The organism is Pseudomonas sp. MWU13-2105 (assembly GCF_023242315.1).
In the GTDB taxonomy this organism is placed as follows: domain Bacteria; phylum Pseudomonadota; class Gammaproteobacteria; order Pseudomonadales; family Pseudomonadaceae; genus Aquipseudomonas.
Genome location: NZ_JALLIY010000005.1, coordinates 1 through 57671, shown reverse-complemented (window position 1 = coordinate 57671; position 57671 = coordinate 1). Strand labels below are relative to the sequence as shown.

At 61.5% G+C, this 57671-nt stretch carries 35 protein-coding genes and 3 pseudogenes (1 of these 38 running past the window's edge); 22 read left to right on the top strand and 16 right to left on the bottom strand.

Annotated features, from left to right (window positions below):
• The 3 genes from M5B96_RS08380 to M5B96_RS08370 form a co-directional block, all read left to right on the top strand.
• Positions 1 to 959 carry the 3' portion of an MFS transporter gene (locus tag M5B96_RS08380; RefSeq protein ID WP_248796217.1) on the top strand. The gene continues 334 nt to the left of window position 1, outside the view, so only the last 959 of its 1293 coding nucleotides appear in the window; its start codon lies beyond the left edge, outside the window; it ends in the stop codon at positions 957 to 959.
• A gap of 13 nt (positions 960 to 972) precedes the next feature.
• On the top strand, positions 973 to 2448 hold the full coding sequence (locus M5B96_RS08375) for a glycoside hydrolase family 32 protein (protein WP_248796216.1): 1476 nt from the start codon (positions 973 to 975) through the stop codon (positions 2446 to 2448).
• Between the two features lie 105 nt (positions 2449 to 2553).
• On the top strand, positions 2554 to 3552 hold the full coding sequence (locus M5B96_RS08370; RefSeq protein ID WP_248796215.1) for a LacI family DNA-binding transcriptional regulator: 999 nt from the start codon (positions 2554 to 2556) through the stop codon (positions 3550 to 3552).
• Positions 3553 to 3660: 108 nt separating this feature from the next.
• Here the strand turns inward: M5B96_RS08370 and M5B96_RS08365 are convergent, their stop codons facing one another.
• A complete protein-coding gene (locus tag M5B96_RS08365; protein WP_248796214.1) occupies positions 3661 to 4383 on the bottom strand; it encodes a pirin family protein in 723 nt (240 codons plus the stop codon).
• A gap of 223 nt (positions 4384 to 4606) precedes the next feature.
• Between M5B96_RS08365 and M5B96_RS08360 the strand changes: the two genes are divergently transcribed.
• Complete coding sequence (locus tag M5B96_RS08360) at positions 4607 to 5557, top strand: GlxA family transcriptional regulator (protein ID WP_248796213.1); 951 nt, start codon at positions 4607 to 4609, stop codon at positions 5555 to 5557.
• 186 nt (positions 5558 to 5743) lie between these two features.
• Positions 5744 to 7240: an ATP-binding protein gene (locus M5B96_RS08355; RefSeq protein WP_248796212.1), complete on the top strand. Its 1497-nt coding sequence runs from the start codon at positions 5744 to 5746 to the stop codon at positions 7238 to 7240.
• Here M5B96_RS08355 and M5B96_RS08350 read toward each other — a convergent pair.
• Complete coding sequence (locus M5B96_RS08350) at positions 7187 to 9988, bottom strand: ATP-binding protein (protein ID WP_248796211.1); 2802 nt, start codon at positions 9986 to 9988, stop codon at positions 7187 to 7189. The two genes, M5B96_RS08355 and M5B96_RS08350, sit on opposite strands and share 54 nt — an antisense overlap.
• 376 nt (positions 9989 to 10364) lie before the next feature.
• Here M5B96_RS08350 and M5B96_RS08345 point away from each other — a divergent pair, with 376 nt between their 5' ends.
• Positions 10365 to 10940: a flavodoxin family protein gene (locus tag M5B96_RS08345; RefSeq protein ID WP_248796210.1), complete on the top strand. Its 576-nt coding sequence runs from the start codon at positions 10365 to 10367 to the stop codon at positions 10938 to 10940.
• A 34-nt stretch (positions 10941 to 10974) separates the two neighbouring features.
• Here the strand turns inward: M5B96_RS08345 and M5B96_RS08340 are convergent, their stop codons facing one another.
• Entirely contained in the window at positions 10975 to 11436 is a 462-nt protein-coding gene (locus M5B96_RS08340; RefSeq protein WP_248796209.1) for a helix-turn-helix domain-containing protein, read from the bottom strand.
• A 269-nt stretch (positions 11437 to 11705) separates the two neighbouring features.
• On the opposite strand from M5B96_RS08340, the gene M5B96_RS08335 reads away from it, so the two are divergent.
• Both M5B96_RS08335 and M5B96_RS08330 read left to right on the top strand, forming a co-directional pair.
• Positions 11706 to 12629, top strand: coding sequence for a LysR substrate-binding domain-containing protein (locus tag M5B96_RS08335; protein WP_248796208.1), 924 nt, complete (start codon positions 11706 to 11708; stop codon positions 12627 to 12629).
• Positions 12630 to 12755: 126 nt separating this feature from the next.
• On the top strand, positions 12756 to 13658 hold the full coding sequence (locus M5B96_RS08330; protein ID WP_248796207.1) for a LysR family transcriptional regulator: 903 nt from the start codon (positions 12756 to 12758) through the stop codon (positions 13656 to 13658).
• Positions 13659 to 13732: 74 nt separating this feature from the next.
• Here M5B96_RS08330 and M5B96_RS08325 read toward each other — a convergent pair whose 3' ends face one another.
• From M5B96_RS08325 to pnuC, 3 genes are all read right to left on the bottom strand, one after another.
• Complete coding sequence (locus M5B96_RS08325) at positions 13733 to 14218, bottom strand: Spy/CpxP family protein refolding chaperone (protein ID WP_248796206.1); 486 nt, start codon at positions 14216 to 14218, stop codon at positions 13733 to 13735.
• Positions 14219 to 14634: 416 nt separating this feature from the next.
• A complete protein-coding gene (locus M5B96_RS08320; RefSeq protein ID WP_248796205.1) occupies positions 14635 to 16227 on the bottom strand; it encodes a lactate dehydrogenase in 1593 nt (530 codons plus the stop codon).
• 172 nt (positions 16228 to 16399) lie between these two features.
• The gene (gene pnuC / locus M5B96_RS08315; protein WP_248796204.1) at positions 16400 to 16993 is read right to left on the bottom strand and encodes a nicotinamide riboside transporter PnuC; all 594 of its coding nucleotides are present in this window, start codon (positions 16991 to 16993) and stop codon (positions 16400 to 16402) included.
• Between the two features lie 278 nt (positions 16994 to 17271).
• Here pnuC and M5B96_RS08310 point away from each other — a divergent pair, with 278 nt between their 5' ends.
• The 5 genes from M5B96_RS08310 to M5B96_RS08290 all read left to right on the top strand — a co-directional run bounded on the left by M5B96_RS08310 (position 17272) and on the right by M5B96_RS08290 (position 23255).
• Positions 17272 to 19668, top strand: coding sequence for a filamentous hemagglutinin N-terminal domain-containing protein (locus M5B96_RS08310; protein WP_318654830.1), 2397 nt, complete (start codon positions 17272 to 17274; stop codon positions 19666 to 19668).
• 280 nt (positions 19669 to 19948) lie between these two features.
• A complete protein-coding gene (locus tag M5B96_RS08305; protein ID WP_248796203.1) occupies positions 19949 to 20299 on the top strand; it encodes a hypothetical protein in 351 nt (116 codons plus the stop codon).
• 527 nt (positions 20300 to 20826) lie between these two features.
• On the top strand, positions 20827 to 21162 hold the full coding sequence (gene imm40 / locus M5B96_RS08300; protein WP_248796202.1) for an Imm40 family immunity protein: 336 nt from the start codon (positions 20827 to 20829) through the stop codon (positions 21160 to 21162).
• Between the two features lie 243 nt (positions 21163 to 21405).
• Positions 21406 to 22626: an RDD family protein gene (locus M5B96_RS08295; RefSeq protein WP_248796201.1), complete on the top strand. Its 1221-nt coding sequence runs from the start codon at positions 21406 to 21408 to the stop codon at positions 22624 to 22626.
• Between the two features lie 131 nt (positions 22627 to 22757).
• The gene (locus tag M5B96_RS08290) at positions 22758 to 23255 is read left to right on the top strand and encodes a hypothetical protein (RefSeq protein ID WP_248796200.1); all 498 of its coding nucleotides are present in this window, start codon (positions 22758 to 22760) and stop codon (positions 23253 to 23255) included.
• Between the two features lie 219 nt (positions 23256 to 23474).
• Here the strand turns inward: M5B96_RS08290 and M5B96_RS08285 are convergent, their stop codons facing one another.
• A complete protein-coding gene (locus M5B96_RS08285) occupies positions 23475 to 24074 on the bottom strand; it encodes a hypothetical protein (RefSeq protein WP_248796199.1) in 600 nt (199 codons plus the stop codon).
• A 113-nt stretch (positions 24075 to 24187) separates the two neighbouring features.
• The gene (locus M5B96_RS08280; protein WP_248796198.1) at positions 24188 to 25102 is read right to left on the bottom strand and encodes a hypothetical protein; all 915 of its coding nucleotides are present in this window, start codon (positions 25100 to 25102) and stop codon (positions 24188 to 24190) included.
• Positions 25103 to 25386: 284 nt separating this feature from the next.
• On the opposite strand from M5B96_RS08280, the gene M5B96_RS08275 reads away from it, so the two are divergent.
• The 6 genes and pseudogenes from M5B96_RS08275 (at position 25387) to M5B96_RS08250 (ending at position 30740) form a co-directional block, all read left to right on the top strand.
• Positions 25387 to 25827, top strand: a complete 441-nt coding sequence (locus tag M5B96_RS08275) for a hypothetical protein (RefSeq protein ID WP_248796197.1) — start codon at positions 25387 to 25389, stop codon at positions 25825 to 25827.
• Positions 25828 to 26199: 372 nt separating this feature from the next.
• A pseudogene (locus tag M5B96_RS08270) lies at positions 26200 to 26811 on the top strand (IS4 family transposase); the annotation flags it as partial.
• Positions 26812 to 26978: 167 nt separating this feature from the next.
• Positions 26979 to 27422 carry a DUF2846 domain-containing protein gene (locus tag M5B96_RS08265; protein ID WP_248796196.1) on the top strand — a complete coding sequence of 148 codons (444 nt, stop codon included), beginning with the start codon at positions 26979 to 26981 and terminating at the stop codon, positions 27420 to 27422.
• 541 nt (positions 27423 to 27963) lie between these two features.
• Positions 27964 to 28392: a hypothetical protein gene (locus M5B96_RS08260; RefSeq protein ID WP_248796195.1), complete on the top strand. Its 429-nt coding sequence runs from the start codon at positions 27964 to 27966 to the stop codon at positions 28390 to 28392.
• A 248-nt stretch (positions 28393 to 28640) separates the two neighbouring features.
• Complete coding sequence (locus M5B96_RS08255; RefSeq protein WP_248796194.1) at positions 28641 to 29441, top strand: class I SAM-dependent methyltransferase; 801 nt, start codon at positions 28641 to 28643, stop codon at positions 29439 to 29441.
• A 57-nt stretch (positions 29442 to 29498) separates the two neighbouring features.
• Positions 29499 to 30740 carry a M20/M25/M40 family metallo-hydrolase gene (locus M5B96_RS08250; RefSeq protein ID WP_248796193.1) on the top strand — a complete coding sequence of 414 codons (1242 nt, stop codon included), beginning with the start codon at positions 29499 to 29501 and terminating at the stop codon, positions 30738 to 30740.
• A gap of 70 nt (positions 30741 to 30810) precedes the next feature.
• Here the strand turns inward: M5B96_RS08250 and M5B96_RS08245 are convergent.
• From M5B96_RS08245 to M5B96_RS08235, 3 genes and pseudogenes are all read right to left on the bottom strand, one after another.
• A pseudogene (locus tag M5B96_RS08245) lies at positions 30811 to 30967 on the bottom strand (helix-turn-helix transcriptional regulator); the annotation flags it as partial.
• Positions 30968 to 31226, bottom strand: a pseudogene (locus M5B96_RS08240) (type II toxin-antitoxin system RelE/ParE family toxin); the annotation flags it as partial.
• A gap of 3 nt (positions 31227 to 31229) precedes the next feature.
• Positions 31230 to 31802, bottom strand: coding sequence for a LuxR C-terminal-related transcriptional regulator (locus M5B96_RS08235; protein WP_248796192.1), 573 nt, complete (start codon positions 31800 to 31802; stop codon positions 31230 to 31232).
• 149 nt (positions 31803 to 31951) lie between these two features.
• Here M5B96_RS08235 and M5B96_RS08230 point away from each other — a divergent pair, with 149 nt between their 5' ends.
• The 3 genes from M5B96_RS08230 to M5B96_RS08220 are packed head-to-tail and all read left to right on the top strand — an operon-like array spanning position 31952 to position 36056.
• A complete protein-coding gene (locus M5B96_RS08230) occupies positions 31952 to 33130 on the top strand; it encodes an acetyl-CoA acetyltransferase (RefSeq protein WP_248796191.1) in 1179 nt (392 codons plus the stop codon).
• A 2-nt stretch (positions 33131 to 33132) separates the two neighbouring features.
• Positions 33133 to 34674: a class I adenylate-forming enzyme family protein gene (locus tag M5B96_RS08225; RefSeq protein WP_248796190.1), complete on the top strand. Its 1542-nt coding sequence runs from the start codon at positions 33133 to 33135 to the stop codon at positions 34672 to 34674.
• A gap of 41 nt (positions 34675 to 34715) precedes the next feature.
• Positions 34716 to 36056, top strand: coding sequence for an MFS transporter (locus M5B96_RS08220; protein WP_248796189.1), 1341 nt, complete (start codon positions 34716 to 34718; stop codon positions 36054 to 36056).
• Positions 36057 to 36090: 34 nt separating this feature from the next.
• Here the strand turns inward: M5B96_RS08220 and M5B96_RS08215 are convergent, their stop codons facing one another.
• From M5B96_RS08215 to M5B96_RS08195, 5 genes are all read right to left on the bottom strand, one after another.
• Positions 36091 to 36246, bottom strand: a complete 156-nt coding sequence (locus M5B96_RS08215) for a hypothetical protein (protein WP_248796188.1) — start codon at positions 36244 to 36246, stop codon at positions 36091 to 36093.
• Between the two features lie 73 nt (positions 36247 to 36319).
• Complete coding sequence (locus tag M5B96_RS08210; protein WP_248796187.1) at positions 36320 to 37738, bottom strand: efflux transporter outer membrane subunit; 1419 nt, start codon at positions 37736 to 37738, stop codon at positions 36320 to 36322.
• Positions 37738 to 38565 carry a helix-turn-helix transcriptional regulator gene (locus M5B96_RS08205; RefSeq protein WP_248796186.1) on the bottom strand — a complete coding sequence of 276 codons (828 nt, stop codon included), beginning with the start codon at positions 38563 to 38565 and terminating at the stop codon, positions 37738 to 37740. Before M5B96_RS08205 ends, M5B96_RS08210 begins: the two co-directional genes overlap by 1 nt.
• Before the next feature lie 284 nt (positions 38566 to 38849).
• Entirely contained in the window at positions 38850 to 52451 is a 13602-nt protein-coding gene (locus M5B96_RS08200) for a non-ribosomal peptide synthetase (protein WP_248796185.1), read from the bottom strand.
• A gap of 4 nt (positions 52452 to 52455) precedes the next feature.
• Positions 52456 to 57671, bottom strand: a 5216-nt coding sequence (locus tag M5B96_RS08195) for a non-ribosomal peptide synthetase (protein WP_248796184.1), incomplete at its 5' end; no start/stop codon positions are given.

Sequence of the window (57671 nt, the reverse complement as noted above, 5' to 3'; positions counted from 1 at the left end):
CTTTTCTGGCCTTGGCCATGCTCGCGGGCGTGGGCGTGATCGAGTCCTATACGGAGCGATTGTCGCGTCATGCGGACCTTGAGTTCGGGACCACCAGAATGTGGGGGTCGCTGGGCTGGGCCAGCGCGACGGGCGTGGTTGGCGTGGTCTTCAACATTGACCCGGACATCGCGTTTTACCTGAGCAGCGCTGCCGGCGTTGCATTCTTGTTGATCCTCTCCAGGCTGGATTTGAGCCGCTTCGGTCAACCCCGGGTGCAAGCCGGCGAGGGGGCAGCGAAGCCCGTGCGCCTGCACGATCTGTGGAAGTTGCTGAGACTGCCGCGTTTTTGGGCATTCAGCTTGTACCTGACCGGTGTGTGCGGGATCTACATGATCTACGAACAACAGTTTCCGGTGTATTTCTCCTCTTTCTTCCCGACCCCGGAGCAGGGCACCCGTGCTTATGGCTACCTGAATTCATCGCAGGTGCTGCTTGAGGCGGTATTGATGTTGTTCGCGCCATGGCTGGTCAGCCGTACAGGCGCCAAATACGGACTGATTCTGGCGGGCAGCATCATGTTCGTCCGGATTCTTGGCTCCGGGCTGGCAACGCAGGCCTGGAGCATCGCCGCCTGCAAGATGTTGCATGCGTTGGAAGTGCCCATCCTCCTGGTTTCGGTATTCAAGTACATATCGATTAACTTCGATTCGCGGCTGTCCGCCTCGATCTATCTGGTGGGATTCCAGTTCGCCCAGCAATTGACCGCGATGCTGCTTTCGCCGCTGGTGGGCTACGGCTACGACCATGTCGGTTTCTCGAGCGTTTACGTGCTGATGGCTGGCCTGGTCGGCGGTTGCCTGCTGCTGTCATGGACCTTGTTGCGCTCCGATCCTGTCGGCACATCTTCTCCAGCCAAGGTTGTCGAACCGCTGGAGCTTCCTGCCATTGTTCAATCCGCCACTCGTTACGAACCCTAGTAAGGATCAAGCCATGCACGCTGCACTGCTGGATGAAGCGCATCGCGCCATCGAAAGAAAAATACCCGAACGCGGCGATGACTATCGCCTCGGCTATCACCTATCGCCTCCGGCGGGATGGATGAATGATCCGAACGGGTTGGTCCATTTTCGCGGTGAATACCATGTGTTCTACCAGCATCACCCATACTCTGCGCACTGGGGCCCGATGTACTGGGGGCACGCCAAGAGCCGCGACCTGGTGCATTGGGAGCATCTGCCCATCGCCTTGGCGCCCAGTGATAACTACGATCGGGACGGGTGTTTTTCAGGATCGGCGGTGGTCATGGATGACCGGCTTTATCTGATCTACACCGGGCACACCTGGTTGGGCGCTTCGGGTGATGACCAGAACATTCGCCAGGTCCAATGCCTGGCCAGTAGCACAGATGGCCTCTCGTTCACGAAACACGGGCCAGTGATCGAGGCGGCACCGGATCCGGACATCATGCATTTCCGTGACCCCAAGGTCTGGCGACAAGGCGAGCAATGGTGGATGGCCCTGGGGGCGCGCCAGGGAGATGACCCGCAACTGCTGCTCTATCGCTCCGAGGACCTGCACCACTGGCAATACCTGGGCTGCGCCCTGAAAGGTGTGCGCGAGTCAGACGGCTACATGTGGGAATGTCCGGACCTGTTCGAGCTCGGCGGGTGCGACGTCTTTCTCTATTCGCCGCAAGGTTTGAAACCCAACGGCTACGATAACTGGAACAAGTTCCAGAACAGCTACCGGCTGGGCCAATTGGATGACTGCGGGCACTTGAGCGAGTGCGGCAAGCTGTACGAGCTCGATCACGGTCACGATTTTTATGCTGCGCAGACACTGCTGGCGCCAGACGGGCGACGTTTGCTTTGGGCGTGGATGGATATGTGGGACAGCCCGATGCCGAGCCAGGCGCAACACTGGTGTGGCGCGCTTTCGTTGCCGCGTGAGTTGAGTCGCGACGGCGAACGGTTGCGCATGCGTCCGGCCCGAGAACTGAAAGCGCTACGGCAAGCCAAACGAACTTTGCAGATCGGCGTGATCGAATCACGCAGTTGCTCACTCGATGTACGCGGTGCACTGCTGGAACTTGAATTCGAACTGGACCTCGCGGGTAGTACCGCTGAGCGCTTTGGTCTGGCGCTGCGTTGCAGTGAAGACCAGCAAGAACGCACATTGCTGTACTTCGATGCCATGGCTCGACGCTTGGTGCTCGACAGGCAATGCTCGGGCGCAGGCGTAAGCGGTGTTCGTAGCGTACCGGTGGCACCGGGGCAGCAGCAGATCGCCCTGCGGGTCTTTCTGGATCGTTCGTCCATCGAGGTGTTCGTCGACGACGGCACCTATAGCCTTACCAGTCGTATTTATCCACGGCCCGACAGCCTCGCCGTCAGTGCATTCGCGGTCAATGGGGCTGGGCGGTTCGGGGAGACTGCTGTCTGGAATCTCGCCGATCTCAAGCTCTGATGCCAACGGATGTGCCATTGATGCCATCAGCCGCTGGGCATGGTGCTGTTATGCATTTACCAAGCATGACATGATGACCAGCCTGACAAGCAATGGCACCCGCGAATGGCTTCAGTTAAAGATGTCGCACGGCTGGCGGGGGTTTCCTTCATGACCGTTTCCAGGGCACTCAACACCCCGGAAAAACTGAACCAGGAAACCCTGGCGAAAGTTCGTCAAGCGATTGAGACCCTGGGTTATGTCCCCAGCCTTTCCGCTCGCAAGATCCGTGGTGGTCACTCCAGTGGCAAGACCATTGGCGTCTTCGCGCTTGATACCGCGACAACGCCCTTCGCCGTGGAAATGCTCCTGTCAATGGAGCGCACGGCACGGGAAAACGGCTGGAACGTTTTCATCCTCAACGTGTTCGAAGCACCGCCGAACCAGCAAACCATCGATCTGATGCTGTCGCATCAACCCGACGGAATCATCTTCAGCGCCATGCAGTTACGCACCGTCGAAATTCCCCAGGTACTGCGCAGCCTGCCCCTGGTGCTGAGCAACTGCATCAGTTCGCAACCCGGCGTTGCATGCTACATACCGGACGATGAAGAGGGTCAGTATCAGGCGGTAAAAAACGCCTTGAAGCGCGGCTACCGGCGTCCGCTGTGCATCAGCCTGCCGCAAAGCAGCCTGGCCTGGGAGTGGCGTCAGCGCGGGTTGGTTCGCGCCCTCGCCGAGGTCCGCCTGTCGTTGGACGATATTGCCCAATACAACCTGTCGACCGACGATGCTTATCAGGAAACAATGGTCGCGCTGGAACAGCAATTGCGCGGCCCGGATGGCAAGCCGGCGTTTGACCTGCTTATCTGTGGCAACGACCGCATTGCGCTGGTCGCCTATCAATACCTGCTCAGCCGTGGCCTGCGCATTCCAGAGGACGTGGCGGTCCTTGGTTACGACAACATGATCGGGGTGGCCGAGTTGTTCTATCCGCCGCTGAGTACTGTGCAACTACCGTACTACGAGATGGGGCGTCGTGCTGCCGAGCACGTGATTCAACGTCGGGACGACCCCACGACCCACCGGGTTGCGTGCCCGCTCGTCGAGCGTGAGTCCTGGTGACGACGCTCAGATTGTTTGCCCAGGCCATGAGGGAGTGGGCGAGCCAAGGGCTGTGAACGATAGGCAAAATGAGTGAAGCCCGGGGTATAGGCCCCGGGCCCGCTACACTCACGGCATCTGCGGCAGTTCCTGAGGCCGCAGATCGAACACCAGCACCTCGGCATCCACGCCGTTGCTCAAGGTCAGCAGCTGTTCATCCCGAACCCGCACGCCATCGCCTTCCTGCAACGACATGCCGTTGAGTTCGACATTGCCCCGAGCCACGTGCACATAGGCGTAGCGGTTGGCGGCCAACTCCAGGCTGGCGCTTTCCTTGCCGTCAATCAGCGCGGCATAAACCCGTGCATCCTGACGCACGCTGAGCGAGCCGTTGGCCCCGTCAGGCGAGATGATCAGTTGCAGCCGGCCGCGTTTTTTCTGGGTACTGAAGTGCTCTTGCTGATAACGCGGCTTGGCGCCGCCGACGTCCGGCACGATCCAGATTTGCAGGAAGTGCACCGGCCGGTTTGCCGAGTGGTTGTACTCGCTATGCGCCACACCGCTGCCGGCGCTCATCAATTGCACATCGCCAGGGCGGATCACCGAACCGGTGCCGAGGGTGTCCTTGTGTTCCAGGGCGCCTTCGAGCACATAGGAGAAAATCTCCATGTCCCGATGTGGGTGTTGGCCGAACCCCTTGCCGGCGGCCACCCGGTCGTCGTTGATCACCAGCAGGTCGGAAAAACCCTGCTCCCGCGGGTTGCGGTAGTTGGCGAAGGAAAAGGTGTGGTACGACTTCAACCAACCGTGATTGGCCGCGCCACGCTCAGAAGCTTTGCGAAGGGTCAGCATGATGAGATCTCCTTTGGGGACGTGTATTCGTCCGAGTGAGGAGAAGGTTAATGTTTACCTTTGAGTGCAATAAGTAGGTGAAAACTGAAATACTGTCTCGCTCAGGTTGACAATTGTGTGGCGTGAATCACGTATTCTTAGTCGATGATCGCGCTACGCTTGCTCATACTGTTGAACAACGATGTGACGCTTCCATTTCTTTGATATCAGTGATTTCCAACCCATGAAAACAGTGGCAATGGTGCTGTTCCCGGACTTTCTTCTGCTCGACATGGCTGGGCCCATGGAGGTGTTTTCCATCGCCAATCGTTATCTGGACCCGGACGAGCACTATCAGCTGTCGATGATCGGCACCGAGCACGGTGCGCTGCGCGCTTCCAACGGTGTCCGGGTCCAGGCCGACTTGCATATCGACCAGGCGTGCGGGGACTATGACCTGTTGCTGGTACCTGGGGGCCCCGGGGCCTACAACGAAAAACATCCGCCGCTGCTCGCCTGGCTCCAGAACGCTGTGCGCCGGGCAACCGTCTATGGCTCGATTTGCACGGGGGCGTTCGTGCTGGGGAACGCGGGTCTACTGGATGGCTATCGCGTCACTACTCATTGGCACTATACGGAACGGTTGATCAAGGGTTTCCCCAAGGCGACGGTGGAGATCGACCAGATTTACGTCCAGGACCGCAACCTGATCACCTCTGGCGGCGTCACCGCTGGCATTGACCTGGCACTGGCGGTGGTCGCCCAGGATCATGGCAAGAAAGTCGCCCAGGACGTGGCCAAGGTGTTGCTGGTGGTGATGAAGCGCCAGGGCGGACAGGCGCAGTTCAGTCCGTTGACGGCTGCGGTGGCGCCGCAGGAAACCCCGGTGACCCGGGTGCAGAATCATCTGCTTGAACACCTCGATGAAGTTTTCAGCGTCGAACGCATGGCCAGCCTGGCGAATATGAGTGCACGGCATTTCGCCCGGATATTTGCCCGGGAAGTGCACATGACGCCGATGGCGTTTCTGCAAAACGCGCGTATCGACTGCGCCAGGCGCCTGTTGGAAACCAGCGACTTGCCGCTCAAGACCGTGGCCTACAAATGCGGCTTCGGCAGCGTGCGGCACATGCGTTTTCTGTTCAGTGAAAAACTGGGCTTGACCCCCACCCAGTACCGCGAACAGTCCAGCTAGAGCGTTCTTGTCCGTTCCACGCACCGCGATGGCCGTGACGCTCCCCCCATGGCGGTTGTACCGTCACCCATGCCTGCCAAGATATCCATGAACTTTTAGCCATGGAGCTGCGGGAACCTGGATAGACGGGCGCAATGGAAGAGGCAGTACCTTGGGCCGGGCCAGGTTTTCAGCATGTGAGCGTGCATGAACAGCCTCAGAGATTTAAATAGCGATGCGCCGTTGGGCTTCGGTCCCTATGTGTTCCACCTGGGGCAAAGATTGATTCTGGACGGTGAACGGCCGCTGCGCATGGGCGGGCGGGCACTGGATATTTTGCAGGTGCTGGTCGAGCGCGCCGGCAAGGTGGTCGGCAAGGACGAACTTATTGCGCTTGTCTGGCCCACCTCGGTGGTTGAGGAAATCAATCTGCGGGTGCACATCGCCGCCCTGCGTCGGGCCCTGGGTGACGGCCAGGAGGGACAACGCTACATCGTCAACATCCCCCAGCGCGGTTATGTCTTCATCGCCCCGGTGCAGCGGTTTGCGCGGGGCACGCCGATGGCGATCGACAGCCTGCACAAGCAACGGCATAACTTGCCCGCGCGACTGACATCGGTCACCGGTCGAGACTCGATGGTCGGCAGTGTGGTCCGGCAGTTGCCCGTTCGCCGTTTCATGACCCTGGTTGGCCCCGCCGGCATCGGCAAGAGCACGCTGGCCTTGCGTGTCGCTGAACTGTTGTTGCAGCACTACCGCGACGGTGTCTGGCTCATTGATCTGTCGCTCATCGACGATCCGGCGCGGCTTATCGAGCACCTGCTACACACCCTTGAACTGGACGGGGGGCTGGACGCCCTGATGCCATGGCATGCCTTGCTGGTGTTCGATAATTGCGAGCATCTGCTCGAAGGCTGTCGAACCCTGGTCGAGGCATTGCTGGTGTCGTCGCCACGGCTGTCGATCCTGGTCACCAGCCGCGAACCGCTCCGGGCATTGGCAGAAACCGTGCAGCCTGTGCCGCCCCTGGCCGTGCCGCCCGCGTCGGCGTTGCACAGTGTGGCGGAAGTCATGGGCTATTCGGCAGTGCAGCTGTTTGTCAGCCGGGCCCGGGCCTGTCAGCCAGCCTTTACCTTGCGCGAACGGGACCTCAAGGTCGTGCGCGAAATCTGCCGTCGACTCGACGGTTTGCCGTTGGCCATCGAGCTGGCCGCGGCGCAGATCGATGCGCTGGCACTGGTGGGGCTGCAAGCCCAGTTGGGCAACTGCCTGCAACTGCTGACGCAAGGTCGGCGCACCGCCGTTCCACGGCATCAAACCCTCAAATCCGCCCTGGAGTGGAGCTATCAGCGGCTCAGCCCGTTGGAGCAAACCGTGCTGCTGGGGCTGGCGGTGTTCAAAATGGCCGTTACGCTGGAGGTGGCCATCGGCGTCATCAGTTGTGTGGTGCTGCGCCCCACCAGTCTGGAGGACGTGGTGGAGCGACTGGCGCGCAAATCGCTGCTGTCGGTGGAGCAGGGGAATGGTATGACGCGTTACCGGCTTCTCAACACCACCCGCACCTTTGCCCTGGAAAAGCTTGAGCACAGCGGGTTGCTGCGGGTGTTTGAAACACGTTATGCGCGCTATTTCAGTCGGGCGCGTTGGGTGTCAAGCGGCCCGGTGTCGCTGCAGCTCGTCGAGCAACTGCCGGACTTTGGTTAGATCCGGCGTGGCAAAGCCTTCGGTGAACCGGGCGTAGATCGGCGCGAGCAACTCATGAGCTTGCTGGTAGTGCCCCTGGCGCTGCCAAAGCTGTGCCAGTGAGGTGGCACTGCGCAACTCCCAGGCCAGGGCACCTTGGGCTTTTGCCACGGCCAATGCCTTGAGCAAAACCGTCTCGGCCTCGCTCGCGCAGTTTGCCGTCAGCAGCGTATCGGCCCTGGCCCGCAGGATTTCCGCCGTGCTCCAGCCCGCCGTGCCGGCTTCGGCCCGTTCCAGCAAGGTGTCATCGATGCAGCTGGGGTCCAGCGTCACCATGATTTCCTTGATCAAGCCGCTGCTGGGTGGCGGTGGGGTATTCCGTTCGGCGCCCTCTATCACCAGGGCATAGTGCCTGGCCCAGGTGTAGAACAGCAGGACCGAATGCTTCTGTGCCTGCTCCAGCAGCAGTTGCAGGCGTTCGCTGGCGGTCCTGGTGTCGCCGTTGTAGTGGGCGATCAGACAGCCGGACAGCGCCAGGGTATAGCAGATGGACGTGCCGTGATCGATCTGGATCGCGATGTCCAGGGCTTGGCGAGCCGTGTGCCAGGCTTTTTCCGGATGGCCTTGCAACCAGAGGATCCGCGCCAGGATCGTCAGGGCGGCGACGCTCTGGTCGTATTGCACGCCGAAGCCGCAGGTGAAACGGTTGAGGTGCCCGCTCTGGGCCATGCGCTGGATGACTTGCTCGGCATTCTCGCGCGCCTGCCGCTGATCGCCGGCAAAGTGCAGGGCCAGCACCCGCAGGCGGTGGGTGCTGAGGGACATCGCGGCATGCGCTTCGCCGTGTAGTCCCAGTTGGTCGAACTGCTGGCTTTGCTCCAGGGCCTGTCGGTAGTTGCCGCAACTGAGGTTGACCGCCATGTGCCCGGACACCGCCTTGAGCTGGCCGACCACATCGTTGCACTGTTCGGCCAGAGCCCTGGCATGCACGAAGGCTTCGACCGTTTCTGTGCTGCCGCCCTGGGCGTGATAGCAGGAGCTGCCGAGGGCCAGCTTGAGGGCCATGCTCAAACGCGGGCACGGCTCGTCTGTGCTGGCAAGCAGCGCCAGGGCTTTACGCACGGAGGTACCGTGTTCCTTTAACAGTGACAGTTCCTGCCACAGTGGCGTGGAGGCCGCGGTCAGTCGGATTGCCAACAGCTGCGGGCCGTGGGCATTCAAGCCCCAGTCGAGCGCCGCGCGGATGTCTTCCAGGCTTCTGGCGTAACGCTCGATCCACAGCTCGGAGGGGGTTTGCTCCCAGTCCTCCTGGGCCTGATGCATCAGGGCCAGGCAACGCTCGGCGTGGCGCTCGCGGGTCGCCAGAGTTTCAGCGGCCTGGTCGAGTTTTTCCAGCGCATAGCTGCGGGTGGTGTCCAGCAGGCGATAAAATACCTCTTCGTCGCCGACCTCCACGTTCAACAAGGACTTGGCCACCAGTTGTGTGATCGAGGCAAAAACCACCTTGGATTCGATGTATTCGCCCACGATCACCGCCGCCGCCGACTCCAGGGTAAAACCGCCCCTGAATACCCCCAGCCGGCGCAGGCAGGCCTGCTCGCAGGGGGTGAGCAGCTCGAAGCTCCAGTCCAGTGTTGCACGCAAGGTCTGATGACGGCCCAGCGTCGCCTGGGAGCCTTGGGTCAGCAGGCGAAAGCTGCCTTGCAGTTGTGTCAGCAATCCATCGAGCCCGAGGTTGGCGACCTGCGCCGCAGCCAGTTCGAGCGCCAATGGAATGCCGTCCAGGCGCCGACAGATTTCAATCGCCAGGGGCAGTTCGGCATCGCTCAATTCGAAATGGTCGTGGCTGGCCATCGCCCGCTCGACGAACAATTGCAGGGCCGAAAAGCCCAGGGCCTGGGTGCGGTCCAGCACGGCGATGGGTGGTGGGCAGTCCAGCGATTCGAGGCGCTGCACGATTTCCCCTTCGGCTCGCAGGCTCTCCCGGCTGGTGGCCAGGATATGCACGTGTGGCGCGCTACGCAGGATGCTCTCGCAGAGCAGTGCAATGGCCTCGATCACATGTTCGCAGTTGTCGATGACCAGCAGCATCCGCCGTCCGCGCAGAAACGTGGCCAGGCAGCTCATCGGTTCATCGTCGTGCAGGGCCAGGCCCAGCAGCGTCGCCAGATGCGCGTTGATCATCAGTGGGTCATTGATCGGCGCCAGGTCCAGCAGCCGGATGCCGTCCTGGTAGTGACCGATCAATTGTTCGGCGACGCGCAGGGCCACCGTGGTCTTGCCGATGCCGCCGGGGCCGACCAGGGTGATGAAACGTTGGTTGGCCAGTTGCGTCACGACGCTCTCCACCAGCGCCTGGCGCCCGATCATGCGGGTGCGCCGCACCGGGAGGTTATGAGCGCTCGGCTCGGCTGAGTCGCTTTCCGGGCTTGCTCCGATGGACTCGACAGAGAACGGCGCGACAAAGCTGTAGCCCCGTTGAGCGACGGTGACGATGTAGCGCTGGCCGGCCTGGCCGTCACCGAGGGCCTTGCGCAGGGCGGCCATGTGCACCCGCAGGTTGGTGTCTTCGACCACGCTTTTGGGCCAGACCCGGGCGATCAGTTGCTGCTTGCTGACCACATTCCCGGCGTGCTCCAGCAGGATCAACAGAATGTCCATGGCGCGTCGACCCAGGCGCAGGGGTTGCTCGCCCTCCATGACCAGGCGTTGTCCAGGGTAGATCCGGTAGGGGCCGAAGTGCACGGCCTGCGCGGGGGAAAGGGTCAACGGTTCACTCCTGCTGTTTCTCAGATGGTCGGCCCTGCTGCTTCTGGTGGCAGAGGGTAGATAAGGACCCGGCACCCGGGCCTGAATCCTCCTCTCACGCGGTATCCGGACATGTTCCCAGGTTTTTTCGCCAGCGCAATGTGGTGGCGCGTTGACCTACGGCGGAGCGTCATCCCGTCACCACCGACAGGCGCCCTGTTTACGGGGCCTGCGCTAGCCAGCAGCGGGGTCGTGGCTTTTCACGCACCCTGGAAAATTAACAACGTTTAACTCGTCCTGTATCCGGTCTACGCCCAAAAATCCAATTCTTCAAGTTCAACGGAACGCCTCGGCCTTCTTGCAACAAAAAGGATCAACACGTCTGGAGGACGCCGGAATGAGCAATGTGGTGGTGGTCTATCACAGTGGCTATGGCCACACCCGGGTCATGGCCGAAGCGGTGGCCCAGGGGGTGGAGCGGCATTCGGGCAGTGTCTGCTGGCTGATTCCGGTCGAGGAAGTGGACGAACATTGGGAGCGCCTGCACCAGGCCGATGCGATCATCTTTGGTGCCCCGACCTACATGGGCAGCGCCTCGGCGTCCTTCAAGCGGTTTATGGAGGCCACCGCGTCGTTCTACCTGGCCCAGCCCTGGCGCGATAAACTCGCTGCCGGGTTCACCAATTCCGGCAGCCTGTGCGGCGACAAGCTCAACACCTTGCTGCAGATGGCCGTCTTCGCGGCCCAGCATTCGATGATCTGGGTCGGTCTCGACCTGCTGCCGGCGCGCTCCAGCACTGGCGTGTTCGATGGGCAATTGAATCGCCTGGGCAGTTCCCTGGGGGCCATGGCCCAGTCGAATGTCGAACAGTCTCCCGAGCATGCGCCACCTCCCGAAGACCGCTGCACTGCCGCGCGCCTGGGTGAGAGGGTGGCACGCCTGGCCGAACGCATGCGCCATCCGGCGCTTTGAATCAGCCAAGCACCCGGGGATCTGCTGGCGTTTCTCAACGGCTGATTGCAGTCGCGGGTTCGGCCGCACGCATGGACGATCTTTTGCTGCTGAGCGGGGCGGAGCTGACCGTTCGGCAGCGCCAGGCAAACGGGTTGATGCCTTCGCTGCGGGTGAAGATGTGGCAGAAGTGCGACTGATCGCAGAACCCGCATTCCAGGCTGATTTGAGTCAACGTCAGGTCGGTGTCCTGGATCAGTTGCTTGGCCCGTTCGATACGCTGGCGCCGAATCCAGTCCTGCGGCGACAGGCCGGTGCTGCACTTGAAGGCCCTGGAGAAATGACTGCGGGACAGGGCGCAGGCCCGAGCCAGCTCGGTCACTTCCAGTGTTTCACTGAGACCGTCGTGGATCAGCTTCTTGACCAGGCTTTCCCGCCAGGGAGAGAGGCCTCCCACGGTGGCTTTGCGCGTTTCAGTGGTTGCTGCGTGGCTGGCGTTGTACTGAATGTGGGCCATGGCATATATCCGTATTGGTGGGGATGCGCTGGCGTACTGCATGCTGGGCCAACAGCTTCCCGCCTTAGAAAACTGGTCTGCACAGAGGGCTTCATTCTTGGTCGCGGGGCACTGGCGCGCGAGTTAAACGTTGTTAATTCCTTCATCTGGCGAGGGGCCGAAACACCACCAGGACAGCACACCGCTGCAATTGTGACGGGCGTGTTCAAGTGCAACATGGGGTGCATGTGACGGTCCTTCAGGATCGCTTTGCCCATGGGAGTGTGCTGATGAACCGTAGCGACCTGCGCCGCGTCGACATGAATCTGCTGGTGATTTTCGAGGCCCTGATGTTCGAAAAGAACCTGACCCGCGTGGCAGAAAAACTGTTCATGGGACAACCGGCGGTGAGTGCCGCGCTGGGACGCCTGCGGGATTTGTTCGACGACCCGCTGCTGTTGCGCAACGGTCGCGGGATGGAGCCGACGGCGCGGGCGTTGGCGATTCTCAAGGAGCTGCAACCGGCAATGGACACCATCTCGGGTGCTGTCAGCCGGGCCAAGGCGTTTGATCCGGCGACGAGCTGCGAGGTGTTTCGCATCGGTCTTTCGGACGATGCCGAGTTCGGTTTGTTTCCGCCTTTGTTGGGGCAACTGCAGAAGGAGGCGCCGGGGATCGTTGTGGTGGTGCGCCGGGCCAATTATCTGCTGATGCCGTCCTTGCTGGCATCCGGGGAGATCTCCGTCGGGGTCAGTTACACCACCGAATTGCCGGCCAATGCCAAGCGTCGGAAGCTGCGCGATATTGCCTGCAAGGTGTTGCGCGGTGACGATCGGCCTGGTGAATTGACGCTCGATGAATACTGTCAGCGGCCCCACGCCATGGTGTCGTTTTCCGGCGACCTGAGCGGCAATATCGACCTTGACCTGGCCAAGGTCGGTCGTACCCGCCGCGTGGTGCTGGGGGTTCCGCAGTTCAGTGGCTTGCGAGCGATGCTCGCCGGGACCGAAATGATCGCCACGGTGCCCGACTACGCGGCTTGCGCATTGGTTGAAGGCTGTGCCTTGAGGGCGCAAGAACCGCCTTTTCCCATCGAGGCGGCGCAACTGTCGATGGCCTGGAGCGGCGTTCACGACAACGACCCGGCGGAGCGCTGGCTGCGTTCGCGAATCAGTCAGTACATGTCAGAGCCCCTGAACATCACATCCTCTTAGGCGTCACCGACGCATCGGGCTGGGTCAACGAAACCGTGCGGCGCCGGCGGCACGGGCGCCGATAAATGGGCTGTCAGAAAGCAGAAAAGCCGCTATAACGTGTTGACTGTCAACCAGAGAGTGACAATGAACCCGTTCGAAGACATGCGTATTTTTTGCCAGGTCATGGACTCCGGCAGCTTTACCGCGGCGGCGGATCAGTTGGGCCTGTCCAAGCAGTTTGTCAGCCGCCGGCTGATGCAACTGGAGGAGCGCCTGGGCGTGCGGCTGATCAATCGTTCGACCCGGCGGCTGGACATGACGCCTCTGGGGCAGAGTTATTACGAGTCGGCTTTGCGTCTGCTAGGTGAAGTCGAGCAAGTGGAGCAGGGCATCGCCGGCCAGACCGTCGAGCCCCGTGGCACCATTCGCTTGAGTGCACCGCTGTCGTTTGCCATGGCGCACTTGGGCGAAGTGTTGCCGGCATTCTTGCAACGCTATGGCGATGTCACGGTTGAAGTTGATCTCAGCGACCGTCCGGTCGATCTGCTGGGGGAGGGCTACGACCTGGCGTTGCGCATCGGGGTGCTGGAAGATTCGACGCTGATCGCTCGACGCATCGCTTCCATCCCGCGGGTGTATTGCGCCAGCCCGTCCTATCTGGCTGAGCGCGGCACCCCGGCCAGGCCCGAGGATTTGCAGGGTCATGACTGCCTGCCTTACGGCCACGGCCGGCAGGTGCAATGGCGTTTCGCCGGGCAGGGCAAGCCATTGATCATCAATGTCACGGGAAGGATGCGGGTCAACAATGGCGAGTTGCTCAAGGACGCAGCCGTCGCGGGCATGGGCATTACCTATCTGCCGACCTTCATTGTCGCTTCGGCCTTGAAGGATGGGCGGCTGGTATCGGTGCTGGATGACTTCTGCCCTGAGCCGCTGATGTTATCGGCGGTCTACCCGCAGCATCGCCAGAGGTCGCGGCCGGTGCAGGCGCTGATCGAGTTCCTGCGTGAATGGCTGGACCTGACCGTGACCCCAACCGCTCGTTGAATCGGGGCTTTGATCGGATCAGGCATCGCTACCGACTCACGTCTGTTCGGTAGCGCACAACGCACCGCACTGGATCAATGAAATCTGTCCGCGACTTCGTGCCGCTCCCCGCGCTCACTGCGAAACAGTTTATCGGCGGTCTTTTTCTGATCGGCCGAAAGTGTGCCGTACAGCACGCTGAATGAGGTGGCAAGCTTGCGCAGATTGTCCGCGTGCATCTGGGCCAGCCTGGCATAGGACTGCATCGCGTCATCGGCATTCAACGAGGGCAGCTTCTGCGCCTGATCCAGGTAGGCCTTATCGGTGGCATGGGCATTGTCACGCATGGTTTTCGCATAGGCCTCCCACTGGGCGGACTGCTTGTCGCTGATCTTCAGTTTGGTGTGCAGTTCGTTGATCCGCTTTTCTACCAGGTCTTCGTATTTCTTGGCGTGACGGGCGGCCACCTGTGAGACGGCGTCGGAGCTGCTCGCGGCCATCGTCTGTGTCGAGAAGGAGGCACTGAGGACGGCCAGCATCAACATGGCGGGCATGGCCGCTTTGAATGCGAAGTTTTTCATATTCGTCTATCCGGATCAGGGGGCGGCATCTATGTCTGCAACCTTACCACTAAGCGCGGCAGCGAACCGACGAACTGCCGGTGGCGTGTCATCGTTCTTTACCCGGCATTCAGGGATTTTGCTGTGCCAACCACACTTGCCCATGGCAATGAGAGCAGCCGCTAATCCGTTGCACTGGAGAACGATCACATGAAACGCACGAGCCTATGGATCCTGGTACTTTCTGGCGCCCTTCTGCTGGGGGGCTGTTGGCCTTACTGGCACGATGGCGGACACGGTGGCGGGCGTGAGCATGGCCGCTACTACGGTGACGAGCGAGGAGGGAGTCAGGAATATCGCGGGTAAATTCATGGCAACAGGGCGGATAGAGCCCCGCCCTGTTGCCCATGTGACTGGGGTAAGGCTGACCCCCAGGGTCAGCTGTTGAGTTTTGTCGGGTACGAATCCAGCAGTATCTTGTCCTGCAGGCCGGCCAGGATTTCCTTCAAGCGCGCAGCGCCCGATGGCGTCTTGTCCGTGCTGTCCGGGTGCAGCGCGCGTTCCAGCACATCCAGGAAACTCTGGGTTTTCGAGGAGCTGACGGGGAGCGTTTTCTGCTCTATCAGATGGCCCATCACGTATTTGGAAATCTGCGTCGATTGGCTGGCCGACTGGCTCACCGACGCTTGGGTCAACTCACCCTTTTCATAACCGATATTGGTTTGGCTGCTGGCTGTGTCGTTGACCCGATAGAACAGATAGTTCTGCGAGTCCGCGTGGTTGGTCAGCTTCAGCTTCTGGCCCGCGTACAGCGCCCTGTGGTAGCTGGCGTTCAGGTCCGATCGCTGGTCCTGCTCGATGGAACGGTTCTGCGGATCGCGGCCCTTGAGTCGAGTGGTTTGGGACAGGTTATAAGCGAAGGTATCCCGTTCGCTGGGACGCATCGGGTTGCTTGCCTGGGGTATCTGCGTCACCGACGCGGAGAAGTCCGCCAGGCCGGTCAACAGGTTGCGGTCGAGAGCGCTGGGTGCAAGTGGGTCGACGGTCGCCGGCGTACTTGCCGTGCGGGTCGCGGCATAGTTGCTGTTGAGGGTGGAGAACGCATCCTTGAACATCGACATCAAATCGCGGTCAGCGTTACCCCGGGCGGTGGCGGCATCGATCTGCTTGAGGTAGCTCTGGATCGCCTTGGCCTGTTGAGTGGCATTGCCGACAATCGCCTGGTTCTTCAAGTCCACGGACATTTGCAGATCGCCCGAAGGCCCACTCATGCGTACCGAGCGTTGCTGGCCATCGGATTGGAACTCCAGGGTCTGGACGTTCTTGTCATCGAGTTTGAGCTTGGTGCTCAGGTCGACCGACGAAAATACCTTCGAGTCGAACTGGGTCAGGGCATCCAGCTTCAGCTGGGGCGTCTCGGCGGTCAAACCGTCGATCGCGGTCTGGAAACCGTTGGCCATCTTGGCCAGGGCCGCGCTCTCTTCATCCGTGAGGTCGCCGCCTTCCACTTGGGCCTGCACGGCCATTCCACTGTCCTGGTTCGCCATGCTCAAGGTCACGGTTTTACCGCTGGCGGTCTTGATGGTCAGGCTGATCGTGCTGTCGGCATTGCTGCTGTGCAGCCTGGTTTGCGCGGCGGCAACCTCGGCGGCGTTGAGCGGCTTGAGGCCGGTCGACTGGACCACCGTTTGCGAGATGTCCTTTTTAGTGTCGGCCAGCTGCATCAGCAGCGCCGCACCCAGGCCGGCAAAACGGGCGGAGTTGGACTTGCTGGCGAGGTTGCCGCCCATCGTGAACGACACCCTGTCCAGTGGAGTTCTTTCCCAGACGGGCGTCGGCGCGGCGTCAGGCAAGGCTCCGCGGGCATTGTAGGTGTTGATTTCGACCACATTGGTCTGGCCGAGAATCACGCTGGAGGCGGGCGCGGAAATGGCCGCGGTCGCTTCGGCAGGCTGTACGCCCGCCGGCAGATTACCAACAAGCTGGGAAGGGCTCAGCGTCAAGGCGCTGATCGACGATATCCCTGTCATGGAACCTCCTGAGGCAAGATAATTATTCTATGTACAGGAGTGTATCGACGTTGACACAAATAACTTGAGGGCGGCGGCGGCAGATCGGAAATGTGTTGTCCAGTGTGCTGAGGCCCTGTGATGGCGGGGCTCAGGCGCTTGTCCCCGGATGCCGTGTCGCCATCGTGATCGACTAGAGTCCGCCGGCTCGCGGAAATGGCTGTTGTTCCTGGCATTTCAGATCTTGCCGCCAGGCCCGCAGTCCATAGATCGCCAGCACCACGAAGCCGGCGTACAGCGCTGCCGTCAGTTGCAGGTCCTTGAACAGGAACAGGCCGACGTAGATCACGTCCAGCACGATCCACAGCCACCAGCTGGCGACATACTTGCGTGCCGCCCAGACGCTGGCCACCAGGCTGAAGGTGGTGAGCGCGGCGTCGACCCAAGGCACTGCCGCATCGGTAAACCGCACCATCAGGGCCCCCAGCAGCGCCGCGCCCAGGGCTCCGCCAAGCAGGCCAAGCAGGCCTTCGCGCAAGGACAATCGGGCGACATGGACCTTGCCCTCGCTCAGCCCGCCCTGGCTCCAGCGCCACCAGCCATACCCCTGCAACACGGCGAAGACGCCTTGCAGCAAGGTATCGGAATACAGCTTGGCGTCGTAGAAAATCCAGGCGTAGAGCAGCACCGCAACGACGCTGACCGGCCAGCACCAGCGGATGCGCCGGGCGGTCAGCCAGACGCCGAGGACATTGACCAGGACAGCAATGATTTCAAGTGTGGACATGCGGGGAGGTCTCGACGGAAGCAATAGCGGCGTCTCGTGCCCAAGTGCGGGCGAGAGGCCGGCGTAGTTTGGTGTCGGATTCGATACTTATCAACGAATTACCGCAACATCTTCTGAACTGGCCTTTCCGGGTCGAAAAAAGTCATGAAACATTTTGAATATATTTCATGCTGGACAAATTGACGCCACTGAAATAGCGCCATAGTATCGCCGCCGGTTGATGGCATAACGCTATCTTGCGGGCGCCTGTCGCGCCTCCGTTGCATTGAGATCCCGACATGGACGTTCGTCAGTTTGCCTTCCTGGCTCGCCAGCCTTCTGCTGCCCTGAAAAACCGTGAGCACTTCCTTGGCCTGCCCAAGCGCGGGTTGGCGTTCATTCTGGCGAACGCGATGTTCTGGCAACCGTTGCTGGCCCAGGCGGATGGGATCGTGGTCAACGCGCCGGGGACGACGCTCGGTCAAGCGGGTAATGGCGTGCCCATCGTCAATATCGCCGCGCCGAATGCCCAGGGGCTGTCGCACAACCAGTTCAGCGACTACAACGTCGGGGCCAACGGGGTCATCCTCAACAACTCAACGAATAGAACCCAGTCCACTCAACTGGGCGGGATCATTCTCGGCAACCCGAATTTCAATGGTGTTGCGGCCAACGTCATTCTCAACGAAGTGAATGGTGGCAGTCCGAGCCAGTTGCGCGGCTACACCGAGGTGGCGGGGCAGTCAGCCCATGTGATCGTGGCCAACCCGTATGGCATCAGTTGTAACGGCTGTGGCTTTATCAACACCCCGCAAGCGACGCTGACCACCGGCAAGGCAGTGATTACCAACGGTCAGGTCACGGGTTATCAGGTTGACCAGGGCAGCGTGTCCATCGACGGCGCCGGTCTCAACGCCAGCAATATCGACCAGTTCGAAATCATCACCCGTGCCGCGACCATCAATGCGCAGATCAATGCCAAGCAACTGACCGTTATCGCCGGGCGTAACGATGTCGACGCCCGCACGCTCAGCGCCACGGCGCGTGCCGACGACGGCAGCACCAAGCCACAAGTGGCCATCGACTCCTCTGCACTGGGTGGCATGTACGCCGGCGCCATCAAGCTGGTGGGTACCGAAGCCGGGGTCGGGGTAAAACTGGCCGGCAATCTGGCGGCCAGCGGCGGTGATATCCAGCTCGATGCCAACGGCCAACTGAGCATGGTCCAGGCCACCGGCAGTGGCGCCGTCAATGTGAAGGCCGCCAGCCTGGATGCCCAAGGTCCGGTCTACGCCGGCAGCAGCTTGAGCGTGCTGACCACGGGTGACCTGAATAGCCAGAACAACCTGGCGGCCAGGGACAATATCACCCTCGGCAGCGGCGGCCAGTTGACCAACCACGGCATCATCGAGGCCGGGGTCAACGCCGACAACACGCGCAACAGCACGGGTGATATCAGCGTCACGGCGCAGAACTTCAGCAACACCGGCCAGAGCGTTATCGCCAGTCGCGACTTGAGCGTCACCGTCACGCAAACCCTGGGCAACCAGGGCGGTACCTTGAGCGGGCAGCGGCAAGCCACTGTCACCGCAGGGACGCTCGACAACCAGAACAAAGGTCGGGTCCTCAGCGCTGACCAGCTGAACCTGACCGTTGATACGGCGCTCAACGGCCTGGGTGGCCTGATCAACAGCTCGACCGCGCTTACGGCGACCTTGGGCCATCTGCTCAACAGTAACGGCCAGCTCAGCACTGATGGCACGCTCAACCTGACGGTCGATAACCTTGAGAACGGCGTCGGCACGATCTCCAGCAAGGGCGATCTTGTCGCGACGGTCCGGACCTTTGGCAATCAGGCGGGCGTACTGGTCAGTCAAGGCAATCTGAACCTCAGTGGTGACAACCTCGACAATACACACGCCGGTCTGATCGGGGGCGTCAAAGGCACCACCCTCAAGGTCGGCCAAATCGATAACCGTGGCGGCGAGCTGTCCAGCACCCAGGCTGTGACCCTGGTGGGCCAGCAGCTCAACAATGACGACAACGGCAAGGTCCTGGCCGACAACGATCTGCATGTGAGCGTCGCCGCCGTCACCAACCGCAATGGCGGCCAATTACTCGGCAAGGCGGGTACCACAACACTCAATGGCAGCAGCCTGGACAACAGCGGCGGTACGCTCAGCGGCAAATCGGCTTTGGTCATTACCTTGGACGGCGCCCTGGCCAACCTCCAGGGCCTGATCGCCAGTGACGGCAGCCTGAGTGTCAATGCCGGCAGTCTCGACAACAGCAGCGGCAATCTGTCCAGCGGTACTGCCCTGACAGTCACCACCACCGGTGCCGTCACCAACCAGGGCGGCAAGATTGCGACTGCCCAGATTATCGGGCTGCTTTCTGCGTCTTTGGCGGGTGGCGATGCTGCTACGGGAAGCATGATTGGCGGGGCTGGGGAGAAGTACAACGCGCAAGGACATCACACCCCACAAGAAGACGTAGACCATGAATTAAGAAAAGAGTTGGGTGAGCACCTTCCTGTTCAGGAGCAAGAGGACCTTGGGGATGAGACGATTAAGGTCGACCCAGGACTCAGCCCAGGTATTGGCTTAGGGATAGGGGGCTTCTGGGTGGGGGGAAAGGAGGGAGCGGGGCAAAATCGGGCGTACCCGGAGAGGATTTCACCCCCAACCCTAACATAACGATTCCCTACGCTCGTCCTCCAGACGCTGGCCCAGGAGCAGATCAGAGGGCTTCTGTGCAAGGGCGACCTTGTGTTGATTGCGGAGCAATAACAAGTCGTCAGGTTGCTGACCACATTGATCCATTAGTAGTGCAGTATTATAGGGACGGAGCGGTCGACTCGCAGGCTCAAAGGTCGCTCAACGCCGTCCAGCCCCACTGTCCAAGTTGTTCGGCAAGCCAGGGCGGACAGCTAGGAGCATTTGGCAAGGCTATGAGAAAATATTTTGGATTTTGACTATGAAAGAAAATATAGAAGCGGTACAGCGGGCAGTTTGTTCAAGGTTGGGTGTGGAATTTTTTGGATGTGATCTGAATCATAAAGTTGGAATATCCCTTAACGTTAAGGATGGGGTACGTCCGTTGAACGGCATGCGAATTAAACCCGAGCTTGGAACGTGTGGCTGGTATATATGGGCTGGAGAGGTACTTTCTGATGCTTCAGATTTTTTTGCTCCTTTGCATGTCTCGCACGTTGAAAATTGGGAGCCCCTGCTTCTCCCATACTTGGGGCTTCCACCTGGATCAAGGTTTCTCATCACGGAACAATACGAGGATGTCTGGTTCGACTCCAAGCTTCTCAGTATCTGACTGGTGATCGATAAGTGTCAGGGAATCTTATCTGGCCCTGAAAAGCCCGATTGGCCTCGCCGTTTGCCAAATACAATTAGGGCCTGGCAGGAAACGGATTGGGCTGCATCTGCCGTCTAGCGCGGGAGGGGGCGCCGAGTCGATATGAACCAAACTGGCGCTGACCTAGTTTTCCGGGCAGGGACTGAAGACTTCTGTGACCGCCACTGAAGAGAAGTAGGGTATTTTCTTACCCTGAGCGATATCGGTGGAATCACGACCGCTTCCAGGGCCAGCTGATTTAAGGTCAGGATAACCTCTTTCGGGCTACTTCGGATCGGATGCACATCCTCTCCAGCACATCCAACAGTGAGTAATCCCCCGGCATGGTGTCAGTCACGCAGCTTACTGGTAGGGACGGCATCGTCAGGGATATACTAAAAATTCCTGGTGACTACCAAGGTAAAGAGGGGGTTTTTGAGTTCATTAAAGAGCCCGATGGTTCTATAAATCATCGTCTATTTAGGCCTAGTCGAGGAGAGTAAATTTTGGCGGGTTTTTGGTCAGAAGAAATTGATGCAATTTTAGGTGTGGGGGATTCGTTAGAATCCATAGGTGTGCGCAATTGGGCACTTACCGCTGTGCAGGCAATAGAAGCTATTGCTCGTCTATCTAGTGCGGGCGTGGCTATTTTGGGGGGGGATGTTTATAGTCTGGAGTCGGGTTGTATCGAACAAAACTACGATAGCTGGTTTTGCAATAAAAATAATTTCGAATCCGAAGCGGACTTTGTTGTTCGGAGTGCTTTGAAAGCTAAGGAGTATATAGAGCGTTATGATGTTTCGAAGGGGGGTATTCTTTTTGCGTTAGTGCCGGTGGCATGAAATTGATCGAAATGGTAGATGTTGGTCGTGAGTAACGTTGATACAAAGCCTGATTGAATGCTTGTTTGAAGTGCTTGCATTGTAGGTGGCGAAAAAAAGAACGGATTTGTTTGTTTTTTCTATAATCGTCAGGAGTCATGTGGTATCTGATCGGAAAGTCCGCTTAACTCTCGATAAGCCAAGTTTTCGCGCTTCCGTATATGTCATGTGCTGTCTAATGTTCGTCGGCTGCAAGGAGTAATAATGGTCACTTGGTGGCGTATCAATAACGGCAAAAAAACTGGGTCAGTCGAAGTGGATAAGCTGAAGCGATCTTGCCAATCCAAGGGCGCTGGTTCAAAAAACATTCTGTGGAACGAAAGCATGGATCCTTGGCGGCCTCGGGATAAAGTATCGGAGCCGTACGACTTAAAGGCAGCAGATTCTCCGTCTTTATTATGGAGCACCGATCCTGGCAGGCCTGGTGATTCCTCCGCAACTCGCTGGCCTCGGTTTTTCGCTCGTATTTTTGACACGTGGTGGGAGGCGGGGCTCACAATCTTAGTATTGGGCGCTGTATTAGGTAGTTGCTCCACAAATTTCGTTGAGTGGATCCATAAGACAGGAGCGAATCCGCTGTTCAGTATACTATGTCTCCCGATTGCAATGTTATTGGATGCTTTGTTGTATCGGGTGTTCGGAAACACCCCCGGTAAGGCTTGGCTTGGACTAAAGGTTGAAACGTCCGCTGCAAAGTCGCTAAACTTTCTTCAGTATCTCAACCGAAATTTTTCAATATGGGCCAGCGCGTTCGCTTTCGGAGTTCCTTTCGTCAATCTATTTACAATGGCGAACCAAGCGCACAGGCTTAGGGGGGGGCATCAAACTAGCTATGATGAGTCCTTGAATTTTCGAGTGCGCTCAAAACCTTTAACCTGGGTACGTAAAATTACTTTTGGTTTTGCCTTTGTAGGCGTTTACGGAGGCATAACATTATTTAGCTCTATGGATCAAGCTACCCAGCGTGAAGTGCTACAACACATCATGCAGAGGAGCTACTATTGGGAAAATCCACTTACTAAACTTAGAGCAAAGCTTGATTCGCGTTGGAAGTTTTCTGCTCGGGTGAATGGTGGTGGCCACCAAGTGTATGAGTTTTCCGAACGAACTGGTCATGCCGTAGTCGTTTTTGCTATGCAACAACAGGCAGGTTCTACCCTGGATGAATATGTGCGTGCATTCCAAAAAAATGCGGTGACCTATATGAGCTTCTCGGGTGGCGGTCGTTTTTTCGAAAAAGAAAAATACCCATATTGGCAAGGTTATGGTGGGATGGTTAAGGATGGAGGTTCCCGACTTAAAGTCAAGATAGTCCAGTCTGGCTCGTGCTTTTGGCGAGTTGTAATAATCCAAGAAATGCCCTACGACTATACAGATGTGTTAGTGGGGGAACTCCAGATTGCACTTTGGAATACGGTGAAGTAGTCCCAGAATCTCTATGTCGCAGAGTGTTGTGCGATAGAGGGGGTGAACAATTTTTCATATTTATAGCGTTAAATCAGTGCGTGGATTTTGCACGGTCTTTCTGGAAAGTATCTCACGAGTAGGTAATTTTTATGTCTCTGCGCCATCTTCTTCTATGTCTAATCGCATCCACCCTTGTCGCATCCTGCGCTACGCCGTTGACTCCTGAACAACAAAAGGCACAGGACATTGAAACCGCCAAAGCCCTCGACTATTTCACACGCCCCGTGGAGTTGACTGACGATGGTGGACATTCAGCCGGTTATACAAAACTCCTATTTAGACGATTCGGAAGTGGCTTCATTCTTTCCTACTACAGTAAGGAAAAAATCCGCCCTCTCTACTCCGAGAGGGTCACGGAATGCGTCGGCCGCGTCGACCCTTCGCCAACCATTGACTGCAAATTGTATAACGGCTTCAACAGCAGGCTCGGATTTACCTATACCGTTGCATCTGAAGACACCATAGTGACGGATCCAGCGTTGATTCCATTACAGCGCCACATAAATGTAAAGAAGGGGGATTTAATTGTAGAAACGCGCCACTCCCCGCAGAGCTGGCGATTTGCAGGACGGTTTCTTGGGGAGTGATCTCTGTCCTTGCTTAACAACGTGTTGTCCTTAACGAGGGGTAAGACTTGGGTCTTCGCTTTATGGCACGAGGCGCAGCCCCGCAGCCCTCAATCAGTACGAGCGTGAAAAGAGGACAAATTTATTTAATTTCGTTGAGGGCCGCCCAGGAATCAGCAGTAAACGTTGTCTGGTGCGGGATGATGGCACCTAGTCGATATGAAACAGACCGGCGGCGCCTTAGTTTTTCGGGCAGGGATTGAAGACTTCCGTGACCGCCGTTGAAGAGAAGTAGGGTATTTTCGTACCCGGGACAGTACCTGCAGAGTAGGACTTTTTTCCGGTGTCGCGGACATAGCTCTTATCGGAACCCATTGCGCTTGGCTGGTTCTGGCCGATCAGGTAATCCAGAAACTGGATTTTTATTGGGGTGTTGAGATGCCCGTTGGCGGTCATCGGGATGATCTGTGTGGCACCAGCTTGTGTGAAGGCAAAGAAGCTCTCGGCGGCTTCGCGGCCACGGAAGGTCTTGATGCAGAGTACATCGCTGGTGCGCAGGGTGATGAAGCGTTGATAGCTACCGCCTGAATAAGTGCTCAGTATCAAGCCATCGCTGGCAAGGATTCCCAAGCCTTGCACGGCCCTGCACTGTCCGTCGCCACCATGATCCGAACCATAGGGCAGGTAGCACCAGTTGGTTTGGCTCAGGGCCTGCATCGAACCCTGGGGAATCTTCAGGTCGTGCTCAATCTGTCTCAGGGCTTCAGGTGTTTGATAAGGAATGCTGCAGCCGGTGAGCATCCAACCAAGTAGAACGTAGAACAGGCCATAGGGGCGCATAAAGTCTCCATAACGGGGTAATTGAATAAAAATGGCTATAAGTACACAGCGTCTCACCTTTGCGCCATGACCTTCAGAGCTCTAATTTGTGCTTGATGGAAAATTCGTATCTTTCAACTACCGATTGGAGTTCTAAGTCTTTCTATTGCGTCCTTACATCCATACTGGGCGGCTTTTTGAAGGTAGTGGAGTCTCTCCTGCTTCAGGCTCTGTCTAGACATTTGAGTGGCAAGAGACATGTAGAGATTGGCGCGAGTGTCTTTCTCATCAAGCGAGACGATTGCATCGCTATCTCGGACCCCATGAAACATGTCACAGATCGCCATAATTGTTGATTGCGGGTAATACTTGCGAAGTGAGTTTTCATCATTTGGTAAGGCGTCGATCAGTGAACGGAATTCAGTTGTTTTGACATCATCAAAGCAATACATGAGCATCTGTGTACCTGCTGGGGCAAACCCGTGGCTCAGACTGGATTTTAGCAGCGTACAGATTTTATCAACGACTTTTTCACGAGGTTCAAATCGCGAAGAAATCCAGGCCAGGCGGTACTGCGCGGCTGGATTGCCTTCATCAGCTGATTGTTTGAGTAGAGGGATTCCTTTATTTAAAAGTGATGTCAATCGTTCCCGATATTGTTTCTTTTGATCCTCGGAAGGTTTCGTTTCAGAAGAGCGACGACCGTACTTTCTGAAAAAATCGTTGTCTTCTTTGTCGATCTCATCAAGGTAAGGTAATGCCTTAAAATATAGCGCTTCGCTTTCGGAGGTGATTTTGAAACTCTCGGCGTTTGCACCAACTGTGGAGAAAAGTAGAAATATTAATGCGAGGCGCTTGATGTTGACTCTTACCACGAGGCCGTCCTTTGCTACGGTAATACATATGGTGTTCAATGATAGCATAAAGCCATGAATTGGCGCATGAAAGATGACGCGTTGTAGGCGTTCGAATAGGCCGTTTTTTGTGCCTCCAGGCGCAGCCCAGCAACCCTCAATCAGCACACGAAATAGCCTTCCGAAAAAACTCATATTTCCCACACGCTTCAGGCATGGGAGAATATTGCGTGCGCCAAACGTCAGGGCTACAGTTCGACTGTCGCTGCAAATTCAGCGACATCGGGTTTTGCAGCCCGGCTCGAAAAGGCGCACAGCGCCGCGTAAGCGGCATTTTTACGCTCGTGTTATGGCGAGCTGTGCGCAGGAGGCTTCGGCCTGCCGGTTCCTTTTCCCGGTCTGCAAACCTGTGTACGGCTCGCCACCTTTCGTTTTGCAGCGTGGGTGACGAACTTCCATTCATGAAAAGGAGCGTCACCATGACTAAGAAGATCACCCCCGATCCGCCGATTGTTAGCAAAACCCTCAGTACCGCTGACAGAAGCATCTACCTGCGTAAACTCTCAGATAACCCATCCAACGGGCCTGAGTCAGTCCCGATCAATCCCCCTCGATTGCTCGATACCCTCGCGTTCACTTGCGCCAAACCCGTCATCCCCGAAGCCCCCTACAAACCCACGCTGTTCGCCATCCAGCCGGGCATCAACGCCCAAGACGCGCTGAGCTACGTTTCGAACCTGCTCGAAACGGCTGAACTCAATGGCGACGAAATCAGCCTGCATACCAACCCCGTCGAGCGGGCGTTGTTCTGGGGCATGCTGCATTCGGTGGAGGTGGCGCGTGCAGTGGTGGACGCCTTGCTTGAGGGCGCGGCCCCGTCCAATCAGCTGTCCTCACGCAGTGGACAACCTGTCGATTGATTGAGGCAATGAGCAAATAAATCTGCTCCCGTTTCTCCAGTGTGTGTGTCTTGTAGTGGGGTTATTTGTCAGTTCGAACAGAAATTTCCCGGTGTGAAGGTTAACGTGACAACAGGTAAACGCTGATGATAAGTAGTATGCGAGAGATTTTTTCTGAATTGGAGCAGAAGAACTAAAAAGGGGGACGGATTTATTTGATTTTGTCGGTGGGTGCCAAGGGTCGGCAGTGAATAAACAGAAAATAAATCCGTCCCGAATGGCACTTACTTAACGGCTAACTGACTGATATAGCTGCAAAAAATGAAAAAGGGTTGGTCTTGGTCTACGGTGATAGTTGCGAACACACACCGATCAAGCAAGGACACAGCCCGAGTGAATCGTAGACGCCAAATCGTCCGGCATCAACAGCAACGTATGCGCCAGCACGCCACGAACAGCAATGCTCATGCTTTCTTCAAGCTGCTCACCAATCCAGAGCTACTGCGGGGTATCGAGTCGTCGATACCCAAGCATCGCCAGCGGCTATTCCCGCCGACCGAAACACTGTCGATGTTTTTTTGGGCCCAGGCGATGAGCGCCGATCGGTCCTGCCAGAATGCCGTGAATGATTTGTCTATCAAACGCTCCTGCGAGGGTTTGAAATCCAACAGCATTCATACCGGCGCTTACTGCAAAGCCAGAGCGCGGTTGCCGGTGGAGATGGTTTCAACCTTGTTGCGCTCCACGGGGTCATCAATGAGCAACCAGGCTCCGTCGTCATGGCGTTGGAGGGGGCGGCCTGTGCGCCTCGTGGACGGCACCACGGTCACCCTGCCGGATACACCGGCCAACCAAGAAGCCTACCCGCAATCTCGTGGGCAAAAAGCCGGGCTGGGCTTTCCCATCTGCCGGTTGGTGGGAATCGTTTTTCTCGCCAGCGGTGCTGTTTTGGATGCCTCGTTGGGACGTTTTCGCGGTAAAGGAGGCGATGAGCAGACTCTGCTGATGAGACTGTATTTCAGCACGTTTGGGGGCTTGTTCGGAGTTTCCTTAGCGGCACTGGCATCACACGCTGATGAAATTATTTCCGTTTTTTCAATGATGGCTCATTGCCTTTTGTCGAGCGCTGCCGATAACGGTTCGTTGGACTCATCAAAAAATGGAGATACACAATGTTCAAGCAGTTCATCTTCACCGCTTTGCTGGCACTGACCGCCCTTACCGCTGGCTGCGCTTCGGTAAAAATGGCTGACGACAACCAGGACGCTCAAGCCAAGACGTTTCAGGTCAGCCCCGACAAAGCCAACATCTACGTTTATCGCAACGAAAGCATGGGCGCCGGCGTGAAAATGCCCGTCGCGCTCAACGGCAAGCCAGTAGGGCAGACCGTTGCCAAGTCTTACCTGATGCTCTCTGTCCCGGCGGGCCAGCAGACGTTGGTGTCTTCGGCAGAAAACGATTCCGAGTTGAAACTTACGGCTGAAGCCGGCAAGAACTATTTTGTCTGGCAGGAAGTGAAAGTAGGTTTCATCAAGGCCCGCAACAATCTGCAAGTTGTCGACGACAAAACCGGCCGTGCCGGTGTCAGCGAAAGCAAGTTGATCCAGGCTCAGTAAGGTTCCGGTCGCTCCCGCTTGCAGTGCGGGAGCGATTCAATCAAGCGCTTATCCCGCCTCGCAGATGTACCTCGGAAAAGGGGACGCATTTGATTGGCACTTAACTCTCTTCGGATGCCTGCTTTCCTGACATCCTCCGTTGCTGATCGACGTGTTTTCATCAGTATGGGGTAAGGCTTGGGTCTTCGCTTTAGCGCGCGCGGCTCAGTAGCGCTCAATCAATACGCGAAATGGACTGCCGAAAAAACTCATATTTCCCACATGCTTCAGGCGTGGGAGAATATTGCGTGCGCCAAACGCCAGGACTACAGTTCCGCTGTCGCTGCAAATTCAGCGACGCGGGTTTTGCAGCCCGGTTTCGAAGAAGGCGCACAGCGCCGCGTATGCGGTATTTTTATGCTCGTGTTATGGCGAGCTGTGCGCAGGAGGCTTCGGCCTGCCGGTTCCTTCTTCCCGGTCTGCAAACCTGTGTACGGCTCGCCACCTTTCGTTTTGCAGCCTGAGATGACGAGCTTCATTCTTAAGAAGAAGGAGCGTCACCATGTCAAAGAAGATCACCCCCGATCCGCCGGCCGTTCGTAAAACCCTCAGTACCGCCGACAGAAGCCTGTACTTGCGCAAACTCTCCGATGAGCCTGAGCCGGTCCCGACCAATCCCCCTCGATTACTCGACACCCTCGCGTTCACCTGCTCCAAACCCGTCACCCCCGAAGCCCCGTACAAACCCACGCTGTTCGCCATCCAACCGGGCGTCAATGCCCATGACGCACTGATCTACGTTTCGAATCTGCTCGAAACGGCTGAACTCAATGGCGACGAAATCAGCCTGCATACCAACCCCGTCGAGCGGGCGTTGTTCTGGGGCATGCTGCATTCGGTGGAGGTGGCGCGTGCAGTGGTGGACGCCTTGCTTGAGTGTGCGGCCCCATCCAATCAGCTGTCCTCACGCAGTGGACAAACTGTCGATTGATTGAGGCTGTGAGCAAATAAATCTGCTCCCGTTTCCCCACTCAGAGAGATCAAGTATTTGGCTGCTTGATCTCTTTTTCGTTTAAGGCCAACGCAAATCTTGCTGCCTTCCTTGTACCCGCCAATTCACGTACGCTTTGAAGATCGTTCAACTCTGTATTAGACGCAATGAGCATTGCGTAAGACTCAGGCAAGACAGCCCGGTCGAGATTTATTGCAGACGAAGAATCATTCTAAGGGAACTAGAACATGTCATCCGCCAAGAGCGTCATCAGCAGCAATCGAGACGCCTGGAACGCCTCCGCCGACCACCACAGAACCAGCCGCGCCTGGACGACTCTCCTCGAATCAGTCGGCATGCCGGACTTTTCATGCCTGGATGCAACCCTGACCGAGCGCTTGCGTGAGGTCGGTATCGCCGGCAAGGACGTTATCCAACTGGGCTGCAACAACGGCCGCGAATCACTTTCGTTATTTGCCTTGGGCGCCCGAACCGTCGTGGGGCTGGACCAGGCCTCGGCCTTTCTGGATCAGGCCCGCGAGCTGACGGCACGCTCCCCCCATACACCGACATTCGTCGAATCCGATGTGCATGAGTTACCGGCCGATCTTCACGAAAGTTTCGATATCGCCCTGATCACCATCGGCGTCCTGAACTGGATGCCAGACATCAAGGCATTCTTCGTCCACGCAGCGAAGACGCTCAGGCCGGGCGGCACGCTGGTGATCTACGAAACACATCCCTTTCTGGAGATGCTGGACCCCGAGTCTACCGACCGGTGGAGAATCTCCAGCTCCTACTTCCAGACCGGCCCAATCGTTGAAGACAAAACCATCGTCTACGAAGGCCAAGCCGAGGCCAACGGCATCAGCAGCTACTGGCATCCTCATACCCTGGCTGAAATCATCACCGGCACGATCAGTGCCGGTTTGCGCATCAGTCATTTTTCGGAGTACCCGCACTCCAACCGGGAAGAGATCTATGACATCTATGAAGACGGCTATTGGGCTGTGCCAATGTGTTACACCCTGACGGGCATCAAGATGTAGCGAGGATGAAGCAACCGGTAGACATGCAACACTCCAATAAAAAACAAGGATCCGTTCATGACGTTCAATCTCCCCCGCACCGTATTGGCCACCACCCTCGGCCTGGCGCTCGCCTGCGGTTTCACCGCACCGGCCTGGAGCGCCGAACCCCATAAACAAATCCAGGCCGACGCCGAACAGTACAAGGCCGAAGCCCTGAAGTTGCTGGAACGCCTGGTCAATATCGATTCGGGTTCCGGCTACGAGCCGGGCCTGACCCAGGTACGCGATATCACCGTTGATGAGCTGAAAAAACTCGGCGCGACCATTGAACTGGTGCCCGACGCACACGCCCGTAACAGCCACGTACTCGCTACCTTCAAGGGCACCGGCAAGGCCAAAATCCTGTTGATGGCGCATATGGACACCGTGTTCAAGGAAGGCTCGGCAAGCGAGCGTCCATTCCAGATCAAGGACGGTCGCGCCTACGGCCCTGGCGTAATGGATGACAAGGGCGGCATCGTCGCCGGGATCTATGCCCTCAAAGTGCTGAAGAACCAGAACTTCCAGGACTACGCGCAAATCACCTTCCTGCTCGACGCCAGCGAGGAAACCGGCTCGGAGATCGCCTCCGAACTGATCCGGAACACCGCCAAGGCCCACGACGTGACCCTGAACCTGGAACCCGGTCGTCCGGCCGATGGCCTGGTGGTCTGGCGCAAGGGCAGCGCCACCGCAGTAGTCGAGATCAAGGGCAAGGCCGCGCACGCCGGCGTGGCACCGGAGTTGGGACGCAACGCGGCCATGGAAGCAGCCCACCAGATCCTGCAACTGAGCAAGTTGGGCGATGAAGAGAAGAAGACCACCATCAACTTCACCGTGCTCAAGGCCGGGGACCGGATCAATGTGATCCCTGACCAGGCCACCGCCAAGGCCGATGTGCGGGCGGCATTGCCGGAGGAGTTCGATCGGATCGAGAAGGACCTGGCACGGGTTTCGGCCAACAAGCTGATTCCGGAAACCGAGGTCAAGACCAGCCTGTTGCGCGGTTTGCCGCCGATGCCGGAAACCGCCGAGTCGGATGCGCTGGTGACCATCGCCCAGGGGATCTACGGTGAACTGGGCCGCAAGCTGACTATCGAGGGCAGCGGCGGGGCGGCGGATGCCAGCCTGTCGGCGGGCGTGGGCACGCCGACGCTGGATGGCTTCGGCATTGTCGGCGGTAATATCCATACCCCCGAGGAATACGCCGAGGTGGAAAGCGTGTCGCCCCGGATCTATCTGCTGAGCCGCATGATCATGGAACTGGCCAAGCGCTAGGGCCTGGTTTTGTCAGATCGTTCCCGCAACGCCGGGAACGATCTGAGCGCAGGTTGCCCCCAACTTTGCATCAGCCCGCCTGGGTATAACGTTCGATAGTGGGCTGTTCTCGATGCTCCACCGTCTGCCTGAATACTCAGCCAGAGACGTGCAGTACTGATGCCAGCGCGCTCCAGTCTTACAGCAAGATCTGGGCTGATGGGGGCATGCCCATGAAGGAACTCCGTTCAGTGGTAGTCCAAGTAGTTGACCAATTCGACGTCCGTTCCTACGAAACGGAAGATTACACGCCAGTTGGCGGTCACGGTGATTGGCCAGAGTCCTGACATTTCACCTTCTAGCGCGTGTAGCCTCCAACCAGGAAGGTTCACATCATCTGGATGTCTCTGCCCGGTTTAGCGCGAGCAATACGCCGGATAATCGCTTTGCCTGGTCCGGGCTGATACCGCTGGTTGAGCCGCTTTCGAAAAAAAAACGAAGGACTTTGCCTCAATCGACAAAGATGATCTTCGACACCAGGTCCGCGCTGTTCTTGGCCTGCATCTTTTTCATCAGGCGGGCGCGATGGACTTCCACGGTCCGGTGGGAAATCGCCAGTTTCCTGGCCACTTCCTTGCAGGTCAGGCCATTGACGATATGCATCGACACCTCCCGTTCCCGCGGCGTGAGGTCCACCGTGCTGTGATGCGCCCGGTCCAGGCGCTCGAAATGCCAGACCATCAGCTTGAACGGATCGTCCGGGGTCAGGGTATAGCCCTGGGACCTGGCCCAGAACACCTCGCCGTTCTTGTGCTGCATAAAGCGTTCATCGGCGTAGGAGCCGCTCTTGCTGCGGCGCAGCCAGTTGCGGCTGCGATTGCCGATGGTCTTGTAGTCCGCCTGGGACGGGTAGATCAGCAGGGTCGACTGCCCCACCAGCTCTTCGCGCGGGTAGCCGAACAATTCCAGGAAGGCCTCGTTGCAATCGAGCATCACGCGGTTGCCGGTGATCAATTGCGCTGCGGGCGAGACCATGAATGCCAGGCGCTGAAGGTCTTTCAGTTGTTGCGTGAAGACGGTCATTGGCATCCTGCCTCAAGGTAAGTCCGATACTGGCGATTTTCGGCCCGCAGTCACTACGTACCCTCGTACGTAATTGTACTAACTGGCGAGTGCTACCTGCGGTGCGCCATTGTAAGCAAAGCCTGATCCATGCCAAGAAGAAAATCACCATGATTCATGATTGTGTCTCCATCGTTGCGGCCGGCCACTCGCGTTTTGGCCGCTTAGACGGTTCCACCCTGGAAGATCTGATCGTTCAAGTGACCCGCCAGGCGCTGACGGACGCCGCGATCGACGCGGCGCAGATCGATGCACTGTTCCTCGGGCATTTCAATTCGGGCATGGTCGCGGACGGTTTCGCCAGCTCGTTGCTGCTGCAAGCCGACCCGGGGCTGCGTTTCAAGCCCGCCACCCGCTGTGAAAACGCCTGTGCTTCGGGCTCGGCGGCGATTCAGGCGGGGATCAACGCGATTCTCTCCGGTTCCGCCGAGTTGGTGCTGGTGGTGGGGGCCGAGAAGATGACGGCCAACTCTACGGCCGAAGTCACCCGGGCCCTGGCCGGTGCCGGCTACCAGAACGACAGCGAGGAGGCGGGGCTGAGTTTTCCGCAACTGTTCGGCCTCGCCGCGCAGCAGTACCGCGAGCGTTACCACTGCCCGATGGCGTCCATGGCCGCGATTGCCTCGAAGAACCACGCCAATGCCATGGCCAACCCCCTGGCGCAGATGCACCGGGTGATGGATTTCGAGCACTGCAACAATGTCTCCCAGTGCAACCCGCTGGTCGCGCCGTCGCTGCGCCTGACCGATTGTTCGCTGATCAGCGACGGCGCGGCGGCCATTGTCCTGGCTTCGGCCAAGCGCGCCCGGCAGTTTCGACGCGAAGTGCGGATCCGCTCGACGGCGCAGGTCAACGATATCCTGCCCATCGCGCGCCGCGACATCCTCGCCTTCGAAGGGCCGCAGCGGGCGATCCACGCGGCCCTGCGTGGCGCCAGTGTGACCCTCGGCGACCTTGGGTTTGCCGAGGTCCACGACTGTTTCACCATCGCCGAGCTGTTGATCTACGAAGCCATGGGCCTGGCGCCCAAGGGCGAGGGGCATCGCGCCCTGGATGACGGCACCGTGCGCCCGGGCGGGCGCCTGCCGGTGAATCTTTCCGGCGGGCTCAAGGCCAAGGGCCATCCGGTGGGCGCGACCGGCGTCTCGATGCATGCCCTGGCTTTCCGGCAACTGACTGGCGAGCCCATCGGCCTGGCCGCGGCGAACCCCGAGTTCGGCCTGGTGTTCAACATGGGCGGCATGGCGGTCGCCAACTACGCCTCGGTTCTCCAGGCACGCAGGAGCTGAGCATGAATATCGCCAACTGGCTGGACGATGCGGGCCAGCGGTGCCCGGAGCGTCCCGCCTTGTTCGAAGGGGCACGGCAAGTCGCCAACTATGGCGCCTTTGTCGCCTTGGTCCGGCACCGGGCCGGGTACCTGATCGAGGAGCACGGGATCGTCCCCGGCGAGCGTGTCGCGCTGTTCATGAAGAACTGTTGCGAGTATCTCGAGTTGCTCTACGCCATCTGGTGGATCGGCGCGGTGGCGGTGCCGATCAATTGCAAGCTGCACGCCGCCGAGGCCGGCTGGATCGCCGGCAATGCCCAGGCGCGGCTGATTTTCACCGATGGCGGCCAGGTGTTCGCGCCCGGACTCTTGCCCCAGGACTGCCTGGAGCTGGATCGGGAGGACATGGGCTCGTTTGCCTCGATCGCTTCGGCGGCCCCGGTCACGCCTTGTCCGCGGCAAGCCGACGACCTTGCCTGGCTGTTCTACACCTCCGGCACCACCGGCCGCTCCAAGGGCGTGATGCTCAGTCATGGCAACCTGACGGCCATGTCGCTGTGTTATCCGTTGGATGTCGATCCGGTCAGCGCCGAGGATGCGGTGGTCTATGCGGCGCCGATGTCCCATGGCGCCGGCCTCTACAACTTTATCCATGTGCGCCGTGCCGCACGGCATGTGGTTCCGGAATCCCGTGGTTTCAAGGCCGACGAGTTGTTCGCGCTGGCGAGCGGATTGGGCCATGTCAGCTTGTTCGCCGCGCCGACCATGCTCAAGCGCATGGTCGAGCAGGCGCGCCGGCAGGGCTACGGCGGCGAGGGCATCAAGACCATCGTCTATGGCGGCGCGCCGATGTACCTGGCGGACCTTGAGGATGCGCTGGACACCTTCGGTCCGCGACTGGTGCAGATCTATGGCCAGGGCGAGAGCCCGATGACCATCAGCGCCTTGTCCCGCGAGTTGATCGCCGATCGCCAGAACCCCGACTGGGCCTTGCTGGCCGCGTCCGTGGGCCGTGCCCAGTCGTGTGTGGAAATCCGTATTCTCGACCCCGGGCTCCGGCCGCTACCGCCGGGGCAGATGGGCGAAATCGCCGTGCGTGGCGCCACTGTCATGCACGGCTATTGGCGCAACGAGTTGGCGACGCAGCAGACCCTGGTGGATGGCTGGCTGCTGACCGGTGACGTGGGTTTTATCGACGACGCCGGCTACCTGACGCTGACCGACCGCTCCAAGGATGTGATCATCTCCGGCGGCTGCAACGTCTACCCGCGAGAAGTCGAGGAGGTGCTGGCACAACACCCGGGGGTCTTCGAAGTCTGCGTGGTCGGCGAACCGGATACACAGTGGGGCGAATCGGTGGTAGCGTTCGTCGTTGCGCGCATGGCCGGGACGCTCGATGAGTCGTCCCTCAATGCCTGGTTCATCGAGCGCATGGCCTCGTTCAAGAAACCGAAGAAGTACGTGTTTCGCAGCGAGCTGCCAAGGAACAGCTATGGCAAGATCCTCAAGACCGAGCTACGCCTCTGGTTGAAGACCAGCGCCAATGACACCCGTGTTCCCTGAATACCCTTTTTACGGATAGCCATCAGACAGGAGTCCCTTTCATGGGCATGCCACACAAAGACCCGGCCCGGCAACGGCGCCGGGCGTTTATCGGTGCGACCTCCGGCCACTTGATCGAGTGGTACGACTACGGTGTCTACGGTTTTCTCGCCGTCTATATCGGCAAGTCGTTCTTCGTCTCCGACGACCCCACCACCAGCCTGTTGGCCAGTTTCGCCGCCTTTGCCCTGAGCTTTTTCATCCGCCCCTTGGGTGGTTTGTTCTTCGGGCCGCTGGCGGACAAGATCGGCCGGCGCAAGACTTTGATCACCGTGCTGGTGATGATGGCCGGTTCCACCTGCCTGCTGGGGCTGTTGCCGACCTATGCGACGCTGGGGATCGCCGCGCCGATCCTGCTGGTGTTGATTCGCTGCGTGCAGGGTTTTTCCGCCGGCGGCGAGATCGGTACCATCACCAGTTTCATCTCCGAGTATGCAGGGCCCGGGCGGCGCGGTTTTGCCACTTGCTGGTTGATGGTGACCGCGGTGCTCGGCTTGCTCCTGGGCGGGGCGGTGGCCAACGGCATGACCTGGACCTTGGGCGCCGAACTGATGCAGGACTGGGGCTGGCGTATTCCGTTCCTGCTGGCGGCGCCCCTCGGCCTTATCTCGATGTACATCCGCCTGAAGCTCGAAGACAGCCCCGAGTTCCTCGCCTTGCTGCGCGCCGGGCAGACCTCGAAGGCGCCGCTGCGCGAGGTCTGGCAATGGAAGCGGGCGATTGCCCTGGTGTTCTTTATCATCACCCTGCACAGCTCGATCTTTTACCTGGTGCTGACCTTTGCCTCGACCTACATGTCGAGCATTCTCAAGTTCGACAGTGGCACGACCTTGCTCTATGTCTTCACCGCCAGCTTCTCGGCGGCCTTCGTCATGCCGTTCGGCGGCGCATTCACCGATCGCTACGGGCGCAAGCCGTTCCTGCTGGTGGTGGGCACCTTGGCGACCCTGGCGATGTACTGGCTATTCAAGTCGGCACCAAGCGCGACGGCGGCGTCGTTTTTCTGGCCGCTGATGGCGGTGGCGATCCTGTTCGGGCTTTATGCTTCGTCGACCTACGCACTGATGAGCGAGCTGCTGCCCACGCGCATCCGATCGACCGGTATCGCGGTGGCGTACAACATCCCGGTGGCGGTCTTCGGTGGCAGCGCACCGCTGATTTCCACCGGGTTGATCAAGCTGACCGGGGACATTACCTCGCCCTGGTACTTCTATGTCGGCACCGGGGTGGTCTCGCTGATCGCGCTGGTGCTGTTGCGTGAGCGGGACTTTGTTGCCAGCGCCAGTCCGGCCCAGGCTCGGCAGGTCATGCCAGGTGCAGGTGCAATGCCCGTCAGCCAATGAGCTCTTGAGAGCGCCAGCTCCTACAGGGCCGTGTTCAACCCTGATTGGCCGGCAGCGCCTCCCGGGGCGCGAGGATCAGGTCCCGGGCGGAGTAGAAACCCTGTACCAGACGGTTCTTGGCCCGGTACTCGCACAACACCAGCAAGGTGTCGGTGAGAGGGGCGGTGGTCTCGCCATGCGTGACCACCATTATCTTGCCGCCCGAGCGAAGGCGTACACGTGCCCCAGGTTCGAATGTGCCCATCTTCAGTGATCTCGCAAGGTTACAAGGTTTTGGCTGTCCGTTCCGTCCAACCCCCGCCGAGCGCCTTGTACAGATTGACCTCGGCGGTCAGTTGGGACAAACGGTCGGTGATCAGGGTCTGCTGGGCGCTGAACAGTGAGCGCTGGGCATCGAGAAAGGTCAGGCTGTTGTCGACGCCGATGCGATAGCGGCGCTCCGCCAGGCGGTAATATTCCTGGTTGGCCTGCACCAGATCGTTCTGCGCCTTCAGTTGATTCTTGTAGGTCTGGCGTGCCGCCAGGCCATCGGAAACTTCCTGGAAGGCGGTCTGGATCGATTTCTCGTACTGCGAAACGCGGATGTCCTTCTGGATCTTCGAGTAATCCAGGCTCGCCTGCAGGCTGCCGGCATTGAAAATCGGGATATTGATCTGCGGTTGAAACAACCAGCCCCCCGAACCGCCCTTGAACAGCCCGGACAGTTCATTGCTGGAAGTGCCCGCGTTGGCGGTCAGGGTGATGCTCGGGAAAAACGCCGCCCGCGCCGCACCGATGCTGGCATTGGCCGACTGCAACTGATATTCGGCCTGGAGAATGTCCGGGCGCCGCTGCAGCAGGTCCGAAGGCAGGCCGGCCGGCACTTCGGCGAACCAGTCGGCGGCCAATGGACGGCCGGACGGAGTGTCCGCGACCGCGGTGCCTACCAGCAAGGTCAGGTTGTTGAGGTCCTGGGCGACCTGGCGCTGAAAGGTCGCCAGGCTCGTCCGCGCGCTTTCCACCGACGTGCGCGATTGGGCCAGGGCCAGGGATGAGGCGGTGCCGACTTGTTGGCTGCGTTCGGTCAGGCGCAGGCTTTTCTCGTAGGAATTGAGCGTGTCCTGGGTCAACGCCAGCAGTTCCTGGTCGGCGCGCCAGGTCAGGTAGGCGTTGGCGACACTGGCCACCAGGCTCAACTGGGTACTGCGGCGTGCTTCTTCGCTGGACAGGTAGGTCAGCGAGGCCTGGTCACTGAGGGCGCGGATCCGGCCGAACAAGTCCAGTTCATAGGCACTGATCCCCAGTGTCGCCGAGTAGCTGCCACTGGTCACCGCGCTGCCGGTTTGTGTAATGCTTGCCGGTTGGCGCTGGCGGGTGCCGGTGCCATTGGCGCTGATCGCCGGGAACAGGTCGGCGCGCTGGATGCGGTATTGCGCCTGATAGGCCTCGACATTGAGGGCCGCCACGCGCAAATCGCGGTTGTTGAGTACAGCGCTTTCGATCAGTTGTTGCAGTGTCGGATCGCGGAACAGCTCGCGCCAGCCGACGTCCGCGGCCAGCGCAGCGGACTGGGCCGGGGCGTAGGCGGGCGTCTGTGGATACTGTGCGGCGACCGGCGCGGCGGGGCGCTGGTAGTCGGGGATCAGCGAGCAGCCGCTCAAGGCAAAGGCCATGGCCAGCCATGGGCTCAGGGATTTGTTCATTATGCTCCTATCATCCACTTGGCCAACCCATGTCGCCCGCTGACACCCAGCTTGGCCGCGGAACGCTTGAGGTAGGTTTCGATGGAACTGTTCTTGACGCAGAGTTTTTCTGCGATCTCAGGTACTGTGCCGCCGGCAAGCAGTCCCAGGCAGACCTCCTTTTCCCGCACTGAGAGCGTGACTTCGCAGGCATTCAAACGCTCGTTGAACTCGCGTTGCAGTTGCGTCTGTTCCAGGGCAACCAGGCTGCGCGCGGTTGTCCCGCCAGGGCTTTTCACACTGGATTGGCGATGGGCACGGGCGTGCCGTTCGGCCAGGGGCAACAAGGTCTCGGAGAGGTATTTCAAAAAGGACAGCTCTTGCAGGGAGTAGTCGCGATCGACCCGCGGACGGTGCAACGAGATCACGCAGCAACGATTGGCCTTGCGCGAAATCAGACTGCACTGATGGGACGTGCCGAGGCAGTTGTTGTCCTTCTCGTTTTTCATCCGTGCATTGAGGTGGATCAGCAGCGCGTCTTCCACCTCCAGCACCCGCTTGACCAGGGGATGGTCGTTGCGGTGCTTGGCATTGGTCGGGCACACCGCGTGCATCTGCGGGCTCAACTCGGCACCCGCGGCGCCCAGCAGTTGCACATCGACCACCGCCGCCTGGCCGTCGTCGACGGTCCATTCGCTGAGTTCGACCCGGCTGACCGCCACCGAGGCGTTGATCAACTGATGCATATTGCTCAGAAACGTTTCGTTTCCGACGCTGGAAACCAGTTTTCCCAGTTCCAGGTAAATGTGGGATTTCTCTACATCTTTGGCAGTCACTTGTTGAGTCATATGCTGATCCTGCATATCAGAAGTAGCTTGCAATTCTGTCGTCGGGGGATACGAAGTCCGTCCGTCCCCCCGGGACGCTCAAACCATTTCTAGCCTTGATATCTGGAAGGTCAGATATCACCTGTGAATCCATTCACAAAAAACGATTCAGTCTGGAGTGATAATTAAGCTCAGTTGTGTAGGAGAAGTCTGTAGTGGAAAACAGGGACATCCTACGCCGCCAAATCGGCGCTGTTGAGCTGACGCTGGTATTTTTGAGAATGAAAAGCGTTTATCCGTCCGTTTCATGACTGGGCACTCGTCTTCAACGCCTGGGAAATGGCCTGGCCCAGCGCGCTGACATAGGGCGCCTTGACCAGTGTGTTGTGGCTGCCGGGCAACGCCGTGTGGCTGATCGGCGCGTCGAGCAGGGCGCTCCAGCCCAGCAGCGGGTCACTGCGTTCCTGTCCGCTGGCGGTAAACAGCGTCACCTTGAGCGGCGCGGGTGGGCTGACATAGGCACCGACGGCCAGGCGAGTCGCATAGGCCACCGTGAGGTGGCTGCGCAACAGGCCGGCATCGACGTCCCGGGGCAGTTCCTCTGGCAGCAGTTGGTAGGCCATGCACAGTGCCAGCATCGCCTCGATGGCGTTTTCCTGCGCCAGTTCGCTCAGTTGTCGGCGTACCTCGGGCTCGACCTGCTCGGGCAGCCAGGCCATCAGGAATTGCCCTTCGCTCAAGGACTCCGCAGCGGCGGGCCCGGGGCGGGCCGAGGCGTCAATGATGCCGAGGAACTCCAGTTGCTCGCCGCCGGCTTGCAGCTGACGGGCCATTTCATAGGCGATCAGGCCGCCGGCCGACCAGCCGGCGATCCGGTAAGGCCCTTGTGGCTGGACCTGGCGAATCGCCGCGAGGTAACGCGTGGCCATGGCCGCCACTTCGAACAACGGCGTTTCTCCAGCGCCCAGGCCGCTGGCGGCGAGGCCGTAGACCGGTAGCTGGGGGTCGAGCACCGGGGCCAGGTCGCGGACATATTGCACTTCGCCACCCAGCGGATGGACCAGGAACAGCGGTCGTTGCGAGCCTGTGCGGCGGACCGGCACCAGGTTGCTGTGCTGGCCGGGGCGGGCCTGGCCGTCCAGGGCCCGGGCGAAACCGGCGATGGTCGGTTCGACGAACAGATCGCGCACCGCGATCGGCTTGCCGAGCACCTTGCGCAAGCGCGAGGCCATCTGCACCGCCATCAGCGAAATACCGCCGAGGCTGAAGAAGTCGTCATGTCGACTGATCTGTTCCAGCTTGAACAAGTCCTTCCAGAGGTTGGCGATGGCGATTTCGGTGTCACCCTGGGGCGCTTCGTAAGGCAGTGCCTCGGGCGGCTGTTCTGCAATGGCGGCGGGGGCGACCTCGGCATTGGCCGCGCGCGGCAGTCTCGGGGTGTTCTCCAGCACTTGGCCGATCGACTGCTGTGCGTCGCTCACCAGGTTCTCCAGGACCTTGGCAAACAGCCCGGCGATGGCCAGCACGGTTTCGCTGTCGAACAGATCGCTGGCGTATTGCAGGCTGCCGCCGATGCGTTCGCCGGTGTCGACCAGCGAAAGCGACAGGTCGAACTGGGTGGTGCGGTGCGCGCTGTCGAGCGACTCGACTTGCAGGCCGGGCAGTTGCAACGGTGCCGGTGGCGTGTTGTCCAGGCTCAGCATCACCTGGAACAGCGGGCTGTGGCTCATGCTGCGGGTCGGCTGCAAGGCACTGACCACTTGCTCGAACGGTAGGTCCTGATGGCTGTAGGCGGCCAGTGTCAGGTCCTTGATCTGCCCGAGCAGCTCGGCGACCCGGCTGTCGCGGCCGCTGGCGACACGCAGCGCCAGGGTGTTGGCGAAGAAGCCGATCAACGGCTCCAGCTCCGGACGTTGGCGGTTGGCGACCGGGGTGCCGATCACCACGTCGGCCTGGCCGCTGAGGTGGCTCATCAGCACCGACCAGCCGGCCAGCAGCACCATGAACAGCGTGCTGCCCTGGGCCTGGCTGAAGGCTCGCAGATCGGTACTGAGGGCTGGTGAGAAGGCGCAGTTGACGATTCCGCCGGCATAGCTCTGGATGGCCGGACGCGGGCGATCCAGTGGCAGGTTCAGCAGGCTCGGCGCGCCTTCCAGGTGCCGGCGCCAGAAGTCGACCTGGGCTTGCAGCGCCGGGCCGTCGAGGGATTGCCGCTGCCAGGCGGCGTAATCCACGTATTGCAGGGCCAGGGCCGGAAACGGGTCTTTGTGACCCTGGCTGAACGCGCTGTACAGCACGCTCACCTCATGGGCCAGGACACTGTTGGACCAGCCGTCGGAGACGATGTGATGCAGGGTGATCAGCAGCACATGTTCCTCGTCGGCCATCTGCAGCAGCTGGCCGCGCAACAGCGGGCCCTGGTTCAGGTCGAATAGCTGCGTGGCGTTGTCCTGGCCGAGACGGGCCAGGGTCGCCGCACGCTCATCGGCCGGCAGTTTGCGCAGGTCCTGCTGCAGCAGTGGGAAGCGGGTATCGGCCGGGGCGATTTTTTGCAGCGGTTCGCCGTCCACCAGTTCAAAGCGCGTGCGCAGGGTTTCGTGGCGCGCCACCAGGCGATCGAGGGTGGCGTGCAAGGCGGCCTTGTCCAGCGTGCCGCTCAGGCGCAAGGCCATCGGCAGGTGGTAGGCGGCGCCGGCGGCGTGATCCAGGTGATCGAGGAACCACAGGCGTTGCTGGGAGAACGACAGCGGCAGGCGGCCCGAGCGGTTGGCCAGGGGAATCGACTGCGCCTCGCTCGGCGCCGTGGCGTTGACCAGCGCGGCCAGGCCACGCACGGTCGGTGCGTCGAACAGCTCGCGCAGGGTGATCCGCGCGCCGAGCTTGCGCCGTAGCCGCGAGAGCAACTGCACGGCCAACAGCGAATGGCCGCCGAGTTCGAGGAAGCCGTCGTTGCGCCCGACCTGATCCAGGTGCAGCAAGCCTTTCCAGATCTCGGCGATGGCCACTTCGGTGTCGCCTTGCGGCGCCTCGTAGGCCTTGCTGGCCAGGGCGTCCTGGCCGGGGGCGGGCAGGGCGCGGCGGTCGAGCTTGCCGTTGGCGGTCAGCGGCAGGGCATCCAGATGGACGAAGGCGCTGGGCACCATGTACTCGGGCAGGTGCTTGAGCAATTCGCCGCGCAGGTGTTCGGCCGGCACCGGCTCGCCGCAGACATAGGCGACCAGGCGCTGGTTGTCCGAGTCGCCCTGGCTGTCGTCGCGGGCGATCACTACGGCTTCGCGGATACCCGGAACCGCCAGCAAGGCGTTTTCGATTTCACCCAGTTCGATCCGGAAACCACGGATCTTCACCTGGAAGTCGTTACGGCCCAGGTACTCCAGGGTGCCGTCGGCCAGCCAGCGGCCGAGGTCGCCGGTCTTGTACAGGCGCGCGTTTGCGACTTGAGAGAAGCGGTCAACGATGAAACGCTCGGCGCTCAGCTCGTCGCGATTGAGGTAACCACGAGCCACACCGGCACCGCCGATATGGATTTCCCCGGCCACGCCCAACGGTGCCGGTTCGCCACGGACATCGAGGACATGCACCTGGACATTGGCGATCGGCCGGCCGATGCTCGGTTTTTCGCCGAGATCGCGGATCAGGTCGATGGTGGCGTCGACCGTGCATTCGGTCGGGCCGTACATGTTGTAGAAGTGAATGGTCGGGCAGTTGCGCAGCTTCTCCCAGGTGCTGGCATTGATCGCTTCACCGCCCAGCAGCACGCTGATCGGCTGGTAGCTGCGGCGTTCCAGCAGGCCGGCGCAGAGCAGGGTATCGAGCTGCGATGGAGTGGAGTCGAAGGCATGCACCTGATGGGCTTCGAGGAAGTCCAGCAGTTCGCTGCCGCTGGCACGGATCAGTTGCGGGATGATCACCAGCTTGTGCCCGGAAAACAGCTGCGAGATGCCCTTGATCGACATGTCGAAAAAGAAACCGGCGTTGAGGGCCACGGTGGCTGGTGTCGGGCAATGCTGGTGGGTGGTGCGGGTCAGCACGTTCCAGAAGTTGAACACCGAACGGTGTTCGACCATCACGCCCTTGGACTGGCCGGTGGAGCCGGAGGTGTAGATCACATAGGCCAGGTTTTCCGCTGTCAGTCCCGGGACTGTCGGGTTGTTATCGAAGGCGTCGTCGTCTGCGGCACGCAGTGATTCGGCGGTATCGAGCAGCAACAGCGGCGTGTCGCCAGCCGGCAGGGTGAGTGCGGTCTGAGTCAACAAGGCTCGTGGTTGGCTGTCCCGCAGCATGAAGGCCATGCGGTCGGCGGGATGCGCCGGGTCGATCGGCACATAGGCGGCACCGGCCTTGAGTACGCCGAGCAACCCGACAATCATGTCCAGGCTGCGCTCGGCGCAGATGGCCACGCGCTCATCCGGTTGCACGCCGAGGGCCAGCAGTTGCCGGGCCAGATGGTTGGCGCGACGGTTGAGCTGGCGATAGCTCAGTTGGCGGTCTTCGCAGACCAGGGCGATAGCCTCGGGATTGGCGCGAACCTGGGTTTCGAACAAGGCGTGGATCGGCTCTGCCGGAGCAAACCCGGTGGCGGTGTTGTTGAAGCGGTTGAGCAGCAATTGCCGCTCGGCTTCGGGCAGCACTTGCAGGCTGCTGGCCGGACGTGCCGGGTCTTGCTCAAGCGCCTCGACCAATTCGGCAACGGCCTGGCCCAGATAGGCGGCGATACGCTGCGGATCGATACCGCTGATGGACTGTGCGGTCAGCGAGAAACCGCTGGCCACGTTGGCCACGGCAATCTCGATCGGGTAGTTGGTGCGGGTTTCCGAGGCGATGAAGTGGATACCTTCATGCTCGCCCATGTCCTCGACGTTCTCCCCGGAGGCATTCACCAGGTCGCCGTGACGGCAGTTGAGGATCACCGTGAACAGCGGCAACGACGCATCCACCGCGCTGCAGCGCTGGGCCAGGGCCAACGGCGCCTGCTCGTGGGTCAGCAGCTCACTGAGCTGCTGGTAGGCGTCCTGGACGATATCGGCCACGCTATGGTGTTGCAGGCGAATACGCATCGGCAGGGTGTTGATGAACATCCCCAGCGCATGGTCGGCACCGGTGGTGCCCTGGGAGCGCCCGGACAGCACGGTACCGAAGATTCCGTCGTCGCGCCCGCTGGTGGCCGCGACCACCAGGCCCCAGGCCGCATGGAACAATACCGAGGTCGGCACGCCCTGGGCGCGCGCGGTGCGATAGACCCGGGCGCTGAGATCTTCGCTCAGGTGCTGCACCGCCCGCTGGATCCCGGCGCCGTTGCCGCGCACATCGAGCACGCCATACGGCGCGGTGGTGGCGTCGACATCGGCCAGCAGGCGGCGGAAGTAGGCCTCGTGCTCGGCCTGGGAGACGCTGGCGGCCTGGGCGATGAAGTTGCGGTAGGGCTGCGACGGCGGCAGGCTCTCGGCCTGGCCGGCCAGCACCGCCTGGATCTCCAGCATGATCAGGCGCAGGGTGACGTTGTCGCTGACCAGGTGGTGGTCGAGCAATGCCAGCAGCCACTGTTCGCGCTGGGCATCGTAGGTGACGTGCGCGGCGATCAGCGGTGCCTGTTGCAGGTCCAGGCGCAGATGATGGGTATCGGTGCGCTCGCGCAACTTCTGCAAGGCGTCTTCACCGGGCGCGGTGTCGAGGTTGATCACCGGCAGTTGGGCCCGGCGATGGACCACCTGCACTGGTTGCGGCAGGCCATGCCAGCGCAGGGCGGTACGCAGGATGTCATGGCGGTTGATCACCACCTGCACGGCGGCGAGGAAGTTGTCGAGCAGTGCGCGAGTGCTGAAGGTCACTACGGTGCGCATCAGGTAGGCGTCGCCTTCGGCCTGCAACAGGTGGTGGAAGAGGATGCCTTCCTGCAGGGACGACAGTGGGTAGATGTCCTGCACGTTGGCGGCGCCACCGTGAACATCGGCGACGATCTGTTCGATTTCCTGCTGGCTCAGCGTCACCAGTGGCAGCATCTGCGGGGTCAGCGCGGTGCAATCGGCCGGGATCAGGTTGGCCGGCACCACCCGTTCGGCGCTGCTGCCGCCGGCGAGGACGGTGGCCATGGCTTGCAGGGTCGGTGCCGAGAACACGGTGCGCACATCCAGTTGCAGGCCGGCCTGGCGCAGGCGCTCGATCAGGCTGATGACCAGGAAGGAGTGACCGCCGAGTTCGAAGAAGTGATCCTGGCGCCCGACCCGCTCAACGCCGAGCAATTCCTGCCAGGCGCAGGCCAGGGTGGTTTCGATCGCTCCCAGCGGTGCTTCGTAGTGGCGGCTGACGGCGGCGGACAGGTCCGGTGCCGGCAGGGCCGCGCGGTCGAGCTTGCCGTTGGTGGTCAGCGGCCAGGCCTCAAGGGGCACGAAGGCGCTCGGCAGCATATGTTCGGCCAGCACGCTGGCCAGTTGGCTGCGCAGGGCCGAGGACGCGGGAGCACTGCCGTCTTCGGCGATCAGGTAGGCCACCAGGCGTTTGTCGCCGGGCTGGTCCTCACGGACGATCACCAGGGCTTCGCGGACTTCGGCGCAGGCCAGCAATTGCGCCTCGATCTCACCCAGCTCGATACGGAAGCCGCGGATCTTGATCTGCGAGTCGTTGCGGCCGACGTAGACCACGCCGCCATCGGCGCGGTAGCGGGCCACGTCGCCGGTGCGATACAGGCGCGCGCCCGGCACATCGGAGTAAGGGTCGGCGATAAAGCGTTCGGCGTTCAGCGCCTCACGGTTCAGGTAATGCCGGGCGACCCCGGCGCCACCGATATAGATCTCGCCATTGACCCCCACCGGCACGGGTTGCTGGTAGTCGTCGAGAATGCGCAGGCACAGGTCCGGCAGCGCCGGGCCGATCAGGCTCGGTGCCGCAGTGTCGATCTCGGCCTGGCTGACCGGGTAGTAGGTGGCGTGTACGGTGATCTCGGTGATGCCGTACATGTTCACCAGGCGGGTACGCGCCAGCGGGGTACTCGCGGTCCACGGCCGCAGGCTGCGGAAGTCCAGGGCTTCGCCGCCGAAGATGACTTCGCGCAGGGCGTGCTCCTCCTCGCTGCGGCCGCGCGCCTCGATAAACTGGCGGAAGGCGCTCGGCGTCTGGTTCAACACGCTGACCTGCTGGCGGCAGACCAGCGCGTAGAAGTCATCCGGCGAACGGGCCACGTCGCTCGGCACGATCACCAGCTTGCCGCCATGACTCAGGGCGCCCCAGATTTCCCAGACCGAGAAGTCGAAGGCGAAGGAGTGGAACAGCGTCCAGGTGTCGTTGTGGTCGAAGTCGAACAGCTCGGCGGTGGCATCGAACAGCCGCGCGACATTGCCGTGCTCCACCAGTACGCCCTTGGGCAGGCCGGTGGACCCCGAGGTGTAGATGACGTAGGCCAGGTGCTGTGGCCCCAAGCCCAGCTCGTCGGCCTGCGGGTTCCGGTCCAGGGCGCTGTCGGCGGCCGCGTCTTCGCGGTTCAGTTCGTCGAGCTTCAGCACCGGCACGTCGTGCGCCAGCAGGGCGTCGAGGCAGGCCGACTGCGCCAGCAGCGCCACCGGCGCGCTGTCGTCCAGCAGGTAGGCGAGACGTTCGGCCGGGTAGGCCGGGTCCAGCGGCACGTAGGCGGCACCGGCCTTGAGCACGGCCAGTACCGCGCAGAGCATATCGACGCCGCGCAGGGCGAGGATCGCCACCCGATCATCCGGGCGCACTCCCTGGCCGAGCAGGGCGCGGGCAATGCCGTTGGCGCGGCGGTTGAGGGCCTGGTAAGTCAAGGTCTGTTCACCGTAGACCAGGGCGGTGCGCTGCGGGTGGTTGGCGGCCTGGGTTTCGAAGCGCTGGTGAATCAGTGGCCCCGCGGCGAATACCGCCTTGGGTGGCAGCAGCGCCGGCGAGGCCTGGCGCTGTGCCGGGCTCAGCAATGGCAGGCCGAGTACCGGTTGCGCGACATCCTCGAGCATGGCTTCGAGGAGGATCTGGAAGTGCTGGGCGAAGCGCTCGACGGTCGAACGGTCGAACAGGTCGCTGGCGTACTCGATCACCCCGGACAGGCTGCCGTCGCTGGTGCCGAGGGTCAGCATCAGGTCGAATTGCGCGGTTTCGTGGGCCTGGGCCACGGGCACCAGGCTCAGGCCCGGTAGGCTCAGTTCGACGCCGGCCGGGGTATTGTCCAGCGACAGGGCGACCTGGCACAGCGGGTTGTGGCTCAGCGAGCGCGGCGGCTGCAAGGCCTCGATCACTTGCTCGAACGGAATATCCTGGTGCTCGTGGGCGGCCAGGGTGGTCTGGCGGACCTGCTCCAGCAGTTGCGCCACGCTCGGGTTCTGCCCGAGATCGACGCGCAGGGCCAGGGTGTTGACGAAGAAGCCGATCAGGTTCTCGGTTTCGGTCCGGCCACGGTTGGCGGTCGGCACCCCGATCACCACGTCGCGTTCGTTGCCCAGACGTGCCATCAACACCGACCAGGCACTCAGCAGGCCCATGAACAGGGTGATGTTGTGGGCCTGGCAGAAGCGTTCCAGGCGCTGGTACAGCAATGCATCGATCTGCACCGGTACATCGCCGCCACGGTAGCTCTGCACCGCCGGGCGTGGCCGGTCGGTGGGCAGCGACAGCAGCGCCGGGGCGCCGCCCAGGTGCCCGCGCCAGAACTCGGCCTGCTCGGCCAGGCGTTCGCCGGTAAAGGTCCGGCGTTGCCAGGCGGCGTAGTCGGCATACTGGATCGACAGGGCCGGCAGCGGGTCTTCCTGCTGCTGGCTGAAGGCTTGGTAAAGGGCGGCGAATTCCTTGACCAGCACCCCCACCGACCAACCGTCGGAGATGATGTGGTGCTGGGTGATCAGCAGGACGTGCTCGTCATCCGCCAGGCGCAGCAGGCGCCCGCGAATCAGCGGGCCCTGGTGCAGGTCGAAGGGGGCGGTGGCTTCGCTGTTGCCGATGCGCGAGGCACTGAGGCTGGCCTGTTCGTAGGACAGCGTGCGCAGGTCCTGTTCGACGAGGACGAAACCGCAGTCCGCCGCGGCGATGATCTGCACCGGCTGTTCGCCGTGGCGGGCGAAGGTGGTGCGCAGGCTTTCGTGGCGCTCTACCAGGCGGTCTAGAGCGGCCTTGAGCGCGGCCCGGTCGAGATCGCCGCGCAACAGCAGCGACATCGGCATGTGGTAGGCGCTGCTGGCGCCCGGGTCGAGTTGGTCGAGGAACCACAGGCGTTGCTGGGAGAACGACAGCGCCAACGGCGCATTGCGCTCGACCGGCCCGATGCTGTCGTGGTCGGTTGCTTGCAGGCCGCCGACCACCCGTGCCAGTTCGGCCACGCTGGGGTGGCTGAACAGCTGGCGCAGCATCATCTCGCCGCCCAGTTGCTGGCGTACCCGGGAAACCAGTTGCGCGGCCAGCAGGGAGTGACCGCCGAGCTCGAAGAAACCGTCATGCCGGCCCACGCGTTCCAGGCCCAGCAGCTCCTGGAAGATCTGCGCCAGGGCGTGTTCGGTGGCGCCTTCGGGGGCGCTGTAGCCGCGCTCGGACATGGCGTCCAGGTCCGGTGCCGGCAGTGCGTCCTGGTCCAGCTTGCCGTTGCCGGTCAGCGGGTAGGCCGCCAGGCTGACAAAGGCGCTGGGGATCATATAGTCGGGCAGGGTGGCGCCCAGTTGCTTGCGCAAGGCCGCCACTTCCAGGCGGACGGAGGGCTTGGCGATCAGGTAGGCGATCAGGCGCTTGCCCTGGCTCAGGTCATCTCGGGCCAGGACCCGGGCTTCGCGCACGCCGTCACAGGCCAGCAGCTTGGCCTCGATTTCCCCTAGTTCGATACGGAAACCGCGAATCTTCACCTGGGCGTCCATCCGCCCCAGGTGAATGATTTCGCCGTTGTCCAGCAACTTGCCCAGGTCGCCGGAGCGGTACAGGCGCTCGCCGGGACGCAGCGGGTCGGCGATAAAGCGTTCGGCGCTCAGCTGCGGACGGTTCAGGTAACCACGGCCGACACCGAGGCCGCCGACGCAGATTTCCCCGGCCACGCCGATCGGCAGCAACCTTTGCTGGGCGTCGAGGACATAGGCCACGGTGGTCGGGATCGGCCGGCCGACATTGGAAATGCCGGCGGCGATATCCGCCGCGCCGATGGCCTTGTAGGTCACGTGCACGCAGGTTTCGGTGATGCCGTACATGTTCACCAGCGCCACATGGGCGAAGGTCCGATGGAAGGCGTCGAGCTTGCCCAGCTCCAGGCTTTCACCGCCGAAGATCACATAGCGCAAGTGTTCCAGGCGCACATCGCCGCGGGCCAGGGCGGCGCCGCTGAGTTGCAGGAAGGCCGACGGCGTCTGGTTGAGCACCGTCACCTGCTCGCGTTCGAGGAAGTCCAGCAACTGCGCCGGATCGCGGCGCAGGGCTTCGGGCACCAGGGTCAGGCGACCGCCATGGAGCAGGGCGCCGTACATCTCCCAGACCGAGAAGTCGAAGGCGTTGGAGTGGAACAGCGACCAGACATCGTCGGCGTTGAAGGTGAATTCCGAACGATTGTTGTGCATCAGGCGCACGACGTTGCGGTGTTCCAGCAGCGCCCCCTTGGGTTCGCCGGTGGAGCCCGAGGTGTAGATCACATAGCAGAGATGCTCCGGGGCGTTGACGTTGGGCAGGTTGGCCGCGCCCTCGGCGTTGTTGCACGGCGCTTTGGTGGACTCGGGGGCGAAGACCTCGATGCCGAGTGCCAGCAGGGCCGGGCTCATGTCCTGGCCGGCGACGGCCTTGCGCGCGCCGCTGTCACGCAGCACATAGGCGATGCGCTCGGCCGGCGCACCAGGGTCGATCGGTACATAGGCGGCGCCGGCCTTGAGCACCGCCAGGGTGGCGACGATCATCGCCAGCGAACGGTCGAGGACAATCGCCACCAGCTCCTGCGGCTGCACCCCGGCGTTACGCAAACGATGCGCGAGGCGGTTGGCCTGCTCGTTGAGCTGGCGGTAGCTCAGGCGTTCCTCGCCGAGGTTGACGGCGATATTGTCCGGGGTCCGCTGGACCTGTGCCTCGAAGATCTGCTGCAGGGTCAGGCTGTCGGGCCAGGCCGCCTCGGTGTTGTTGAAGTCGAGGACCTGCCGTTGGCGCTCGACCGCATCCAGCAGGGCGACATCGTCGACGCGCTGTTGCGGGGTGTCGACAAAGGCCTGCAGCAGGCGCACGTAATGGCGCATCAGTTGCTGGATGAATTCGGCGTCGAAGAAGTCGGCGTTGTAGGCCAGGTGGCCGTTCCAGTGTTGCTCGCCTGCGCTGATCAGCAGGTGCAGGTCGTTCTTGCCGTAGCCCAGGTTGGTTTCCAGGCTGTTGACTTCGAGGCCCGCCACCAGGGCGCGGTTGTCGGTCAACTGCTGGAAGTTGAACAGTACGTCGAACAGGGCGGTACGGCTCATGTCCTTGGCCGGATTGAGGGCCAGCACCAGTTGGTCGAATTGCATGTGCCGATGGTGACGGGCGTCGGCCAGGGTCCCGGCGGTCTGTTCCAGCAACGCCTGCAGGGTGGTCTCGCTGTCGCAGGCGCCACGGATCACCAGCAGGTTGTCGAGCGGGCCGACCACGTCCTGCAGGGCCGGTTCGCGACAGGCCGCGGTAGTGCCGATCACCAGTTCATCGTGCCCGGCGTAGCGCCGCAGCAGGGCGGTGAAGGCACTCAGGGCCAGGCTGTCGGTGCTGACACCGACTTCCCGGGCCAGGTTGTCCAGGCGCCGGGCCAGCGCGGCCTCGATGACGAACTCATGGGTGGCTTCGCTGAACACATGCACCGCGGCTCGTGGGCGGTTGAGCGGCAGCTCCAGGGCCTGCAGCTTGCCGCGCAGTTGATAGCTCCAGTAGGCCCGCAGGTTTTCCCGCACGGCGGCCGGCAACTGGCGCTGCCAGGCGGCGAAGTCGCCGTAACCCAGGGACAGTGCCGGCAGCGCGGCCTCGCGCTCGGCGCAGGCGGCTTCATAGAGTGCCAGCAGGTCGCGCTTGATCAGTTGCATGGACGTGCGGTCGGCCAGCAGGTGATGCACGGCCAGGGCCAGCACGGCATTTTTCTCGTCGGCGCGCACCAGGCTGGCGCGCACCAGGCTGCCGCCGTTCATCTCCAGCGGGCGGCGGGTTTCGGCCAGGGCGCGGCTGCGCATCTCGCCCGGGGTGCTCTGCAGTTGCTCCAGCGCGAGGCTGGCCGGGCCGTCGAAGCTCTGCCAGGCACTGGCACCGTCGGAATGCACCCGGCAGCGCAGGATGGCGTGGCGGGCCAGCAGCCCGTCGAGGGCGGTTTGCAGGGCCGGGACCTGCAATTCACCGAAGATCTCCAGCAGCAGCGCGACGTTGTGATAGACCGGGTTGGCCGCGTACAGGTAGCCGGTTTCGAAGGTGTCGACGAACCAGACCCGTTCCTGGTGATAGGACAGCGGCATGCGCGCCGGAAGCGGTGCCAGGGCGCTGACCTCGGGCAGGGCCAGGGCCGGGTCCAGCTCCAGGGCGCCGATGCGGGTTTGCGGGGCCTCGGTAAAGCAGCGCAGCAGGCGCTCGAAGCGCGCCGCCAGGCGTTCGACGGTGCTGGCGTCGAACAGCGCGGTGGAGTACGACAGGCTGCAGGACAGGCTCGAACCGCCTTCGTCGATATGCAACGACAGGTCGTGCTGGGTGTTGTCCTTGTGTGACGGCAGGAATTCCAGGTTCAGCCCCGGTAGTTGCAGCTGCCCGCCGGCACCGCCGGCGTTGGTGTAGAGCATGGTCTGGAACACCGGGCTGTGGCTGGCGCTGCGCGGCGGCTTGAGAGCCTCGACCACTTGCTCGAACGGCGTGTCCTGGCGACTGGCGGACTCCAGCATCAACTCCTTGACCTGTTGCAGCATCTGGTCGAGGGTCGGGTTGGCGTCCAGGCGCACGCGCAGGGCCAGGGTGTTGACGAAGAAACCGATCAGCGCCTGCACGTCCTGGCGGTCGCGGTTGGCGGTGACGGTGCCGATCACCACGTCCTGCTGGCCGCTGATCCGGCCGAGCAATACGGCCCAGGCGGCCATCAGGGTCATGAACGGGGTCGCGGCGCGGGACTGGGCGAAGCGCGTGATGGCCGTGGACAGGGCCACGGGCAAATCGAAGCTCAGGGTCGCACCACGGTAGTTCTGTACCGCCGGGCGCGGCCGGTCGGTGGGCAGCGAGAGCAGGGCCGGGGCCCCGGCCAGGTGACTGCGCCAGAACTCGACGTGCTGGCCCAGGCGTTCACCTTCCAGGTGCCGGCGCTGCCAGGCCGCGTAGTCGGCGTATTGCAGGGCCAGGGCCGGCAGGGGATCGGCCTGGCCGCTGCTGAACGCCTGGTACAGTGCGGCGAATTCCTTGACCAGCACACCGATCGACCAACCGTCGGAGATGATGTGGTGCTGGGTGATCAGCAGGCGGTGTTCATCGTCGGCCAGGCGCAGCAGGCTGCCACGGATCAGCGGCCCGTGGAGCAAGTCGAACGCTGCCGTCGCTTCCTGTTCGCTCAGTTCGGCGGCCTGTGCTTCGGCCTGTTCCCGGGGTAACTGGCGCAGATCGTGTTCCGCCAGGCTGAAACCGCAGTCGGCCGGGGCGATGACTTGCACCGGCTGCTCGCCGTCGCGGCGGAAGGTGGTGCGCAGGCTTTCATGACGGGCCACCAGGCGATCCAGGGCGGCCTTGAGTGCGTTGTGATCAAGGCTGCCGCGCAGCACCAGGCAGGCCGGCATGTGGTAGGCGGCGCTGGCCGTCGGGTCCAACTGATCGAGGAACCACAGGCGTTGCTGGGCGAACGACAGCGCCAACGGACCTTCGCGGTCCACGGCAACCATGTCGTCCTGGGGGGTATCGACGCTCCGCGTGGCGCCGCGCTGCTTGAGCAGGCGCAGCATGGCGGCACGTTTCAACTGGTCGAGACTATCGTTATGTGAGTTCAATTTATCAAGCATCCTTGGAGACGATAGCGAGCAGTTCGCTTTCAGACAGCGAAGCCATTTCTTGTTGCAGGTCCAGCAGTTCGTCCGACTCGTACTGCGCCAGTTGCAAGGTGGTGACCAGGTCGGCCAGGGCCTGCAGCGACGGGTGTTCGAACAGGCCCCTCAGAGGCACTTCGACACCGAAGGTCTCGCGGGCCCGCAGGGTGACCTGCACCGCCAGCAGCGAATGCCCGCCGAGTTCGAAGAAGTCGTCATGCCGGCCGATGCGTTCCAGGCCGAGCAGGTCAGCCCAGATCGCCGCCAGCAGGGTTTCGGTCTCATCGTTGGGCGCTTCGTATTCGCGGTGGGCGAAGTCCTCGGCGGCCGGGGCCGGCAGGGCGCGACGGTCGAGCTTGCCGTTGGGGCTCAGCGGCAGTTGCTCGACCAGCACGAAGGCCGACGGCACCATGTAGTCCGGCAGTTGCGAGCTGAGGTACGGACGCAGGGTCTGGCTGGCATTGCGCCCGGCCAGGTGCGGCTCGACGCTCAGGTAGGCCACCAGGCGGGTGCTGCCCGGAACATCCTCGCGAGCGATCACCGCCGCCTCGCGTACACCCGGCAGGGTCAGCATCAAGGCTTCGATTTCTCCGGGTTCGATACGGAAGCCGCGGATCTTCACCTGCTGGTCGTTACGCCCGAGGAACTCGAGCACGCCGTCGGCGCGCATCCGCACCAGGTCGCCGGTACGGTACATCCGTGCGTCGTCGCCGAGGCCGAACGGGTCGGCGAGGAAGTGCTCGGCGTTCAACTGCGGCCGGTTCAGGTAGCCACGGGCAATCCCTTCGCCGCCGATGTACAGCTCACCGGAAACGCCCAGGGGCACCGGCTGGCCCTGCGGATCGAGCAGGTACAGGCGGGTGTTGGGGATGGCCCGGCCGATCGGCACCGTGCCCTGTTCATCACCGCCGCAGCGGTGCACCGTGGCCCAGACCGTGCCTTCGGTGGGACCGTATTCGTTGTACAGGCTGATGGCCGGTTCGAAGCTTGCGCATTCCTGCGCCAACAGTGGCGGGCAGGCTTCGCCGGCGACAATCATCTCGCGCAGGCTGGCGTGTCCCTTGCCATTGGTCAGGCTGCCCAGCACCAGGCGGCCCAGGGACGGCACGCAGAGCAGGGTGGTAATCGCCTTGGCGTCGATAAAGCGGGCGATGGCTTGCGGGTCGCGGGCGGTCTCGGCATCCGGGATGCACAAGGTGCCGCCGCTGACCAGGGTGCCGAAGATCCCCGCCACCGAGCTGTCGAAGGCAATCGAGGACAGCAGCAGGAAGCGCCGCTCCTCGTTCGGGGCGTAGACCGCGCAGCGGGCCAGGGTCGAGGACACCAGGTTGCGATGCTCGATCATCACGCCCTTGGGCTTGCCGGTGGACCCGGAGGTGTAGATCACATAGGCCAGGTGCGCCGAGGTCAGGGCGTCGGCGGCGAATTGCGGATTCTCCAGATCGGTTGCCGGCGTCAACGTATCGGCCTGTTCGAGTGCCAGGTAGCGGGTCGCGCCACTCAGTTCGCCCACCGCTGCGCGTCCGAGCGGATCGGCCAGCAGCAGGCGCGGCTGGGCATCCTCGACAATCGCGGCAAGGCGTTCGGCCGGGTAGGTCGGGTCCAGCGGCACATAGGCGGCGCCGGCCTTGAGGATGGCGAGGATGCTGACGATCATCGCCGCGCCGCGCTCGACGCAGATGGCGATCAGGTCACCCGGCTGGGTGCCGGCCGCGATCAACTGCTGGGCCAGGTGGTTGGCGCGGGCGTTGAGCCCGGCATAGTCAAGGCTGCCCCGGGCATCGACCAGGGCGATGGCCTCCGGCGTCCAGCGCACCTGCTCTTCGAACAGCTGCTGGATGCAGGCGTCCGTCGGGTAATCCAGGCGGTTCTGGTTGAAGGTCTCCAGCAACAGGGTGCGTTCCGCCGACGGCAGCACATCCAGTTGTGTCAGCGGGATCTTCGGCGTGTACATCAGCGCCTGGGTCAGTTGCTCCAGGGCCCGCTGCATCAGGGCGCAGAGCCGTTGCGGATCCACCGGCCGCACGCTTTGCACCAGCAGGCCCAGGGCCTCGCCGTAATCGTTGACCGAGAGGGTCAGCGGGTAGTTGGTCCGCTCGGCGCTGCCGAGCATGCGCATGCCCGGCCATTGCAACTGGTTGTCATCGCTCTGGTGGCGGTAGTTGAGCAGGCTGGTAAACAGCGGCAGGGCCGTGGCCACGCCGCTGCAACGCTGGGCCAGGGCCAGTGACGCCTGTTCGTGGGCGAGCAGTTCGCCGAGGTCGTGGTGGGTCGCCAGGACCAGCTCGTGGGCGCCGTGGTCGGCCAGTCGGACCCGCACCGGCAGGGTATTGATAAACACCCCGAGGGCCCGTTCGGCACCCGCCGAACCTTGCAGGCGACCGGCGACCACGGTGCCGAAGACCACGTCGTCACGGCCAGTGCAGCGGGCCAGGACCTGGGCCCAGGCCACATGGAACAGCACCGCCGGGGTCATCCCGCGTTCGCGGGCCTGGGCCCGGATACGCCGGCTGAGCTCATCGCTCAGGTGCACCTCGGCCTCTTCGATGTGGTTGCCGTCGCCCTGGATTTCCAGCAGGTCGAAAGGCGCGGTGGGCGCGTCGACATCGGCCAGGCGGCGGCGGAAGTAGGCCTCATGGACTTCGGCCGGAGTGGCCTGGGTCTGGGCGATGAAGTCGCGGTAGGGTTGCGGTGCCGGCAGGCTGTCGGCCCGGCCGTGGAGAATCGCGTGGATTTCTTCCAGGACGATTTCCAGGGTCACATGGTCGCTGGCCATATGGTGGTTGAGCAGCGCCAGCAACCAGCGCTCGGAGTGCGGGTCGCGGGCGATGCAGGCGCGCATCAACGGCGCCTGGCGCAGGTCCAGGCGCAATTGCCGTGGGTCGTTGAGGTTGCGCAACTGTTCCAGCGCGTCCTTGTCGCTGTCCAGGGTGACACTGTGCACCGGCAGGCGCGCCTGGCGTTGCACCACTTGCACCGCCTGGGGCAGGCCATCCCAGTGCACGGCGGTGCGCAGGATGTCATGGCGCCCGATCACCACCTGCAGGGCGCTGATAAAGGCGTCGAGGTGCTGGCGGTCGTCGAACTCGAGCATCGAGCGCACCAGGTAGGCGTCACCCTCATGGCCGAGCAGGTGGTGGAAGAGAATGCCTTCCTGCAGCGGCGCCAGCGGGTAGATGTCCTGGATATTGGCGGCCCCGCCAGGTACGGCGGCGACGATTCGCTCCAGTTGCGTGGCGTTCAGGGTCACCAGCGGCAGCAGGTCCGGGGTCAGCCGGGTGCAATCGGCCGGAATCCGGTTGGCCGGAGTCTGGAAGCGGATCTCATCGGCCTGGTTCATCGACCGGGCCAGTTCGCGCAGGCTCGGGGCGCTGAAGACTCGCCGGACATCGGTGCTCAGGCCTTGTTCGCGCAGGCGTTCGATCAGGCTGACCGCCATCAGCGAATGGCCGCCGAGTTCGAAGAAACCGTCGTGGCGACCGACACGCTCCAACCCGAGCAATTGCTGCCAGATCTCGGCGATAGCTTGTTCCACCGGGCCCTGGGGGGCCTCGTAGGTGCGGCTGGCGTAGGCGTCCTGGCCGGGCTCCGGCAGCGCCCGACGGTCGAGCTTGCCGTTGGCGGTCAGGGGCAGGACATCCAGCACCACGAAGGCGCTCGGCACCATGTGGTTGGGCAGGCGGCTCAGCAGTTCGGCGCGCAATTGCTCGGCGCTGGCCGGTTCGCCGCACAGGTAGGCGACCAGGCGCTTGCTGTCGGCTTGTGCGGCCTGCTGTTCGCGGGCGATCACCGCCGCTTCGCGCACCCCCGGCAGGGCGGCGAGGGCCGCTTCGATTTCCCCCAGTTCGACGCGCAGGCCACGGATTTTCACCTGGTCGTCATTGCGTCCGAGGTATTCCAGGGTACCGTCGGGCAGCCAGCGACCGATATCACCGGTCTTGTACAGGCGGGCATTGGCCTGGGTGGAGAACGGGTCGCGGATAAAACGCTCGGCACTCAGTTGCGGCAGATTCAGATAACCACGGGCAACGCCGACGCCGCCGATATGGATCTCGCCACGTACCCCCACCGGCAGCAATTGCCCGTGGCTGTCGAGCACATGCAGTTGCATATTGCGGATCGGCCGGCCAATCGGGATCGAGCGCTCCTGGTAGGTCGCCAGGTCCGTGTCCGCCGTGTGCCAGGCGACCACGTCACTGCACTCGGTGGGACCGTAGCTGTTGATCACCGCCGGGCGTGGTTGGGCGAGTTTTTCCAGCATGGCGATCTGGATCGGCTCGCCCCCCAGGACCACGCGTTTCAGGCAGGCCAGGGCCTGCTCCGGATCGGCATCCACCAGGGCGTGGAAGGCACTCGGTGACATGTTGATGTGAGTGACGCCGGCCTCGGCGATCTGCGCGACGATGGCCGCGGGGTTGAACGGTTCTTCGGCCAGGTGCAGTGCGGCGCCGACCATCAGCGGCGCGAGGATGTTCTTCTGGGTCAGGTCGAAGTTGTAGGAGGAGGCCAGCAGCACCGCATCCCCGGCATGCAGCGCGAGGTCCTCGAGGTACCAGTCGAGCAGGTTGCGCAGGCCGCGATGTTCCACCATCACGCCCTTGGGCAAGCCGGTGGAGCCCGAGGTGTAGATCACATAGGCCAGGTGGCCGAAGTTCAGCTCTGCTACTTGCGGGTTGTGAGCCGCCACGTCGAGCAGCGTCGGGTCGTTCAGTTCAACGGTCGCCAGGCCCTCGGGTAGTGGCAGTTCGTCCAGTCCTTGCTGGAACACCAGGGCCCGTGGCGCGCTATCGGCGAGCATATGGACCAGGCGTTGCGCCGGGTATTGCGGGTCCAGGGGCACGTAGGCAGCGCCGGCCTTGAGGATACCGAGCAGGCCGATGACCATTTCCGGGCTGCGCCGGGCACAGAGGCCGACGGTGTCGTCAGGCCGCACGCCGAGGGCGATCAGGCGATGGGCGATGCGGTTGGCCCGGGCATTGAGCTCGGCGTAATCGAGGTTCTGTCCGGCGCAGACCAGTGCCACGGCGTGCGGAGTGAGCGCCGCCTGGGCTTCGAAGACCCGCTGGGGCAAGCGCTGCGGTTGTTCGTCCAGGGTGGCTTGTGGCGGATTGAAAGTCGTCAGCAGTTGTTCGCGCTGCTCCACATCGAGCCATGGCAGGTTTGCCAGCGGTTGCCCGGCGTCAC

Coding starts and splice junctions, on each gene's coding strand:
- M5B96_RS08345 (WP_248796210.1), top strand. CDS start 10,365: ATGAGCAATGTGGTGGTGGTCTATCACAGTGGCTATGGCCACACCCGG.
- M5B96_RS08260 (WP_248796195.1), top strand. CDS start 27,964: ATGTCAAAGAAGATCACCCCCGATCCGCCGGCCGTTCGTAAAACCCTC.
- M5B96_RS08295 (WP_248796201.1), top strand. CDS start 21,406: ATGGTCACTTGGTGGCGTATCAATAACGGCAAAAAAACTGGGTCAGTC.
- M5B96_RS08230 (WP_248796191.1), top strand. CDS start 31,952: ATGATTCATGATTGTGTCTCCATCGTTGCGGCCGGCCACTCGCGTTTT.
- M5B96_RS08375 (WP_248796216.1), top strand. CDS start 973: ATGCACGCTGCACTGCTGGATGAAGCGCATCGCGCCATCGAAAGAAAA.
- M5B96_RS08265 (WP_248796196.1), top strand. CDS start 26,979: ATGTTCAAGCAGTTCATCTTCACCGCTTTGCTGGCACTGACCGCCCTT.
- pnuC (WP_248796204.1), bottom strand. CDS start 16,993: ATGTCCACACTTGAAATCATTGCTGTCCTGGTCAATGTCCTCGGCGTC.
- M5B96_RS08320 (WP_248796205.1), bottom strand. CDS start 16,227: ATGACAGGGATATCGTCGATCAGCGCCTTGACGCTGAGCCCTTCCCAG.
- M5B96_RS08365 (WP_248796214.1), bottom strand. CDS start 4,383: ATGCTGACCCTTCGCAAAGCTTCTGAGCGTGGCGCGGCCAATCACGGT.
- M5B96_RS08210 (WP_248796187.1), bottom strand. CDS start 37,738: ATGAACAAATCCCTGAGCCCATGGCTGGCCATGGCCTTTGCCTTGAGC.
- M5B96_RS08340 (WP_248796209.1), bottom strand. CDS start 11,436: ATGGCCCACATTCAGTACAACGCCAGCCACGCAGCAACCACTGAAACG.
- M5B96_RS08255 (WP_248796194.1), top strand. CDS start 28,641: ATGTCATCCGCCAAGAGCGTCATCAGCAGCAATCGAGACGCCTGGAAC.
- M5B96_RS08335 (WP_248796208.1), top strand. CDS start 11,706: ATGAACCGTAGCGACCTGCGCCGCGTCGACATGAATCTGCTGGTGATT.
- M5B96_RS08310 (WP_318654830.1), top strand. CDS start 17,272: ATGGACGTTCGTCAGTTTGCCTTCCTGGCTCGCCAGCCTTCTGCTGCC.
- M5B96_RS08305 (WP_248796203.1), top strand. CDS start 19,949: ATGAAAGAAAATATAGAAGCGGTACAGCGGGCAGTTTGTTCAAGGTTG.
- M5B96_RS08280 (WP_248796198.1), bottom strand. CDS start 25,102: ATGAGTTTTTTCGGAAGGCTATTTCGTGTGCTGATTGAGGGTTGCTGG.
- M5B96_RS08360 (WP_248796213.1), top strand. CDS start 4,607: ATGAAAACAGTGGCAATGGTGCTGTTCCCGGACTTTCTTCTGCTCGAC.
- M5B96_RS08290 (WP_248796200.1), top strand. CDS start 22,758: ATGTCTCTGCGCCATCTTCTTCTATGTCTAATCGCATCCACCCTTGTC.
- M5B96_RS08215 (WP_248796188.1), bottom strand. CDS start 36,246: ATGGTGGTCACGCATGGCGAGACCACCGCCCCTCTCACCGACACCTTG.
- M5B96_RS08355 (WP_248796212.1), top strand. CDS start 5,744: ATGAACAGCCTCAGAGATTTAAATAGCGATGCGCCGTTGGGCTTCGGT.
- M5B96_RS08225 (WP_248796190.1), top strand. CDS start 33,133: ATGAATATCGCCAACTGGCTGGACGATGCGGGCCAGCGGTGCCCGGAG.
- M5B96_RS08275 (WP_248796197.1), top strand. CDS start 25,387: ATGACTAAGAAGATCACCCCCGATCCGCCGATTGTTAGCAAAACCCTC.
- M5B96_RS08330 (WP_248796207.1), top strand. CDS start 12,756: ATGAACCCGTTCGAAGACATGCGTATTTTTTGCCAGGTCATGGACTCC.
- M5B96_RS08205 (WP_248796186.1), bottom strand. CDS start 38,565: ATGACTCAACAAGTGACTGCCAAAGATGTAGAGAAATCCCACATTTAC.
- M5B96_RS08220 (WP_248796189.1), top strand. CDS start 34,716: ATGGGCATGCCACACAAAGACCCGGCCCGGCAACGGCGCCGGGCGTTT.
- M5B96_RS08370 (WP_248796215.1), top strand. CDS start 2,554: ATGGCTTCAGTTAAAGATGTCGCACGGCTGGCGGGGGTTTCCTTCATG.
- M5B96_RS08235 (WP_248796192.1), bottom strand. CDS start 31,802: ATGACCGTCTTCACGCAACAACTGAAAGACCTTCAGCGCCTGGCATTC.
- M5B96_RS08250 (WP_248796193.1), top strand. CDS start 29,499: ATGACGTTCAATCTCCCCCGCACCGTATTGGCCACCACCCTCGGCCTG.
- M5B96_RS08325 (WP_248796206.1), bottom strand. CDS start 14,218: ATGAAAAACTTCGCATTCAAAGCGGCCATGCCCGCCATGTTGATGCTG.
- M5B96_RS08285 (WP_248796199.1), bottom strand. CDS start 24,074: ATGCGCCCCTATGGCCTGTTCTACGTTCTACTTGGTTGGATGCTCACC.